The organism is Mycobacterium haemophilum DSM 44634 (genome assembly GCF_000340435.2).
In the GTDB taxonomy this organism is placed as follows: Bacteria; Actinomycetota; Actinomycetes; order Mycobacteriales; family Mycobacteriaceae; genus Mycobacterium; species Mycobacterium haemophilum.
This window is the reverse complement of the sequence record NZ_CP011883.2, coordinates 461047-517088: the sequence shown is the minus strand read 5'-3', so window position 1 is coordinate 517088 and position 56042 is coordinate 461047. Positions and strand designations below refer to the sequence as shown.

The window sequence follows — 56042 nt, the reverse complement described above, 5'->3', positions numbered from 1 at the left end:
AGCGCGGCGCTGTCACCGTCGACGCGGTCGACGTGCGGGCGGTGAGCCTGCGCGAGAACGCCCGTCGCGTGGCCGTCGTAACCCAGCAGGCGCCCTTCGACATTGGCTTCACCGCGCGCGAAGTGGTCGCCACCGCGCGGCTCCCACATCGCGACGGCCCCGCCGCCGACCGTGCGGCGTGCACCGCTGCGCTGCGAGCGGCTGGGGCGGAGGGGTTGGCGGACAGGCCATTCGGGACACTGTCCGGCGGCGAAGCCCAGCGGGTCCTCATCGCCCGGTCTTTCGCGCAGGAACCGCGCGTGCTCGTGCTTGACGAACCCACCAACCACCTCGACGTGCGACACCAACTGACCGTGCTCCGCGCGGCGCGCGACCTCGGAGTGACCGTCGTCGCGGTACTGCACGACCTGAACCTCGCAGGTCAGTTCTGCGACCGCATCCACGTCCTCGCCGCAGGCGAGGTCGTGTGCTCCGGCACACCACGCGAGGTGTTGACCGTCGAGACGCTGCGTCGCTGGTTCGGTGTGCGCGCACATGTGATCGAGCACCCCCGCCTGCAGGTGCCGCAGCTGATCTTCGACGAAGAGGAATGGACATGAGGCGACTCCTAGCCCTGTTGACGGTGGCGGTGCTCAGCGCCGGCTGCGGTGCGACGATCCAGGAAGCCGCGTCGCCGACTGACGCCCGAGGAACGACGGTGACGAACTGCGGCGCGCCGCTGACGGTCCCGTCACCGCCGAACCGCGCGATAACCAACGACACCGGGATCACCGAGTTGCTGTTCGCGCTCGGACTCAACGACCGGATGGTCGGCTACACCACCTACGACGGCAAGCACGTCGACTACCAGACTTCGCCCTGGCGCAGCGATTTCGATCACGTTCGGTCGCTTGGCACCGCGTTCACGCGCGAGGTGATCCAGGCTGCAGACCCAGATCTGGTGTTCGCCGGCTGGAACTACGGGTTCAACGAGTCCACCGGCGTCACGCCCGACTGGGTCAATAGCATTGGCGCCGTGCCGTATCAGCTGACCGAAGCGTGTCGGCAGCCGGGCGGAACACACCGCGGGATCATGCCGCCGCTGGATGCCCTCTACACCGACCTTACGAATCTGGGAGCGATCTTCGGCGTCGCGGACCGCGCCGCGAAGCTGGTAGCGCAGTATCGGTACCGTGTCGCTGAGGTCTGCGCACAAGTGCCCCCAAAACGGGCGCGAGTGTTCGTCTTCGACAGCGCGTCACCCGCCCCGTTCACCGCGGGTGGCACCGCGACGCCGCAGGCGATCATCGACGCCGCCGGCGGCGACAACGTCTTCGCGGGGCTGCACGACTCATGGGTAACCACGTCGTGGGAGGCTGCAGCGCAACATGATCCGCAGGTTATCGTCCTCGTCGACTATGGACTCGGACCGAAGAACACCCCGGCGGCAAAGATCGCGCAACTGCGTGCGCAGCCGTTGATGGCCTCGACCACCGCGGTCCGGGAGGGCAACTTTGTGCCCCTCCCCTACGCCGCACTCGTGGAGGGGCCGAGAACCCCGGACAGCATCGAGACGCTCGCTAAATACCTGAGGTCAAAGGGATACTGAGGCGCGACCGCCACCTGCGACTTACGAAACTCGGGTGGCCACGTCAGCGCGAGTGCAAACGAGCATTTGGTTGCCCCCCGCCTGGAATTCGTAGTCAACGGCGACGACTTCACCGTGCACACCGTCGGCGCGCAACCCGGCCAGCAGGTCGTCGAGGTCATAACGGATGGACCCCATCACCACCAGCGGGAAAATTCTCAACTCTGTTCGGGTGACGCGCATGAGTTCGTTGATGGCTTGGTGATGAAAAGCCGGCGAGAATCGGTCGGCATAGGTGAACAGCAAGTGTGAGCTAAGCACAAGGTCGAAAGCATGTGTGGGAAACGGCAGCTGGGGCAGTTCGGCGGCCACATAGTTATCCGGGTTAGCGCAGTAATCACGGACGAATAGTCGACCTGCCTGGCTTCGCGACTGATGGTGATGCTCAGGGCTGCCGAAGAAGGTCCACCGATACTCATCGGGATGGTCGCGGACGTACGCGTTTCCACGGTCGGTTTCGGATTGAATATACGACGCCAGGTCTGCGGCCGTAAACTGGCGACCGTAAAAGGGGTCGGCGGCTATCGAACGACCGCCGGCGGCGTTGATTTCAGCCGTCGCGCTGGATGCGCCGCCGGGGCAGTCCAAAATCGTGGCGTCCAGATCCGTGGCCGACAGCGCGAACATCGCCCGGTATTCGTCGAGGCCCCGCGAGGTGATCACGACCTCACCGATCCCGCTATCGGGAATCGTCTGAGGCGACTGGGTGCCACAGCAGTGGACACCAGGGGCGCCTGGCTTGGCCGAGTTTGCCATCAGCAGAACTCCTTTCAGCGGGGGATGACCGCCGATCACCGTTGACTTTGACGCGCCGTCAAGTTTTACCGTTGATTTCACCATGTCGTGGGTCGACCGTGCCACTCATCTAAAACCACTGCGCCTTGAGCGGGACCGCTTAGAATGGCCGCATTAAGACCACGACAATGGATCATGCATCGAAACTGTCAGTGACGTGAATGTTTTCGGCGTGTCGTGTAGGTGGCTTAAGTGTCGCGGTCATCAATCCGAGTACCCTTAGTTGATCGTTTGTGTTGTCCGCGTTCGTGTTTCGAATTCGATGTGCGATGGGAACCTTCGACTGACGTGCATTCGGTGATTTTAGCCAGCACGCCGACGTCGCAGCGTGTTTCGCCGCCGCCAACCTCACGGCCACGGGAGATCAGCACCACACCGAACTGGGGATCATCGCGGCGTAGGCAGTCGGTCACCAGCGCGGTGTAGCGGGGCTCGAAAATACGCAGCGGCAGATCTTCGCCCGGCAGCAGCGCCGACTCGAGCGGGAACATCGCCAGCTCGATGGCTTCGGGATCCGCCATCACCTCAACCTAGATGTCCAGCTCACCAACCAACGCGTCGACGACTGCACGGAGGTCACCTTCATGTTCTTCAGCGACCCGACGCTGTCGCTGGTATGAAGCACCGTCACGGCATATGTCGGACACCGCCCCCAGCTCCTCGGCGCAATGCAGCGATTTCGCGACCGGCTCTAGCCGGGTCAGAACATCAGCAAGGTCCTCGGTGACCAGCCGCTCGTTACCATCGGCGTCCAAGATGATCACCGCGTCTAGCCCATAGCGGGCAGCACGCCATTTGTTTTCCTGGACGTGCCAGGGCGGCATGGTCGACAGCGCCTCGCCGGCATCTAGCCGGCGGTCCAGGTCGACCACCAGGCAATGTGTCAACGCGACCAGCGCGCCCAGCTCACGCAGGTTGGAAACACCGTCGCAGATTCGCACCTCCAAGGTGCCAAGATGCGGCGATGGCCTTATATCCCAACGTATTTCGTCAATATGGTCGATGATGCCGGTCTTCTTCTGGTCGTAGACAAAACCTTCGAACTCCGCCCACGTCTGAAAGTGAAACGGCAGCCCGGCGGTTGGCAGCTGCTGAAACATCATCGCCCGATTGCTGGCGTATCCGGTGTCCTCGCCGCCCCACCAGGGTGAGGACGCCGACAGCGCCAGCAAGTGCGGGTAGTAGTTAAGCAGCGCCGTCATGATCGGCATGACCTTGTTGGCCGACGAGATGCCGACGTGTACGTGGACCCCCCAGATCAGCATCTGCCGGCCCCACCACTGGGTGCGCTTGATTAGCTCGGCATAGCGCGGCGCGTCGGTGAGCTTCTGGGTGGACCACTGGGCGAATGGGTGCGTGCCAGCGCAGAACAATTCCATACCGCGGTCCCGGACAATCTTGCGGGCGGGGCGCAGGGTGCTGCGCAGGTCCTCCATCGCCGCTGCGGCACATTCACAGATACCGCTGACAACTTCGACGGTGTTGCGCAGCAATTCCTTGTGCACGCGCGGGTTTTCGCCAATCTCGGCGATGACCGCAGTAGCTTCGTTGCTGAGGTCTCGGGTCTGCGCGTCGACGAGCGCGAACTCCCACTCCACACCTATGGTCGGCCGCAGTGAACGGACGAAGTCGATATGGGCGCGCGCCCTGCTGGCCGGTGAGCTAGCCGGCGCCGATGACACCGCACGCTACCCGTTTGCCGGCGTCACCGGTGCCCATCGTCGTCGCGTCGGGACCCGGTGTGCCGTTGGCCTGGCTGTAGCGCTCCGGCGGAATGTTGCCGAAGTTGTCGGCACCGGCGTGAATGATGATGGCAGTTTTCTGGCCGGCTAGTAGGTCGTTCATGGTGAACGCGTCCGTAGTGGTCACCAGCGTGCCGGTACCGTCGTTACGCACCTGAAGTGAGGTGAGGTTGCCGCTGGCAGGCTCGACGGTGTGTCCGGGCACCTGGAAGTGCCCGCCGGCGGATAAGAAGTCGCCGGGTGCGCCACCGGTTGGCGCAACCGAGTTGGGCTCACACTTACCCACCTTGTGGATGTGCACTCCGTGGAAGCCCGGCGCCAGCTGACCTACGCCGGTCGTCGCGATCGTGATGGTGGCAAAGCCGTTGTTGAACTCAAACTTCGCCGTCGCGACCTGGGTGCCGTCGGGTGCATTCAGATGAGTGGTCACGTTCGGTGGCCCCATCTGCTCAGCCTCGGCGCCCGACATTCCTGACGGCGCGGGTGATCCGGTCCACACCGCTGGGGTGGTGCCCGGCGAGGTCGCTGGGGGTTGGTTCGGGGTACACGCGCTCAGCAGCGCGACGCAAGTGGCCACAAACGACAGGGACAGCGCTGACCTGGTGACGGCAGCGGCATTGCGGTGACCGGCGAGTTTAGGCATAGCGAGAGCCTAGCCTGGCGTTCCCGAAATTTGGCAGCGGGCCGCGCGGGCTCTGCAGTGAGGCGTCAGCCCGTCACCAGGACGATGACGCCCGGCGGCTGGTTGGTGATCGCGGCGATTCGCGGCTCGACGGGTGCTCCTAATTTCTGACCCACTGCGTCCGCGGTGGCACGCTCTCCCTCGGCGTCCGAGTAGTACACCGTGGTGGCCGAGACGTCAGACACCACCAGGTTGCCGACCTCGGTGACTTTGAAACCGGCAGTGGTGAGCTGGTCGCGGGTGCGCGCGGCGATGCCCTCTTTCGACGAGATGTTGTACACGCGGATCTCGGCCTGGTTCGCCGCGGGTTTGCCGCTTGTCGAGGTGGGCGCCGTGATGGTGGCGGTACTGGTCATGCTCGACACCGGCGACGCCGAGTAATCATCGGAGTTTCCGGAGGACCCTAGGGCCTGCCACCCGAGCAGCAGAAAGATGACGCCAAGGAACAGCAACACCATCACCATGGCCCGCAGCGGAAGACCCGAAGAGTCGGGGACGCGCTTATTCATCGAGCCCACTGTATCCAGGAATGGGCCGGAACCTGCAAAACCACAGGGTTGTCAGGTCACCTCGAAGCCGAGGCGACGCGCTGCGCGCGCCTTCTGGCGGCTAGCGCGCAATCGCCGCAGCCGCTTCACCAGCATCGGGTCAGCAGCAAGCGCCTCGGGGCGATCGACCAGTGCATTGAGCACCTGGTAGTAGCGCGTCGCCGACATTGAGAACAACTCTTTGATGGCTTCTTCTTTGACACCAGCGAATTTCCACCACTGACGTTCGAACGCCAGAATGTCATGCTCGCGACGGGTGAGCCCATCGGCGATCTCAACGTCGTCCCCCGCTCGGTGTGCCCGCGCCATGGCGCCGTCCATATCGCTTCCCCTGGACCCTTCCCGCGGATTCTCAAATTGCTCGATGACTTGACCTACATAAGGGCATGTCTCGGCGCATATTCAACCATGCCGGCAAGTGTTAGCACGTAACCCAGACCCGCGAGTCGGCCGACTTGCTTGGAAGGCTCGAACCGATCGCCCGCCTTCTCCTCAGGCCGTTCCGGCCCGCATCGTCGGCGGGCTCGAACCAGATTGCCCGCCTTCTCCTCAGGCCGTTCCGGCCCGCATCGTCGGCGGGCTTAAGCTAGCCGACCATGGCAGTCGTACCCATTCGTATTGTGGGAGATCCGGTCTTACACACGCCGACAGCGCCGGTGCAGGTCGCCGCCGACGGCTCGCTACCAGCCGAGCTAGCCGGATTGATCTCCACTATGTATGACACGATGGACGCCGCCCACGGGGTCGGCCTGGCCGCGAACCAGATCGGGTACGGACTGCGGGTGTTCGTCTACGACTGCGCCGAGGACCGTGGGCAGACCGCCCGCCGCCGCGGTGTGGTCATCAACCCGGTCTTGGAAACCTCCGAGATACCCGAGACAATGCCCGACCCGGATACCGACGACGAAGGGTGCTTGTCGGTTCCCGGCGAGTCATTCCCTACCGGGCGTGCGCAGTGGGCACGTGTCACTGGCCTCGACGCCGATGGTAGCCCGGTCACTATCGAAGGCACCGGCCTGTTCGCGCGGATGCTGCAGCACGAAACCGGGCACCTGGATGGTTTTCTGTACTTGGACTGCCTCATTGGCCGGCACGCCCGCAGCGCGAAACGGGCCGTGAAGTCACACCGCTGGGGCGTTCCCGGACTGTCGTGGATGCCGGGCGAGGTGCCCGACCCGTTCGGTCACTAATGGTCTCGTGGCCGGACCTCGGAACCCGGGTCACGGTCCGGTACCGTCGTCCTGCCGGTTCGATCCCACCGCTGACCGACGTCGTAGGACACCTGCTGGCGGTCGATCCGGTGGTGCGGGTGCGAACCAAGACAGGCGCGGTCGTCGAGTGCGCACCGGCTGAGGTGGTGGCGCTGCGGGTGCTGACCGCCACACCGATACGCACCGCACAGATCCGGGGGCTTGAGCACGCAGCGGCCGCGGGCTGGCCGGGCGTCGAACAGACCTGGCTGGACGGCTGGCTGCTGCGGGCCGGACACGGAGCCACATTCGGTGCCAATTCAGCAGTGCCGCTGGATATTTCGGCTCACCCAGCTGCGATTCCAGCAATTCTTGGCTGGTACCGCCGCCGCGGCCTGACCCCGCTGCTGGCTATCCCCGATCGCTTGCTACCAGCGCCCGCCGACCTGACCAGCCAACGCACCGAGCGGGTATTGGTGCGCGACGTGTCCATCCGCGCAGCGGACCCCACCATCACCTTGTCGGCCCGCCCGGACGATGCGTGGCTGCGGCTGTACCACCAGCGAGTGCCCGTTGACGTGCTCACCGCGGTCATCGACGGCGAGCTGGTGTTCGGCACCCATCCGGGTGCCGCGGTCGCGCGTGCAGCGGTGACCGACGCGCCCGACGGCACCCGGTGGGTGGGCCTGTCCGCACTGTGCGCCGCGGACGACCCGAGCGTGGCCGGCCCCGCGGGGCGGCTGTGCGAAGAGTTGTTGGCCTGGGGCGCGCGGCGCGGCGCGACGCGCGGCTACCTGCGTGTTGACGAGGGCACGACCGCCACCGTCAGCGGCGCCCTGCCCGAGTCGTTGGGTTTCCGGCTGCACCATCGCAGTCGTTACTTCACCGCACAGTCATAATGTCTAGCCATGCCCGACGGCACGGTTGATGGCGGCGACCCGCTGCGAGTGCGATCGCCGCACCTGCGCCTGGCCACCTGGAACGTCAATTCGATTCGCACCCGTCTGGATCGCGTCGTCGATTGGCTGGTGCGCGCCGACGTCGACGTGCTGGCCATGCAGGAGACCAAGTGCTCTGATAGCCAGTTCCCCACCTTGCCGCTGTACGAACTCGGCTACGAGGTCGCCCACGTCGGCTTCAACCAGTGGAACGGCGTCGCGATAGCCTCCCGCGTCGGCCTCGAGGACGTGCAGATCGGTTTCGACGGCCAGCCCGGCTGGAGTAGTAAGCCAGCGGTGGCCGCCACCGCGGAGGCTCGCGCTCTGGGCGCCACCTGCGGCGGCGTGCGGGTGTGGAGTCTGTACGTGCCTAATGGCCGCACACTCGACGACCCCCACTACACCTACAAGCTGGATTGGCTTGCCGCGCTACGCAGTACGGCCGAAGACTGGCTACGCAACGACCCGGCCGCACAGATCGCATTGGTCGGCGACTGGAATATCGCCCCGACCGACGAAGACGTCTGGAGCACCGAATTCTTTACCGGTTGCACCCATGTCTCCGAGCCGGAACGCAAAGCGTTCAACGCGATCGTCGACGCGCGATTCACCGACGTGGTACGGCCCTTCACCCCGGGACCCGGTGTCTACACCTACTGGGACTACACCCAGCTGCGGTTCCCCAAGAAGCAGGGTATGCGCATCGACTTCATCCTCGCCTCGCCGGCGTTAGCCAGCCGGGTGACTGACGCGCAGATCGTCCGCGAGGAACGCAAAGGCAAAGCGCCCAGTGACCACGCACCGGTTCTCGTCGATCTAAAACATTGACTGACGCGCGTGCACTGCGGTTCGCCGGCCCCAACATTGCCTGCCCGCAACGCACGCGCAAGAAATTGCATCCAGCTGCTCGTTGTCTGCGCGTTTGCAACGTGGCAGGCTTTCGATTGTCAGATACGGAGAACAATTTTCGTTGTTGCTGTTAACTTTGCGTTCAGCGGGTATACAACCGTTGCCACAGGGGTTTGCAACGAGCGACTAAGACCAGGGAGTGATCATGAGCGTCGTCGGCGGGGCAGTCCGCGGCGTGGGTAGAGGTTTCGGTAAAGCGGTAAGTCGTGCGGCCACCGCAACCACAGCCGCCGCGGGCGCGGTGGGTGGCGCTGCGGTGAATGGCGTTGTCGGCGGTGTGGCGGGAGCCGCGGACGGCGTTAAACGCGGAATCAGGACAGGCAGTCACTCGACGCCTGCGGCCGCGTTGGCCTTGGGCGCGCTTGGCGTTGCCGGCCTGGTCGAGTGGCCGGTGCTGTTGGCTGTCGGCGGCGGCGCGTTGTTGTTGCGAAAAATGAGCCAAAAGCCGGACGCGACTGCGCCGGCGGCGAAAGCGAAACTCAAGCCAGTGCCCAGCGACGCGGCGCCACACAAGGCCCCGCCACGCAAGGCCACCAGCAAACCGGCTGCTAAGAAAACGACTGGCCGTCGTGCGGTCACTACTGAACTGCGGAGCACCAATTGATCGGTACCTTCAACTAGCTCCGAGTAACCATTGAGCATTGGCGCATCGATACGACGGTCTTTGCCGGTACGCGCTGTTGCAGCCGGATTCCAAGTAACCACCGCGCTTGCCAATGCCTCAATGACGACCGCGACAGCGGTCGTCGGAACGCTGCAGCAGACCGCGGGCTCGACCCGCGAGGTACTCGGCCGGCGCTGTTGGTGCGGCGACGGCCACGCCTGGATCGAAGTGCGCGGCCTTGACGACACTGGCGACGATGAACTCGGCCGTGTCGTGCTCGACGCGGTGCGGGCCCAACCCGGTGTCACCTCAGCCAGCTTGAACTATCCCCTGTCGCGCATCGTCGTCGGCATCATCGACGATCCCTCCATTTCACTGCGCGCCCTGTGCCGCGCGGTCGATAACGCCGAAAAAGCCGAAAAGCACAGCCGCCGAAGCGAAGACGCAAGAAATCCGCCGGGGCGTCCAGCGAGCCTGCCGGGCGACGGATTGGTGTTGGCTGCTCGGGCCTTGACGATGGGCGCCGCCGCGGCTGGGTTAGCTGTCGCGCTCACCGGCCGAGCGCTGCGCTGGCCGGGGTTGCCGCTGAGCGTCCTGACGGGCGTGGTCGCCGTGGACTACCAACCCCGGATACGCCGGCTGCTGGAAAACGCCGTCGGCCAGCAGGCGACCGACACGATACTGAGCCTGGCCGTTGCCGCAGCGGAAACCGTCACATTGTCATGGGCATCCTTGACGGCGGATGCGCTGATGCAGACGCTGAAGGCCGCCGAAGCCCGCGCCGAGGCACGGGCCTGGCGTCGCTTCGAACCTGAACTCGCCCGTCACCCCGACCAGCCGGCCATCCGCCCGCCGGCACGTCCGATGCCGTTACCTCGGGGCCCGCTCGAACGCACCGCCGATCGGTTCGCGGTCATCCAAGCCTTCGCCGCCGGGCTGATTGGCGTCGCTACCGGCGACGTGGAGCTGGCCGGCACCGCGGCGTTGGTGGCCACGCCCAAAGCCTGCCGGATGTCGCGTGAGGCGTTCGCCGCCACACTCGGGCAGGGCTTGGCCGACCAGCACTCGGCACTGCTCTTGCGGCCGGAGGGTCTAGGTCGGCTGGACCGGGTCGACGCGATCGTCATCGATCCCCGGGTGTTATGCAGCGACTTGTTGCGGGTGGCGCAGGTCCGCGGTGTCGACGACGACGAACTGTCCGCGATGTGGAACCGTGCCCAGATCATGCTGGCTCACCACCGCCTTCGTCCGGGCTGGCACCGGGTGCCTGGGGTATCAGCCAGCCAGCCAGATACGGTGGTGGAGGCGCTGTTTCGCCCCGCCCTCCATCCATTGGCCGCTGCGGTGATCGCCGAGGCGCGACGTGCGGAGGCGGATCTGGTCTCCGTCGACGTCGACGCGCTGGGCGAGCTCCGCTCAGCGTTCGACGACATCCGGCCCCTCAGTAACGAAGCAAACAGCTCCATCGACGCATCCATCGACGAAGCCCTGGCCAGCGCGGTAGTCACCCTGCAGCAGGCGGGCCGCACGGTGGCGGTGTTGTCGGTGGCGGGCGCCCACGCGATGGCGTCAGCCGACGTGGCGTTGGGCGTGATACCAACGCCCGGATCACACCCGCCGCCCTGGTGCGCCGACGTCATGCTGGCCGATCTCGCAGGTGCCTGGCGGGTGCTGCGCGCGCTTCCGGCGGCCCGCGCCGCAAGCCAGCGAGGAATCGAGATAGCCACCAGCGCAACAGCTTTAGGAGCAATCTTGATGCTGCCGGGTGTCCGCGGCCGGGGGCCAGGAACCGTTGCCGTCGGCGCGGTGGCCGGGGTGCTGTCGGGGTACCTGCTGGCCCGCAAGGTCGTTGGCGCAGCCACCCCACGGCCGGCACCCATCTACGAGTGGCACGCGATGTCAGTCGAGCAGGTCCGCAAGATTTTGCCTCCGCCCACCGAACCCGAAGTGCCAGATCAGCTGCCGCTTGGAGCCCGCACCCTCGCGACCGCCAAGCGTGGCGCGCAGCTGACCGAGCCGCCCAGGCATGCGGTCTGGCAGTTCTTACGAGCCGTCCGCGCAGAGTTGTCGGATCCGTTGACCCCCATGCTGGCCCTCGGCTCAGCGGCCAGCGCGGTGCTAGGTTCACCGGTCGATGCGGTGATGGTCGGGTCGGTCCTGACCGGAAACTCCATACTCGCGGCTAGCCAGCGGCTGCGCGCCGAGAGCCGGCTCAACCGCTTGCTAGCTGCCCAGATTCCGCCGGCGAGAAAGGTGCTGACCGGTCCCGACGGTCAGCCGGTGTACACCGATGTCATCGCCGAGCAACTGCGCCCGGGAGATGTCATCGAGGTCCGGACCCATGAGGTGATACCCGCCGATGCCCGGGTGATCCAGGAGGTCGACGTCGAGGTCGACGAATCCTCGCTGACCGGCGAGTCGCAGTCGGTGACCAAACAGGTCGAAGCAACTCCGGGCGCCGACCTGGCCGAACGTCGCTGCATGTTGTTTGCCGGGACCACCGTCGTGGCGGGAACCGCGGTCGCGGTGGTGACCGCTATCGGGGCCGACACTCAGCAGCGACGCGCCGCCGAACTGGTATCCAACGAGCTGTCCGACGTCGGCCTGCAACACCAACTGAGTCAGCTCACCAACCAGGCCTGGCCGGTCAGTATGACCGGCGGCGCACTGGTCACCGGGCTCGGATTGTTGCGTCGCCAGGGCTTACGCCAAGCCGTGGCCAGTGGCATCGCGGTCACGGTGGCCGCCGTCCCGGAAGGGATGCCGCTGGTGGCGACGTTGGCGCAGCAGGCGTCGGCGCGCCGGCTGACCAAATTCGGGGCCTTAGTCCGTGTCCCGCGTTCAGTGGAGGCGCTCGGCCGTGTCGACGTCGTCTGTTTCGACAAGACCGGAACGCTCAGCGAGAACCGACTGCGGGTGGCGCAGGTGCACCCAGCGCCGGGGGTCACGCGCGAGGAGGTACTGCGCTGCGCTGCCCACGCCGCGCCGGCAACCAACGGCGGCCCGCAGATCCATGCCACCGACGTGGCCATCGTCGAAGCCGCTGCGGCCGTTAAGACAGCACTCACCGCTCACCTTCCGTTCCGTTCCGGCAGGTCGTTCTCCGCGTCGGTGTCCGGCACCGAGCTGACCGTCAAGGGTGCGCCGGAAGTGGTGTTAGCCGGCTGCGCGGACGCGGCATCGAGCGCGCAACACGGCATGGAGCGCACGGTCGCCGAGCTGGCTGCCGGCGGCTTGCGGGTGATCGCGGTGGCGCAGCGTCAGCTGAGCCCGCAGCAGGCCCAGTCGGTTCTGGACGACCCCGACGTCATCGCCGGCTTCTGCCGCGACGGGTTGTCCTTCGTCGGGTTGCTCGGGCTATCCGATACCCCGCGCGCGGCAGCGGCCGAGCTACTGGCGGATCTGCGTGAACACGAGCTAGATGTGCGGCTGATCACCGGCGATCATCCGATAACCGCGGCGGCCATCGCTTCGGAACTCGGCATGGCGGTGAGCGCCGACCAGATCATCAGCGGTGCCGAGTGGGACGGCTTGTCGCGCAAGGACAAAGAGCAGGCTGTGACCGAGCGGGTCATCTTCGCCCGGATGACACCGGAGCACAAGGTGCAGATCGTGCAGACGCTGGAACGCAGCGGGCGGGTCTGCGCGATGGTCGGTGACGGCTCCAACGACGCCGCCGCTATCCGAGCATCCACCGTCGGTATCGGTGTCGTCGCGCACGGCAGCGACCCGGCCCGGGTCGCTGCCGACATGGTGTTGATCGACGGCAGGATCGAGTCGCTGCTGCCGTCAATCCAGGAGGGACGCCAACTCTGGCAGCGGGTCCAAGCGGCGGTGTCGGTGCTGCTGGGCGGCAATGCCGGCGAGGTGGCCTTCGCCATCATCGGCAGCGCGATTACCGGGATTTCGCCACTGAACACCCGGCAGTTGCTGCTGGTGAACATGCTGACCGACGCGCTGCCCGCTGCCGCCCTCGCGGTCAGCAAGCCCAGCGACCCGGCAAGCTCCGACGCCCGCGGCCCGGATCGGCGCGCGCTGTGGCGTGCTGTCGGCATCCGCGGCACGACCACCGCGGCCGCGGCCACCGCAGCGTGGGCCATCGCCAGCTTTACCGGGCTGCCGCGCCGGGCGTCCACGGTGGCGCTGGTCGCGCTGGTGGCCGCCCAGTTGGGTCAAACGCTGCTGGACTCGCATGCCTGGCTGGTTGTGCTGACCGCCCTGGGATCGCTTGTGGCGATGGGGACGTTGATCAGCATTCCGCCAGTCAGCCAGCTACTCGGCTGCACTCCGCTGGGCCCGCTGGGGTGGGCGCAGGCCCTGGGAGCCGCTGCTGCCGCAACTGTTGCCGTGGCTGTTCTAAACAGTGTGCTGATGGATCCGGACACATCATCCCCCTCGAGACCCGCACCCGATCGGTCTGCACAATCTGGACCACCCCGACGCGCCACAGCAGTGCATACAGTTGCAGCAACGGCACGTTCAGCACACGAGCCACCGACGAAACCAGCGGGTCGGCCAGGCCGTCCGTCGACGACATATGTCAGAGGGTGACCGTACGACCATGCGAGCCGGCAAACCCTTCGTTACTGAAAGGCAAATGATGGCGGAAAACAAGTCTCGCCGGGCGATGTCCCAGCGTGAAGCCGTGGAAAAAATCCGTGAAGGCGAAACCTTCGTCGTCAACCTCCCGCTGCTGGGCCAGACCGAGATACCGCGGCCCGAGCAACTGGCCTACTACGGCGGTCTGGCCGCGCTTGCCGCATTCGAACTCATCGACTGGCCGGTCGCATTGGTCATCGCTGCCGGACACCTGTTGGCGAGCAACCACCACAACCGGATTCTCGAAGAGCTCGGCGAGGCGATGGAAGAACTCTAGTCAGCCGCGTACTGGCTGGCTTGCTCAAAACAATCGGCGCCGAAATTCGACGGTAGGTCGCTGCCGCCCGACAACAGGCCGTTGTGATGCGCAGTGGTGGCGAGTTGTTCGGCGCGGGTGGTTGTTTCGGGATGCAAGTGTGGTTGAAGAATCAATAGGGCGTCACGGATTTCGATGACACGACGGTACCGGCGAGCCCGAGTCATAACCCTTGCTCTTCCCAGATCCCTGCCTTTGCCAGCCGCAATCCGCCGACACGATACCCGCCTGGGCATACCCCTGTGCACGACGGTCGCACCTCACGTTAAAGACCACATCGGTCAAAAATCCATCCTGTTGACAAAGCGGGCTCCGCAGCTAAGCTGCCCGATAGCTTGTATGAACCTGGAGCCCTCGTTCTGATTCACACGAGCTGTGCGCTCGTGAGGGGCTCACCGACCCGAATGGTTGCCGGGGCGGCAATTACCCGCGTGGGCTGAACCGGCGCACCAACCGCGTCAGCTCATAGGGGAATACACGTTATGCAAAGCAGAGCACCGATGCCGGCCGGGGTAGGTAATGCCATTGGGGTGATGGACAACGGCTACATGGTCACCAGCCTGAATAACACCCTGAACACGACTCGCAGATTGGAGTCGATGGTGCCCGGCACCACCACGATGCCCCGTGTCACAGACGATGCACCGGGCTTCGTAGTCACCGCGGAGGGTATCCGCACGCCGTTTGGCATCGATGACGACGCGTTCGACCGCTGGGTGGCCATCGAAGGCGATGAGCTGGGGTACAAGCTTTACGATCTCAGTGACGACTGTGCTGGATCGGTCTTGTCAGACTTAGTCTATGGAGCGCTCAGTGCTGGTGCGCTCGTCGGCGATCCCGACATCGAACTCAACGTCCACGCTGACGGTTCCGGATATCTCGTGCGGCTCAACAATGTCACTGGCCGCCAGCAGTTGGTAGGCCTAACCAACGGACGGCACGAATTGCGCTGGCCGCCATACGGTCTCACTCTCAGTGAAGAGACACGCTTTTACTTGCAAGAAGTCTGCGACATCGCCAACGCGCTACTCAACAACCTACTGATAGCCTGCTGAAGCCCGAGAAATTATCCGCCTCGGCCAGTCGCTGGCTGCCGCGACGCAGCGGGCAGTTTCGAGACTGCCCGGCTGGCATCAGCAGCAGCAATACCGGCTATCGCCTTATTCAGCCGGTCGACCCGGACGCCTTCAGGGCATTGCCGCGGGCGTCCGGTTATCGTGAACGCTCTTCGTCCGAAACCGCTGGCCAGAACCACGCCTTGTAGGACGAGTCTCCTGAGGACCTTCCGTATCCCCTCCTTGGAGAAGTCATCCAGGATTCGATGAATCTAGCCACTGTTGATGTGACATCGTGAGTCGCCAAGATTATGAGCACTTGGCCTAGCTTCGATATGGTCCACTCGAACGGCATCGAGTGGGGAGTGCGGGAGTGGTTGAGCTCGATCAAGTAGTGCGGGCGCGTCGATCCATCCGGCTCTTCCACCCCGATAAGTCAGTGCCACGCTCCCACGTCATCGAGGCACTGGAGTTGGCCCGGCGCGCGCCGTCACACTCCAACACGCAGCCATGGCATCTGGTGTTGGCGTCCGGCGCCGCCCGTGAGCGCCTAGTAACCGCGCTATTAAGCGAGTCCCGCATCCGAGAACCAGCGATACCCCGGCTGCCCGCCGAGTTCGAGTCGCTGAAATACGAACTGGGCGCACAACTTTACGAAAGCCTCGGTATCGCCAGAGACGATGTCGAGGGGCGTCGAAAAGCCGTCCGCCTCAATTGGCGGTTCTACAATGCCCCGCTGGCCGGCATCGTGTGCATGCCCCGCAACCTTCATCATGTCGACAGTCTCGGCGTCGGCATGTTTCTGCAGACGTTGGTCCTTGGGCTTACCGCGCGGGGACTGGGTACTTGCGTCCAGCTGCTCATCGCGGGATTTCCTGAGATCGTTCACGAAACCCTGCACATCTCGCACCGCTATGAAATTCTGTGTGGGCTCGCCATCGGGTATCCCGTCGAGGACTTCCCCGCGAACAACCTCGATGTCCCCCGCAAGCCGATCGAGCATACGGTCGTGTTCCTCGATCGCTAGGTCAATCGGCGGGCACTACATCTTGCGCCAGTAACGACTGCAGGAGGCGGCGTCCAACGAGTCTATCGCTGCCGCACGTACCCACCGCCGAGACACTGCGCTAGCGTGAGAGGGGCCCAACAAAAAGCACGCGGGAGCGCACGCCGAGTGCGCTGAGAGGACGGCTCGGGGCCGTCGACCGTACGAACCTGACCGGGTAATGCCGGCGTAGGGAGATGAAATGACCGAGACCTTGCCGAAAACCACTGCACCATCCGTGACCACCGGCCCGATCGCGGGCAGCAGCAAGACTTACCGCGAAGTAGCGAGCCCGGGTGGCGGGCCTAGCCTGCGGGTGCCGTTCCGCCGGGTGCATCTATCCACCGGAGCCCACTTCGACCTTTACGACACTTCCGGGCCCTACACCGATCCCGACGCGGTGATCGACCTGACGGCCGGGTTGCCAGCGCGGCCCGGCGTGATCCGCGACCGTGGCACGCAGCTGCAGCGGGCCCGTGCCGGCGAGATCACCGCGGAGATGGCGTTCATCGCCGCCCGCGAGGACATGCCCGCCGAGTTGGTGCGTGACGAGGTCGCCCGTGGCCGCGCGGTGATCCCAGCCAACCACAACCATCCCGAGATCGAGCCGATGATCATCGGCAAGGCATTTGCGGTCAAGGTCAACGCGAACATCGGCAACTCGGCGGTGACGAGTTCGATCGCCGAGGAGGTCGACAAGATGGTGTGGGCCACCCGCTGGGGTGCGGACACCATCATGGACCTGTCTACCGGCAAGAACATCCACGAAACGCGCGAGTGGATCCTGCGCAATTCGCCGGTGCCGGTCGGTACCGTGCCGATCTATCAGGCGCTGGAAAAGGTCAAGGGCGATCCGACCGAACTGACGTGGGAGATCTACCGCGACACCGTGATCGAGCAGTGCGAGCAGGGTGTGGATTACATGACTGTGCACGCCGGTGTGTTGCTGCGCTACGTACCGCTGACCGCCAAGCGGGTCACCGGCATCGTGTCCCGCGGCGGATCGATCATGGCGGCCTGGTGCCTGGCTCATCATCGGGAGTCGTTCCTGTACACCAACTTTGCTGAGCTCTGCGACATCTTCGCACGCTACGACGTCACCTTCTCACTGGGCGACGGGCTGCGGCCCGGATCGATCGCCGACGCCAACGACGCCGCACAGTTCGCCGAACTGCGCACCCTGGGGGAGCTGACCAAGATCGCGAAAGCCCATGGCGCACAGGTGATGATCGAGGGGCCGGGGCATATCCCAATGCACAAGATCGTCGAGAATGTGCGGCTGGAAGAGGAACTGTGTGAGGAGGCCCCGTTCTACACGCTGGGTCCGCTAGCCACCGACATCGCACCGGCCTACGACCACATCACGTCGGCGATCGGCGCGGCCATCATCGCCCAAGCCGGCACCGCGATGCTGTGCTATGTGACCCCGAAAGAGCATCTGGGGCTGCCGGACCGCAAGGACGTCAAAGACGGAGTGATCGCCTACAAGATCGCCGCGCACGCAGCGGACCTGGCCAAGGGACATCCCCGCGCGCAGGAACGTGACGATGCCCTGTCCACGGCGCGTTTCGAGTTCCGCTGGAACGACCAATTCGCACTGTCGCTGGATCCCGACACTGCCCGGGAGTTTCACGACGAGACACTGCCGGCCGAGCCGGCTAAGACCGCGCACTTCTGTTCGATGTGTGGACCGAAGTTCTGCTCGATGCGGATCACCGCCGATGTACGGGCATACGCGGCCGAGCACGGACTCGACACCGAGGAAGCCATCGAGGCAGCCCTCGAGATGGGGATGGCGGAGAAATCGGCCGAGTTCGCCGAGCACGGCAACCGGGTGTATCTGCCGATCACACAGCGGTGATCGCAAGCGCGGCGGAGCCGGGCGAAGCGGGTCGCCGCTCATCCGACCCAGTGAACTACCTGCCACTGGCGCCCCCGGGCACGACACCGCTACGGGTGCTGTCCATCGCCGGATCGGATTCCGGGGGCGGCGCGGGCATCCAAGCCGATATGCGCACCATGGCGCTGCTGGGTGTACATGCATGCACTGCAGTTACCGCGGTGACCGTGCAGAATACATTGGGAGTCAAGGACTTTCACGAAATCCCCGACGAGGTCGTGGCCAGCCAGATCGAGGCCGTGGTCACCGACATCGGCATCCAGTCCGCCAAGACCGGGATGCTGGCGTCGTCGGCCATCATCACCACGGTGGCCGCGACCTGGCGCCGGCTCGAATTGACAGCGGCGCTGGTCGTCGACCCGGTGTGCGCATCCATGCACGGAGACGCGCTGCTGGCGGGTGAGGCCGTGGATTCGCTTCGCGACCAATTGTTTCCGCTTGCCACGGTAGTGACGCCGAACCTCGACGAAGTGCGGCTGCTGGTGGGCATCGACGTGGTCGACGCCGAATCGCAACGTGCGGCCGCGAAGGCCTTACATGCCCTGGGCCCACAGTGGGTGCTGGTCAAGGGGGGGCACTTGCGGTCGTCGGACCGCAGCTGCGACCTGCTTTACGGTGGCTCTTCCGAAGGCGCCGCCTTCCACGAGTTCGACGCGCCGCGGGTGCCGACCGGCAACGACCACGGCGGCGGTGACACGCTGGCGGCCGCGGTGGCCTGCGCGCTGGCACACGGGTACACCGTGCCAGACGCGGTCGGCTTCGGGAAGCGCTGGGTCACCGCATGCCTGCGCGGCGCCTATCCGCTGGGCCGCGGCCACGGCCCGGTCTCCCCCCTGTTTCGGCTGACATGATCCTCGAGCAAATCGCCGGCATCACGCACGAACCAACCGGCACCCCTGATGGCATCGTGGTCCTCACCCACGGCGCCGGAGGAAACAGGGAATCACCACTGCTGCAACAGGTTTGCGACGAGTGGGCGCGACGCGGCTGGCTGGCGGTGCGGTATAACCTGCCGTTCCGTCGGCGCCGACCCAAGGGTCCGCCGTCCGGGTCAGGGGCAGACGACCGCGCCGGGATCGTCGAGGCGATCACGTACTGCCGTGGCCTTGTCGGCGGCCCGCTGATCGCCGGCGGACATTCCTACGGCGGTCGGCAAACCTCAATGGTGGTGGCCAGCCGCGAGGCGCCGGTGGACCTGCTGACGCTGTTCTCTTATCCCGTTCACCCGCCGGGCAAGCCGGAACGCACCCGCACCGAGCATCTGCCGGATATCGCGGTGCCCACCGTGTTCACTCATGGCACGTCGGATCCCTTCGGCACGTTGGCCGAGGTACACGATGCGGCGGCGATGATCACCGCGTCGACCGAGGTCGTCGAGATCGCCGGTGCGCGCCACGATTTGGGCTCGAAAACCCTCGACGTGCCCGCTCTCGCGGTCGAGGCGGCGCTGCGACTGCTGCCGAACCCACGTGACCTCGTCTAGCGAAGGGCGGCCAAACCTGAGATGACCGAACTCTTCGGATCCCTGTGTCCGTGCAGCAGTGGAGCCGACTATTCCGCCTGCTGCGGGCCGTTGCACCATGGGGAGCGACAGGCCCGATCAGCTGAGGAATTGATGCGGTCGAGGTATGCGGCATACACCCGTGGTGATGTCAACTACTTGTTTCGAACCTGGCACCCACGCACGCGACCGGTCGATGTGGCCGTTGATCCAGGCATCACCTGGACTGGTCTGGAGGTGACCGACACTCTCGCTGGCGGCCCCAACGATGATTGGGGGGAAGTGGAGTTCACAGCCCGATTCGAGTCGGCGGCCCACACCGGCAGCATGCATGAGCGCAGCCGTTTCGAACGGCGCGCCGGCCGATGGTTTTACCTCGATGGCTCAGCGAACGAATCATCATCCACGTAGGGCTACCCGTCTTATCCCGGATACCGGGTGTAGCACACGTCCATATTGCCGCCCACGCCGGCGCGAAAAGCCGCGATTCGCGTGAAGCCGGCCGGCACCGTGGTGCCGGCGGCGTCGCTGGCGACCAGGTGGTTGGTAAGCAGCCCGGAAACGGCTTTGTCGAGATCACCGGCGCTCAGCAACAGCTCCTTATGGTCGGGGGTGTCGATGGGCTCAGCCATCTTGCGGTGCACATAACCGGTCAAGCACGCGGTCCGCAGGGCCGTCCACGGGCTTTGCATCGACAGGCCGCGTTCGTGCTGCACCGCCAGCGTGTATCGCGACATCACGATCGACAGGGCGGTGTCGTCACCTTGCGGCAGCGTGTATTCATTTGCGTCGGAGACCTTTCCGATCGTCACCAACGCCGGCAGATCGACCGCAATGGTGTTGCTGGCCGGACAGTAGGACGCCGGTGGACTGGGCTTCGTGCCGGGACAATCGGCGGGCTGGTAGGACAACATGGGCGGTTGCTTGAGCGAGAAGATCTGTCCCATGATCTCCATGAGCGTGGACAGCGTGTCTTCGTTGATCGGGACCTCACCGGGCTCGGTGTCCCCGTTGAGATCGACCCGCAAGGTCGTCGGCAGGTCGCCGCGACGCTGCTCGATCTCCACAACGTTGATCCCCGCGCACGCCGAAGCGCCGGTGATGAAGCCCATCTGGAAGGCGCTGACGCGCTCCAAGGCCGACCCATGTTCGTCGTCGTTTTGGGCGTCGGCGTCCATAATCGGGTCACGGGTGGTGATGATCCCCGCGAGCACGTGGTCAAGCCCGTCGGCGGTGCTCAGGGTGAAGCGCGGCGACTTACCTGCGGCCACCCAATACAGATAGACGCCGGCGAAACAATCGGCTTGCTGTTCGCGGACGATGGTGGGGTCTTTTCTGGTCACCAGTTTCGCCATCTGCTGCAGCGCGTGCCCGAACTCATGTGCTAGCACCCCATTGACGGCCATGTCGCCGAAATAGCGTTGCGCGACTGGCATAAACACTCCGCGATCCCAGGCGATCAGGTTGCAGCGAGGTGTGAAAAAGGCGTTGACGAGCTGGTAGGTCTCGCTGTGGCAGACAATCGGACCGTCGCGGTCGTCGGAGTCGTAGGAGACCAGCTTACCGATCGGAGTGAACGTTCCTTTCAGCGATTGGCGGTACACCCGCTGCCAATACTCCTGGATATCGTTGACCGATAGCAACGACAACTTGTCGATCGCTCCGTTGTCGGTGTTGACCACCGTGCCTGCCGGAGCCGGTGCCTTCGGGCGAGACCCGCTCGGACCATTGGTGGCGGGCAGGTCCGCCACCCGGAACGGGTCGTTGAGCATCGACAGCGCGCGCCCGTCCACGAAAGTGGTGCATCCTGCCACCATGAGTGCCGCCCCTGCGCAAGCGATAGCCGCCCTCGCCCTGCGCGAGCAATCGCCGCGCCACTGACCTCGATTCCGCTCCCGACTATTCATGGCCAACCCCATTCCGACCGGTTGCACGGTCGCATCAAAGGGATCTCATTCTAAATCGGTTGATAGACGGGCATGGCGCAAATCACGGCACGGCGACGTGCCAACAGTCGCTACGGGCCCTGCGTGCGATGCCGCTTGCCATGGGGCGGGACGCCGTTGACTCCCTCGATCGATTCGGCGTAGTGGCCCACCGCAAACGCCACTCCAGAACCCATGATCGCCAATGCTTCCCGGTTGATGTTATCGATGGTGTCGTGAGCGCCCTGATAGTTGGGGTCGAACCAAACTCCGGGCTGGCCACCCCAAAGCCGGGCTTGCGCATTGGTTTTCATCTGCGAAGCACCGGCGGTCACACCCCCGATCGGAACACCCGCGACCATGAACGGGTAGTAGTCAGTCCCGGAGGTCAACGGCATGTCGGCGGGCCGCTTCCCGGCCAAGTTCAAATAGCCGGCCAGTGTGCGCTCAATACCGCCAGAACCTGCGGGTACATCTCCGGACGCCACACCGGGCCCCGGCGGACCCGACTGGTCACCGTCGATGGTGAAAAAGCCGGCATTGGGTGACCCCAGCATGTTGAAGTCCAGGTATAGCGCGATGTCGTTGAGTTGATCGTGGCTCAACTCAACGACGTAATCGCTAGAAGCATTGAGCCCCTTCACCTCGGCCCCCCAGAACGCAAACCGCACCGCATTGGTCACCGGCGCCAACGGACCCAGCTGCAACGCCGTTTCCAGCACCGCAGCCACCCCGGACCCGTTGTCGTTGATGCCAGGACCCGCCGGCGCGCTGTCAAGGTGCGCACCCACCATCACCACGTCGTGGGTCGAGCCGGTCTTAGTCTGCGCCAATACATTTCGTGATGTAATCTTCACGGTCGCAGTGTCTAAAGTGAGCTGTACTGTCGCGGTGGTGCGCCGCAACTCGGCGCCGACAGCGGCCCCGACAACCGCGACCGGCGCGGTCAGCTGATCGTAGTAGCGGGGCGGGAACAATGCGGCCGCTGCGCCGTCCCCGGGCTCGCTGACGATGATCAGCGCGGCAGCGCCCTTAGCCATCGCAGCGTTTTGCTTATCGATAGCCGTGCAGCCGCTGTCATCGACGACGGCGATCGCGCCCTGCGGTGCGACAGCCGGATAATCGGTGGCGGCACACCCGGTCGGTTTGGCGGGCCAAACCAGCCGACCGGTCAAGCCTGCAGGCGGTGTACGCACCAGCAACGAGGCCTGGTCGACCGAATAGGTACGGCCGCTGACCACCACCTCCTGCCTGCCACGCGACGGGGTGTACAACCGGTCGAACTGTGGCGTAGACACCTCGAAGCCCTTGCTACGGAGAGCCGTCGCGACATAGTCCACGCTGGCTTCGTAGCCGGGTGTCCCCTCTGCTCGATTTCCCTTGTTGGCGTTGGCGATATCCTGCAGTGCGTGTAGGTGCACGAACATCTGGTCCGCGGTGACGTTCCCCGCCAATCTATGACCCAGGTCCGGCGCCGCAGCCGGCGGCCCCGGTCGCATCCACGAACATCCCACCAGCAGCCCGGTCAGCAGCAGCACCGTTGCGCACAGCCGAGCGATCATGGCTTGCTGAGCACGTTTCGCGTGCGGTCCGCCATGATCGGAACCCCGTTGCGGCCGCTGAGATCCTGCGCGTACAGCCCCACCGCGTAGGCCACGCCGGCGCCATTGATACCCAATGCGGTGCGGTCGATGTGATCGAGGGTGTCTGTTTTCTGGTGGTAGTTCGGGTCGAACGGCTCGTTAGCGGTCCCGCCCCACAGCTTGGCCTGCTCGTCGGACTTCTTGACCTCCGCGCCGGAGAACAGCCCGCCCGCCGGGATGCCCGCCAAGGTGAATCCGTCGTAGTCAGAGCGGCCGTCGAACGACGTGTCCTGCGCGGTCTTGCCGGCCGACTTTAGGTAGGCGACCAACGCACGCTCGATACCGGCCGAACCTTCAGGCACCACCGGCCGGCCGCGAACGTCCAGCGGCAGCGACTGGTCTCCGTCATAGACGAAGTAACCTGGGTTGGGCGACGCGAGCATGTCGAAATTCAGGTACAACGCAATGTTTTTCAGCGCGTTGACATCCAGTGACGAAACGTAATTCCGTGACCCGATCAGGCCGAGCTCCTCCGCACCCCAGAAGCCGAACCGCACCGCATTGTGCACCTGCGGCGAGCTACCCAGCTGCACCGCGGTTTCCAGAACCGCGGCCACCCCGGAACCGTTGTCGTTGATGCCCGGTCCCTCGGGCACGCTGTCCAAGTGCGCGCCGACCATTACCACATCGGTAGTAGACCCCGTCTTGGTCTGGGCGATGATGTTGCGGGCCTTGAAATTCTGGGTGCTGGCATTGAGTTTGACGGTGACTGGTTCGAGGGTCGGTCCGAGCTGAGCGCGCAGCTGCACACCCACGGACTTGGTGACGCTCACCGACGGGATCTTGACATCGGTGGTTGCCCCCAGGGTCCCGCCCATCCGCTCCTCGTCGACGTTGTCAACGACGATCATGGCCACCGCGCCGCGCTGCGCCGCGACATCTTCCTTCTGGGCGAACGGGCAGTTGCCCCGGTCCACCAGCACGACAGCCCCCTGCGCCGGCACCCTGTCGTAGTCGGACGCCGTGCAGCCAGGGCTGTCGCCGGCCGGCGCGGCCACCAGCGGCCCCGTCACCCCGTCCGGCGGAGTGCCGAGACTGTACTCCAGCGCATGGGCCGGCGTACTCTTACCGGCCACCGTGACAGACCCCGTGTCAGCGTGAAACACCCGAGCCGAAAACTCCGGCGTCTCCACATTAAAACCGCTGTGGCGCAAAGCGTTTACCACGTAGTCGACGCTGGCTTCATAGCCAGGGGTGGCCACCGCCCGGGTGCCGTTGTTGGCGTTGGCAATGTCTTGAAATTTTGACAGGTGCGCCATCATCGCATCGGCGCTGACCCGGTTACGCAACGTGGCAGCAAACTCGGTCGCCGCAGTGGCGCTGGTCGCTTGCTGCGACTTGGCCGACCAGCAGCCAGCCAAACATGCGGTGAGCGCGGCCACCGCCAACACCACCGAGATCGTCTTTGATTTGTTCGCCATCGCGACCAGGTTAGACGGCCGCGCATTCGCCGCGCCGATGGGCCACTGCAATGACCGCACCCAGCGCCCCGGGTGCACCCGCGATGACGCCTCTCACCACAAATCAGGCCACGCAAACCGGCATCCAAGTAGCGTCTGAGTCCTATTGCGCCGATGCGACGTTCGGGTCACAGCGAGGCTAGACATACAGCCCAGTGAAGGGCGCAAAAGGGATGTTGCGCACCACAAACCAAGCCGCCACCAACGACAATGTCACCACCGCCGACCAGCGATGGTGCTGCCAGCTCCCGATCCGTCGACCGACCAAGCGGCCGTACGTCCAAGCCAGGTATGTCCACACCAACAGCAGCACCGCCGTCAGGCCCAGTGCATTAAACCTGGCGGCCGCCAACAGATTGCCGTGCATGAGCGAATACAACATTCGCAAACTACCGCACCCGGGGCAGTCGATACCCAACAGTGCCTTTGCGGGACACACCGGCAGCGGGCCGTTCGGCGTGGTCGGATCACTCACCCAGATCGTGGCGCACACCAACGTCGTAGCGGCGGCCACCATCAGCGGCGCACCCCACCTCAGCCTCACCGACCCTTGCCGGGTCACCACGACCGCGCCCCTGGCTTAGAACATCGCTGCAAGCATTGCCGCGTTCGTACTCGTATTCAGGGCGCCCACCGCCATCAAGATCCCATAGATGACGAACACGACCACGCCTATAACGGCTGACCAGATCGAGAGTTTCTTAGCGCTGTCGGCGGCGGCCTGCGCCTCAGCGTAACGGCCAGATGCCCATAAACCGTTGACCTGGCTGGATTTGACGATCGCAACGATCCCCAAGGGAAGGCAGCAGAACAACGTCACCAGAATGGACCACACCAGGTAGTTGTTCGGCGCTTGCCCGGCAGGCGGTTGCGGCGGGTAACCAGGCGGTGGTGGCTGTGCAGTCATCCGATTCTCCACTCAAGAGAAGTTAGCTGGCTTCAAGCGTTGCTTACCCTACCCGAGCGGCGTCGCAACGGCGGTACCAACGGAAAAACTCGCTGCGGGCATTGTTACCGCATCATCGGCTACGCGACGGCCACATCGCTAGGTTGCAGCCTCATCGCAGCCGAAATACCTTTGCTGCTTTCGGGTTTCGAACAGCGCAATTCAGCCGTTTTTTGGTTTCGTTGACAGCAACACAGCGACACTGCACGAGCCAAGCCGCGATTGATGCCGAGACAGATAATTTCTAGCGGAATGTGTTGCATGGCCGCGAGATATCCCTGCCATCCCTGTTTAGCAAAAGCCCGGTTTTTGGTGAGCACCGCACATACACTCCCCGGTGTCAGCGCAGCCGCACCGCTGGTCCGACAACCGTTAGGAGCCACCAGGATGTCTCATCTCACCACTACGCTGCGAGCCGCGACGGCTGCAGCCCTGATGAGCAGTTTTGCTTGCCCGGGCACTGGCACGGCGACCGCAGACCCCACCTCATCAGACGTGAACACGCTTGCCGGCTCTCTGTCCAAGGGCTACAACTCCAACAACTGCAGTTCCCAGACCCCACCGAGTGGCGTGCTGGCCGTACTCGAGTGCGGACAAAACGCCGACCCCGACGGGCCGGTCAAGGCCAGGTACCTGCTCTTCAGCAACGGCAGCGATATGGCCAGCTCGTTCACCACCAGTATCGGCTCGGACACCCTGGCCGACTGCGGCGACGTCAAGTCGCCCACCGTATGGCACCAGGGCAGCTCCACCGACTCGGCCGGCCAAGTGGCGTGCGGGACCTACCACGGCAGCGCCGAAGTCATCTGGACCGCTGACGCCAAAAACGTGTTGGGTGTTATCGACGCGGCCGACGGCAACGTTCCGAAGATCTATGCCTGGTGGCAGAAAAACGGTTGACCTTCGCGATTGGGCTGCAACTGGCCTATAACTGGGCCACCACCAATTCCGCCACCGCGCGCATCCCGGCAGCGTTAGGGTGCAACGGAGCCGGCCGACCCGGCGGCGCCACACTGGATTTGGTCGGCTTGGTCGTCCAGGGTTCGCCCGACCATGCGTGGTGGTGCCGGCTGGCCGCGGCCGCGCGGACAGCCTCGCAGCCGGTTGCGGCGGCGGCGTCGGCTGTGAGTCGTTCCAGGGTGCTCGCCACATGGCGACCCAGATCCACCTCCGCTTCCGAAAGCGGCCGAGCCGGCGCGCCCGCAGGCGGCAGCAGTGTCAAGTAGTCGACGAAGAAGACCCGAGCGCGTGGGGCGTGTTGGCGTACCGCCCGACCGACCCTGCACAACGAGTCGAACACCTCCTTCAGCGCTCGATCGCGTGCATCGCGGTCCAGCAGTTCACGGATACGTCCACCTATCACCGGGAGATGGCGCGCTATCCGCGGCAGCGAGGCAGCCATCAGCAACGGGACGTATCCAACGTCGTTGCCTCCGATCGTGATCGTGACCAAGGTCTCCGAACCGTCCAACGCAGTGATTTGGGGTGGAGCGCTGCCCTGGTGATCGGCCAATATGTGGGCAGTGGTGGCGCCAGAAAAGGAGACGTCGACAAGCTGCAGGTTGAGTCGCTCGGCGACCAAATGCGGGTAATTGCGCGCCGATCGACCTGACCCCCATGGCGCGCCAGCAACGCGGGGCCGGATACCGGGACCGGCCGCCATCGAACTACCCAGTGCGACATACCTGTTCATCGTCGGGCCGGACTGGAAGCCTGCGCCCAGAAGCGTTTTGGGATCCGCCCGGCCCGGCGTGCCAGATAGCCGGCGGTAACGGCGGCAGCCATCGCAGCGGCCATTGCCGGCGGGTCGACGGCCCGAGTCACCGCAGAAGCCAACAGCACAGCATCGCAGCCCAATTCCATCGCTAAGGCGGCGTCGCTCGCGGTACCGATGCCGGCGTCGAGCACCACCGGGACGCCGGCCTGAGCGACGATCATCTCGATATTGTGTGGATTGTTGATGCCAAGGCCAGTGCCAATCGGTGATCCTAGCGGCATCACCGCCGCGCAACCGGTGCCCTCCAGCCGCTGAGCCAGCGCCGGGTCGTCGTTGGTATACGGCAGAACCACAAACCCATCGTCGACTAATTGCTCTGCCGCCCTTACTAATTCAACGCCATCCGGCAGCAAGGTGCGTTCGTCGGCGATCACCTCGAGCTTGATCCAGTTGGTGTTCAACGCCTCGCGGGCCAGCTGTGCGGTCAGCACCGCCTCTGCAGCGCTGCGACACCCGGCGGTATTGGGCAGCGGCATGATGCCAAGCCGGTTGAGCAGGTCGAGCAGTCCGGTTCCACCCTCGGCGTCGACCCGGCGGATCGCGACGGTCGTCAGCTCGGTACCTGAGGCGATCAGCGCCTCTTCCAATACCGCCAAGTTTGCGGCTCCCCCGGTACCCATGATGAGCCGCGAAGCGAAGCTGCGGTCCCCGATCGTGAGTTTTGATTCAACCACCTTGCACCGCCGTAACCACTTCGAGTCGGACCGGCTCAGACCGCCCAGAAAGAGCGGGAAGCTCAGAAACTTTTGTCGCCCAGTCAGATCGAGGCAGCACTGAGAAGTCTACAGCCACTGCGATACCACCAGCCGGGAAGCCCAGCGACGCTAGCAGCGCGGCGACGGTGATCTGCTCGTCGACCTCGACCTGCTGTTCGTTGACGACGACAATCATCGGACGATCACGCTTGCGCTCCGACCGCGGCAAGTTCGGACATGATCTGTTCAGCTGTCCACGGTGCCAGCAGAAATCCCGATCGGCCGTGGCCGGCGGCGACCAGCGTCCGGTTATCCAGACGGTGCACGAGTGGCAGATTATCCGGCGTCATTGGGCGTAGCCCAGCGGCGCACTCAGCCAATTCGTACTCGCCCAACGCCGGCAGCACGGCACACGCATCGTCAAGCAGGTCACGCACTCCGGACACGACCGGAGCGTTGTCCCGGCCGTGTTCGTACTGGGTGGCACCGACGACCACGCCGTCCGCACGCGGAACCAGGTACACCTGCCGACCATGCACCCGTGCTCGAATTACCCTTTGCAGCAACGGCATACAACCATATCGCCAACGCAAACGCAGCACCTCTCCCTTCACCGGACGGACCGGTAGGCCGGGCCACAACGCGGGCGCGTCAATGCCGTTGGCAATCACTACCGCGTCTGCGTCAACATCGGATAGGTCGTTCACCGGCGCGGCCCACCGCACCCCTAGACGCTCGCAGTCTAAGCACAGCGCGTCGAGCAAGGCCCGGTTGTCCACTGCCAGTTCGGTCGGCGCCCGAAAACCATGTCGGACGCCTTGTGCCAGCAGGGGTTCGACGTCGCGGGCAGCTGACTCCCAGATCACCGGGTGGCCTTGCGTGGACAACCAGTCCGCAACCGTGCGCAGGTCAGCGACATCGGCTTGGTCGACGGCCACCACCAGCGACTCGCGTGCGGTAATCACCTCCGGCGCCAGCCCGTCGGTAAATCCGCCTTGGTGCCACAACCGCAGCGACTCGAGGCCCAGCTGCAACAGCCGTTCCTCGCCGGGCCAGCCTTCGCTGTGCGGGGCCAGCATGCCCCCGGCAACCCAGGACGCGCCGTGCTCGCGGGTTCGGTGTACCCGCACGGACCATCCAGCCTGCGCTGCGCGGCGTGCCACCGACAACCCGATGACGCCGCCGCCGATAACGCCCAGCGACCCCGTGGGTGGGCCTGACGGCATCTTTGGCCTCCCTTCGCCGGCATGATCCGGATCAGGTGTGACGGTAAGGGCAGGTCCGAAGTGCAAGCTGGCTTGCACAAACTTGCACAAAGGGGTAGCCCACTCTCAGCCCCGCTCCCGGGACTCCCGTGTCTCTAGTTCTTCGGGTCCCACGCTAGCGCGCTAGCGTCGCGGTGTGCACGAACCTCATGGGCAGTCCGCGATCCGTCTGGCCACCCGTCTCGCCAAGGCGAAGCTGTATCTTTGCACCGACGCGCGGCGTGAGCGCGGCGACTTAGCCCAATTTGTCGACGCCGCCTTGGCCGGCGGGGTGGACATCGTCCAGCTGCGCGACAAGGGTTCCGTCGGTGAGCAACAGTTTGGGCCGCTGGAAGCACGCGACGAGCTAGCCGCGTGCGAGATCCTCGCCGACGCGACGCGACGGCACGGCGCCCTGTTCGCGGTCAACGACCGCGCCGATATTGCCCGTGCGGTGGGCGCCGACGTGCTGCACCTGGGGCAGGGTGATCTGCCGCCTGACCTGGCGCGACAGATCGTGGGTCGGCACACGCTGCTCGGCCTGTCCACCCATAACCGAAACCAGGTTGCCGCCGCCGCGGCCGCCTTGAACGCCGGCATGCTCGACTATTTCTGCGTCGGGCCTTGCTGGCCCACCCCGACCAAACCGGGCCGGCCGGCTCCGGGTCTTGAACTGGTGCGGGCCGCCTCTCAAATCAGCTCTGAACTCGCCGGCGACAAACCGTGGTTCGCTATCGGCGGTATCGACGCGCAGCGGCTGCCCGACGTGCTCCATGCCGGTGCCCGCCGGATCGTGGTGGTGCGGGCCATCACCGCGGCCGACGACCCACGGGCCGCGGCCGAACAGCTTATTTCGGCGCTGAGAGCAACGAGCTGATCCGGCGACTCAACTGCGACGGTGCCTGATCCGCGTCACCCGGCATACACCAGACGAAGACTCCCGTCTCAATCTCGACGGTGCGAGGCAGGCCCTGCCGGCGTTGGTCGCCGCGATCTAGCGGCACGGTGGCCGGGGCGGTGCGCAGCCGTTGCCAGCTGGCGGCCAACCCGGGATGCAGCGGCAGGTCGGCCACCTCGAACTCAGCAACCCAACGCAATTCGGCGCTTTCCCGGTTGGGCACGGTGTGCAGCAACTCGCGGGCATCGGCGACAACCGTGGTGTAGGTCCAGGTAGTACCCCTGAGCGCGGAGACCTCGGCCGTCACCACCGTCGCCCGTACCGCGAGTCGCTCTGCGGTGAGACCGGCCTCTTCGCGAGCTTCGCGGACCGCGGTCTCCTCGGGGGTCTCGTGGCTATCCCGAGCGCCACCAGGCAAACCCCAGGTGCCGCCTTGATGACTCCACGACGCCCGATGCTGCAGTAGCACCGCGGGGGTGCCGTCGCGCTGCGGTGCCCGAAGCAGCAGACCGGCCGCGCCATACCGACCCCAGTAGTGGACGCCGCTGTCGGATACCACCCATCCGTCACCGTCGCCCTGCACGCGTTTCAGGATATGCAGATCAATTGGGTCCGCCTCCCCCATCCGCGGCAACATTCTCTTAGAATTCGCTTATAGAGGTTCGAGACGGCCAACACAAGATGCCGAAAGAATGGGGTCGGAGCAGACGTGACGGTTGAGCTGGCGCACCCGTCGACCGAGCCGCTAGGGTCTCGGTCGCCGGCCGAACCGGCCCATCCCCGCTGGTGGTTCGTCTCGACCACACCGGGCCGCATCTTGACTATCGGCATCGTTTTGGCAGCTCTGGGCGGCCTCAGCGCGTTCGCCACCTCGACGACCATCAACCACCGGCAGCAAGTGCTGACTACCGTGCTGAGCCACACCGAGCCGCTGTCGTTCGCCGCTGGACGGCTTTACACCACGTTGTCAGTTGCCGACGCCGCGGCGGCTACCGCGTTCATCGCCCAAGCTGAACCGCGCACCGTCCGGCTGCGTTACGAAGAGGCCATCACCGACGCCGCGGTGGCGGTGACCCGGGCGTCGGCCGGACTGACCGACGCCCGGCTGGTGGAATTGCTGGGCCGGATCAACGCCGAACTGGCCGTCTACACCGGGTTGATCGAGATCGCCCGCACCAATAACCGGGAAGGCAACCCGGTCGGGTCGTCGTACCTGTCGGAGGCATCGGGGCTGATGCAATCGACAATCCTGCCCGCAGCACAAGAGCTCTACCGGGAGACGTCGAACCGGGTAGATAGCGAAACCACCGCATCGACTCAAATTCCGCTCCCGGTGATTCTCATCGTCGCCACCACCGTGGTCTTCGGTGCGTTATCCCACCGCTGGTTGGCCCGGCGCACGAGACGCCGGATCAACCCCGGTCTCGTGGTGGGTGCGCTCTGCATCCTCGTCATGGTGATGTGGGTCGGAACCGCGTTGACGATTTCCACGACCGCCAGCCGTAGCGCCAAAGACACCGCGGCCGAGTCACTGAGAACCGTTACCAACGTCGAGATCACCGCTCAGCAAGCGCGAGCTGACGAGACGCTGTCGCTGATCCGGCACGGCGATGACGAGAGCCGGAGGAAGGCGTTCTACACCCGCATCGACACCATGCACCAAGAGATCAGCCAATACTTGTCCCGCAGCGACGCCGTCGACAAGGAAGACCTGCAAGGCGTCGACCAGCTGCTGGTCCGCTGGCGGCAGGCGAATGATCGGATGAACTCCTACATCTCGGTAGGTAACTATCGGGCCGCCACCAAGGTCGCGCTGGGTAGCGGTGAGGACGACTCCACCCCCGCGTTCGACAAACTCGACGACGAGTTGGTCAAGACGATGGACCAAAGCCGCACCCGCTTGCGCCAGGACGTCCTGAGTGCGCGCAGTGGGTTATCCGGCGCCCAGATCGGTGGCATGGTGCTCAGCCTGGGCGCCGCCATCGCGGTCGCCCTCGGCCTGTGGCCGCGGCTGAAGGAGTATCGGTGATGCCGCGCCAGCCCAGGATCCAGCGAGCCTGCAGTGTGCTCGGCACGGCGATGGTGCTGGCCGCTTGCAGCCATGCGGAGCCCCTGATAGTGGCCACCGTGCCGACCCTGCCGCCACCCACACCGGTCGGCATGGAGCAAGTGCCGCCGGAACCCCCGCCGCCGCGCGACAACACCGAGGAAGACTGCAACCCCACCGCCAGCCTGCGCCCCTTCCCCACCAAGGCCGAAGCTGACGCTGCGGTAGCCGAGATCCGCGCCCGCGGCCGACTGATCGTCGGGCTCGACATCGGTAGCAACCTGTTCAGCTTCCGCGACCCGATCACCGGCGAAATCACCGGATTCGACGTCGACATCGCCGGCGAGGTAGCGCGCGACATCTTCGGCACCCCATCACATATCGAGTACCGCATCCTGTCGACCACAGAGCGCATCACCGCGCTGCAGAAATCGGAGGTCGACATCGTCGTCAAGACGATGACGATCACCTGCGAGCGACGCAAGCTAGTGAACTTCTCCACCGTCTACCTCGACGCCAACCAGCGCATCCTCGCCCCGCGTGACTCACCAATCACCAAGCCGTCCGACCTGTCCAACAAACGAGTCTGCGTGACACGGGGCACTACCTCGCTGCACCAGGTCCGCGAGATCACACCACCGCCGATCATCGTGTCGGCGGAAAACTGGGCTGACTGCCTGGTGGCAATGCAGCAGCGGGAGATCGACGCCATCAGCACCGACGACTCGATCCTGGCCGGGCTGGTCGAGGAAGACCCCTACTTGCACATCGTCGGGCCCAATATGGCCACCCAGCCCTATGGCATAGGGATCAACTTGGACAACACCACGCTGGTCCGGTTCGTCAACGGCACACTAGAGCGCATCCGCAGGGACGGCACCTGGAACACGTTGTACCGCAAGTGGTTAACGGTCCTCGGGCCGGCGCCGGCCCCGCCCATACCGAGGTATGTGGATTGATGGCCGAGTCCATGAAGAAAGAACACATCGACCCCGACACCGAAGACGTGGGCCCGGCCACCCAGCGGGCAGACCTGCCGTCCGGCGCAACGGAAGGGCGCCCACAGGCCACCCAGGCGGTATTCCGGCCCGATTTCGACGACGACGATGACCTTCCGCATATCTCTGTCCCCAGCGTGGACACCGAGCCGCAAGACCGGATAACGCCGGCGACCAGGACGCTACCGCCGATCAGACAGCTCGGCGGCGGACTCGTGGAGATCCGCCGGGTGCGCGATATCGATCCGCTTGAGGCCTTGATGACCAATCCGGTGGTGCCGGAATCCAAGCGGTTCTGCTGGAACTGCGGACGGCCGGTCGGCCGGTCCGACTCGGAGGGCCAGGCGGCTGAGGGGACTCAAGGGGCTAAGGAGGGCTGGTGCCCCTACTGCGGCAGTCCGTATTCGTTCCTACCCCAGCTGGGGCCCGGAGACATCGTCGCCGGTCAGTACGAGGTCAAGGGCTGCATCGCGCACGGCGGGTTGGGCTGGGTCTACCTAGCGCTCGACCACAACGTCAACGACCGGCCGGTGGTGCTCAAGGGCCTGGTGCACTCCGGTGACGCCGAGGCGCAGGCGATCGCGATGGCCGAACGGCAATTCCTCGCCGAGGTGGTGCACCCGCAGATCGTTCAGATCTTCAACTTTGTCCAGCACAAAGACACACACGGGGATCCGGTCGGCTACATCGTCATGGAATACATCGGCGGGCAATCGCTGAAACGGGGCTCAAAGAAGGGCAAGGGCGAGAAACTGCCGGTCGCCGAGGCGATCGCCTACCTGCTGGAAATCCTGCCCGCGCTGAGCTATCTGCATTCCATCGGCTTGGTCTACAACGACCTGAAGCCGGAGAACATCATGCTCACCGAAGAGCAACTCAAACTGATTGACCTAGGCGCGGTGTCGCGGATCAACTCGTTCGGCTACCTCTACGGCACACCCGGCTATCAGGCGCCCGAGATCGTGCGGACCGGTCCGACGGTGGCCACCGACATCTACACCGTGGGCCGCACGCTCGCGGCGCTCACGTTGAACCTGCGCACCCGCAACGGCCGCTACGTGGACGGGCTGCCCGAAGACGATCCGGTGTTGACCACCTACGACTCTTTTGCCCGGTTGCTGTGCCGCGCCATCGACCCCGATCCACGGCGCCGCTTCAGCTCCGCGGAGGAGATGTCCGCGCAGCTGATGGGTGTGTTGCGGGAGGTGGTTGCCCAAGACACTGGGGTGCCGCGGGCCGGCCTGTCGACCATCTTCAGCCCGAGCCGCTCGACATTCGGCGTGGACCTGCTGGTCGCCCACACCGACGTGTATTTGGACGGCCGGGTGCATTCGGAGAAGCTCACCGCCAAGGAGATCGTGACGGCGCTGCAGGTTCCGCTGGTTGATCCGACCGACGTGGCCGCCCCGGTGCTGCAGGCGACGGTGCTCTCCCAGCCGGTGCAGACACTGGACTCGCTGCGTGCAGCCCGGCACGGTGCTCTGGACGCGCAGGGTATCGACTTGACCGAGTCGGTTGAGCTGCCACTGATGGAAGTCCGTGCGCTGCTGGACCTGGGCGATGTGGCCAAGGCCACCCGGAAACTCGACGACCTGGCCGATCGGGTCGGCTGGCAGTGGCGGTTGGTCTGGTATCGCGCCGTCGCCGAGCTCCTCACCGGCGACTACGACTCGGCCACCAAACATTTCACCGAGGTGCTGGACACCTTTCCCGGTGAGCTGGCACCCAAGCTCGCGCTGGCCGCCACCGCCGAGCTGGCCGGCGAGTCCGACGAGCACAAGTTCTACCGGACGGTGTGGCACACCAACGACGGCGTGATCTCAGCGGCTTTCGGACTGGCCAGATTCCAGTCGGCCGAAGGCGATCGAACCGGCGCCGTGCGCACTCTTGATGAAGTGCCGCCTACCTCGCGCCATTTCACCACCGCCCGCCTGACCAGTGCGGTGACCCTGCTGTCCGGCCGGTCCACCAGCGAAATCACCGAGCAGCAGATCCGCGACGCCGCCCGGCGAGTGGAGGCGCTGCCGCCCACCGAACCACGTGTGCTGCAGATCCGCGCTCTGGTATTGGGAGGCGCGATGGACTGGCTAGCCAATAACGAGGCCAGCACCAATCACATCCTCGGTTTTCCGTTCACGAAACACGGATTGCGACTAGGTGTCGAGGCGTCGCTGCGCAGCCTGGCCCGGATCGCGCCCACCCAACGGCACCGCTACACCCTGGTGGACATGGCCAACAAGGTGCGGCCCACCAGTACGTTCTAGTGCTCGAGGTTTCATCGACTGTGCGTCTAGGGATTCGACACGCCGATGAGCTCCACCCTTGGCGCACAGTCAAAGCCGTCAGCGCACACTCGATGCCGCCAGCGCAGCCCGGACCCGACCGACGATGTGGGCGGGGCGGTCCTCCGCGACGACCCGGACGATGATCCACCCCATCCGCTCCAGCGTTTCCAGCCGGCGAATGTCTTTGACGTATTGCCGACGGTCGGTCCGATGTTGATCGCCGTCATATTCCACCGCGACCATGCACTCCGCCCAGCCTAAATCGAGGTAGGCGAATGGCATTCCGTCCACCCCGAGCACCGGGATCTGGGTCTGCGGTCTAGGCAGACCAGCGTCGATGAGAAGCAGCCGCAAGTAGCTTTCTCGGGGCGATTGCGCGCCCGCGTCGACCAGCTCCAGCGCGGCCTCCAGCCGACGCAGTCCCGGCGAGCGGGGGTGGCACTTGGCGATGCGCAGCACGTCATCGACCTTGAAACCCGTTGCCCGGGCGAGCGCGTCCAACCGAGCAACCGCCGAGCGGACTGCCCCGCGCCTGCCGATATCGAACGCGGTCCGTCGAGACCACAGCCAGGCGGCAGAGATGCGCAGCTCAAGTGAAGCCTCAACGTCGTTCGCTAGGTAGACATTCGCCGAACACCGCGCGATAGCGGGTCCGCAGTTGATGCCGACTCAGCGTTCCCGACGCCAGCGCCTCGCTGCCGATGAACGGTTGCCCCATATCCCGCATGGCCCGAACAATCGCACAACAACCGCATGCCACGACTTCGCCTATGCACAGGGCTTCGAGTGTGCGTCCACGGCGGGAAAATCGCCGAAATTCCACCCTTAGCGCACAGTGAACGCCGTGAACGCACACTCAGCAAAAGCCCACCGCCGCTGCTGCGTCCTGGGATTCCTATGACCCGGCCAGCACATGCATGCAGTCGCGCGCAATGGCCAGTTCTTCATTGGTTGGCACCACCAGCACAGCAATCGGTGAGGCGTCCGTGGAAATGCGAGCAATCTGCCCCGTTCCGGCGCTGAGGTTACGGCGCTGGTCAAGCACGATGCCCAGTTCCCCGATGCCGGTCAACGCATCGCGACGCACTGTCGCGTCATTTTCACCGATCCCTGCGGTGAAGCTCACCACGTCGGTGTGCCCCAGCACCGCCAGGTAGGCTCCAATGTACTTACGTAACCGGTGAATAAACACGTCGTATGCCAATTGTGCTGAGTTATCACCTGATTCGATCATCGCGTGTAGTCGCCGAAAGTCACGCTCCCCTGCCAGACCTACCAGCCCCGACCGGTGATTGAGCATGGAGTCGATCTCGTCGACACCCATCTGGGCGCTGCGCCACAGGTAGCTGACAACGCTGGGGTCTATATCACCGCTGCGGGTGCCCATCACCAAACCCTCCAGCGGCGTCAGGCCCATGGACGTGTCAAGTGGCCGACCGCCGGCGATCGCCGAGGCCGAGGCACCGTTACCCAGGTGCAGCACAATCTGATTCAGACTGTGGTACGACCGCTCCAGGAAGGCAGCGGCCTGCTCACTTACGTACCGATGAGACGTGCCATGGAATCCATAGCGGCGAATTTGCCATCGCTCGGCCAGCCGACGATCGATGGCGTAGGCCGCGGCCGCTGATGGTAGGTCATGAAAGAAAGCGGTGTCGAACACCGCGATGTGCGGAATGTCGGGCAGCAACTTCCGTGCCACCTCGATTCCTTTCACCGCGGGCGGATTATGTAGCGGGGCCAGCGTCGACAGCTTCTTAAGCTCAGCGACAACCACATCATCCAGCAGTGTCGGATGATGGAACTCGTTGCCACCATGCACCACCCGATGCCCAACCGCCGCCAGGTCAGCAGTCTGTAAGTTACTGCCAGCCTCGGTCAATTGCTTGAAAGCCAACCGCAGTGCGGCTTGGTGGTCGGCGACCGGGGAGGATTCTTCGCCGATCCGCTCGATGTGGCCGGACGCCCGCGATACACCCGCATCGGGTTCGACCAGTTGATATTTGAGCGACGACGAGCCGGAGTTAATCACCAGCACAAGACGGGCCCGGGTTTCAGTAGTCATGGATACCCTGCGCCTGGATAGCGGTGATGGCCACGGTGTTGACGATGTCCTCGACCGAAGCACCCCGGGACAGGTCATTGACCGGCCTACGCAACCCTTGCAGCACCGGACCAATCGCGATCGCCCCGGCGGTCCGCTGCACCGCCTTGTACGTGTTGTTGCCGGTGTTCAGATCGGGAAAGATCAGTACCGTCGCGTGACCGGCCACCGGCGAATCACGCATCTTGGTAGCCGCAACCGAGGGCTCCACGGCGGCGTCGTACTGGATGGGCCCCTCGACCGCCAACTGCGGATCCCGAATGCGCACCAACTCCGTTGCGGCCCTGACCTTGTCGACGTCAGCCCCGCTGCCTGAATCACCGGTCGAGTAGGACAGCATTGCTACTCGCGGCTCAATGCCAAACTGTGCCGCGGTGCGCGCTGAGCAGATCGCGATATCGGCGAGCTGTTCGGGTGTCGGGTTTGGGACGATCGCACAGTCACCGTATGCCAGCACCCGATCGGGCAGGCACATCATGAAAATGCTGGACACCGTGGAGACGCCGGGAACCGTTCTGATGATCTCAAACGCTGGGCGAACAGTGTGCGCGGTGGTGTGGGCGGCGCCGGATACCATGCCGTCGACCATGCGGTTGAACACCAGCATGGTGCCGAAATACGAGAAGTCGTGCATAATCTCGCGGGCCCGCTCGACGGTGATTCCCGATGTCTTGCGCAACTGAGCGTACTGGTCGGCGAACTGGTGGCGCAATTCGCTAACGTGCGGGTTGATCACCTTCACGCCGTCCAGGTCGACTCCGAGTTCTGCTGAGCGCAAGCGGATTTGGGCCTCATCACCCAGGATGGTCAGGTCGGCGACATGGCGCTGAAGTAGGCGGCCGGCAGATTTGAGGATGCGGTCGTCGTCGCCTTCGGGAAGAACGATGTGCTTGCGATCCGAACGTGCTTGTTGCTGCAGGCGATAGGTGAACATCTGTGGTGTGGTAACAGTCGGGATCGGGATGGCAAGCTGGGCCAACAGGTCCGCGACATCAACGTGGCGGTCCATCAGTGCCAGTGCCGTATCGATCTTGCGCTGCGCGGTTGCCGTGAGCCGGCCGCGAGCCGAAGCGGCCGCGCTAGCCGTCTCGTAGGTACCCAGTGCGGTGGCGATGATCGGCAACCTCAACCGCAGCCCCGAGACCAGCGCCGCGATCGACGGATGCAGTTCGAACCCACCGTTGAGAATGATGCACGAAAGCGCCGGAAACCCTTCGGCGGCATGGGCACTGGTGACGGCGAGCACCACATCGGAGCGGTCGCCGGGGGTAATGACCGCTATCCCGTCATGCAGCCGTTCCAGCACATGGTCGACGGTCATCCCGGCAACCAGCACGTCGGTGACTTCACGGTCCCACAGCGGCGCGTCACCGCTGATGGGCGTCCCGGTCACGGCCGTCTTCAGTTCGGTCACCGTCGGCGCCGACAGCAGCGGCTCGTCGGGCAGCACATAGCTGCGCGGGACGAAGGTGCGCAGTGCCTCGCGCACGTCCTCGAGTTGTGCCGGGTTGCACCGATTCGCCACCACCGCCGCGGCGTGGGCGCGCTGGGCGGCCAGCTCTCCCAAGCACACACCGACAACATCGACGACGTCGTCGGGGCTGCGGCCTTTGGCGCTCACCGCAAGCAGCATCGGTGCGCCGAGATTGACCGCGATGCGGGCGTTGACCGAAAGCTCGGTGGGAGTGGCCCCCACTCCCAGGTCGGTGTAGTCGCTGCCGACGATCACGACGGCGTCGCATGCCTCGGCCATGGCGTGATACGCGTCAACAATGTCGACGATCGCGGCGTCGGTGTCGGCGTGCAGCTGTTGGTAGGTCACGCCGACGCATTGTTGGTAGGGCAAGCCCGCGGTGGTATGAGCCAGCAGCAGCTCCAGGATGTAGTCGCGTGCATCATCGGCCCGGGTGATCGGCCGGAACACACCGACTTTGGCGACCGTGGCGGAAAGTCGGTGCAGGATCCCCAGCGCGATCGTCGCCTTGCCCGACGCCGGTTCGGGCGCGGCGATGTAGATCGCAGATTCGGCGGCCACCCGCCCGCCTTCAGTCCAGCCGCCGCAGCCTGGGCGCCAGATCCGTCTCAAACAGCTCGAGGAACCGGCGCTGGTCATGACCGGGCGCATGGAACACCAGATGGTTGAGGCCCCACGTCACGTATTGACCAACCTTTTCTACGGCTTCGTCGGGGTCCGACGCCACGATCCAGCGCTTGGCAACCTGTTCGATCGGCAGTGCGTCGGCGGCCTTCTCCATCTCGATCGGGTCGTCAATGCTGTGCTTCTGCTCGGCGGTCAGCGACAGCGGCGCCCAGAACCGGGTGTTCGACAGCGCCAGCTCGGGGTCGGGGTCGTAGGACATCTTGATTTCGATCATCTTGTCGATGTCGTCGGCGTTTCGGTCCGCCGCTGCTGCACCTTGTAGGACGGCGGGCATCAGCTTTTCGGTGTACAGCTCCTCACCCTTGCCGGAGGTGCAGATGAAGCCGTCGCCGGCGCGGCCCGCATATTTGGCCACCGCCGGGCCGCCCGCGGCAATGTAGATCGGCACGCCGCCTTCGGGTACGTCGTAAATCGAGGCGCCTTTGAGCTGGTAGTAGTCGCCATCGAAGTCGACGCGGTCACCGCGCCACAGCTCTCGCATCAGCCGCACGGACTCACGCAGCCGAGCGAACCGCTCCTTGAACTCCGGCCAAACACCCTGATACCCGGTGGCGATCTCGTTCAGCGCCTCACCGGTGCCAACTCCGAGGAAGACCCGGTCCGGGTAGAGGCAGCCCATGGTGGCAAAGGCCTGCGCGATGACGGCAGGGTTGTAGCGAAACGTCGGGGTGAGCACCGAGGTGCCCAGCAGAATCCGGTTGGTGCGCTCACCGACTGCAGTCATCCACGACAGCGAGAATGGCGCATGCCCGCCCTGGTGGCGCCACGGCTGGAAATGGTCACTGACGGTGGCGCTGTCCATCCCGTGAGCTTCGGCGGCAACCGCGAGTTCGACCAGCTCACGCGGTGCGAATTGTTCAGCTGACGCCTTATATCCAAGTCTCAGTTCAGCCACTCGTTCTTTCTACTCCTCGCGGCGATCGCAAGCGCGGCCGAGCCGGGCGCTGGGGGTCGCCACGCATCGGACCCGTGGCGATCGCAAGCGCGGCCGAGCCGGGCCGGGCGCAGCGGGTCGCCACGCATCGGATTTAGACTCTCGGGCATGGCAGCGGCGACACTCTTCCAGGTCACCGACTCGGTGCATTTTGCGCGCGGCGACGCGGTGAATTGGGCGCTGGTTACCGACGACACCGGCGTCATGTTGATCGACGCCGGCTATCCCGGCGACCGCGAAGACGTGCTGACCTCACTGCGCCAGCTTGGCTATGAGGCCGGCGATGTGCGCGCTATTCTGTTGACCCACGCGCACATCGACCATATGGGTTCGGCGATCTGGTTCGCCAGCGAACACCGCACTCCGGTGTACTGCCATGCCGACGAGGTGGGCCACACCAAACGGGAGTACTTAGAACAGATCTCGCTGCTCGATATCGCGATGCGCATGTGGCGACCGCGGTGGGCGATCTGGTCCGTTCACGTGCTTCGCAACGGCGGCCTGGTCCGCGACGGTATCCCGACCGCCCAGCCACTGACCGCGGAGACGGCCGCCGGGCTGCCGGGTCACCCGATGGCTATTTTCACTCCAGGACACACCGGCGGGCATTGTTCGTATGTCGTCGACGGCGTGCTGATCAGCGGTGACGCACTAATCACCGGCCATCCGCTGCTGCGTCACCGTGGACCGCAGCTACTGCCGGCGGTGTTCAGCCATAGCCAGCAGCAGTGTCTGCGCAGCCTGGACGCGCTGGGCCTGCTGGAAACCCACATCCTGGCGCCTGGCCACGGCGAGCTATGGCGCGGCCCTATCCGCGAGGCCACCGAAGCGGCGTTGAAACGAGCCGGAGTGCCGACACACTGAGTGATGCTGGGAATTGATATCGCATGCGATATCAATTCCCAGCATCAGGCGTCAGTGCGACGCCTCAGAACCAGCCCAACGGCGGCCCGCCAACCAAGCAACAATGCCGCGGTAACCGACGCGGCTACCACCACGAAACTCGCTGCCACACCCGCGGAACTGGCTTTGCGCAACGCCATGCCGACCACCACGGTGCACAGCCAGACAACGACGCCGGTGGGGACGACAGCCGTAGGCCGCCGCCAGCCGCGAGACGCCAGCCACCCGATAACCGTTCCGGTGAGAAACGGCCACGAGGTCGCCGCGACGCCGGTGACAGTAAGCCCTTCGGCGTGACTGCGGCGCCCGACAGCGCAAAACACCAGCACGGCGACGATATCGGTGGCTAGCCATGCCAGCACGCGCCGCGGTCGCATGCAGCGAGACTACGCGACTCCTTGACCCCGCCGCGGCGGTGAACCTAGATTCGTCGGCAATGAGCACCGATTCGCACGCACGGCTAGCGGTGGTGACCGGCGCCGGATCGGGTATCGGCAAGGCAATAGCGCTGGCGTTCGCCGCACAGGGCGGCCGGTCGGGACCGCACCGATTCAATTCATCAACGCCACACCCGAGTTCGCAGCCACGGTGGTGGCTATCAACCCGTTCCGCCGGCTGGCCCGGCCCGAGGAGGTCACCGCCCCGATGCTGTATTCGCATCCGACACCGCATCGTTTATTACCGGCCAGGTGATCAGCGTCAGCGGTGGCTTAACAATGGCAGGCTGACCCTATGAGCACACAAGTACCGCCCGCTTTCGACCGATATGACCCGCTGGGCCTCGACGCATCTCTGTCCAGCGACGAGATCGCGGTGCGCGACACGGTCAGAAAGTTTTGCGCAGAGCATGTCACCCCATACGTCGCCGACTGGTTCGAGGCCGGCGAGCTTCCGGTCGCGCGCGAACTCGCAAAGCAGTTCGGCGAACTCGGGCTGCTCGGCATGCACTTGCACGGCTACGGATGTGGCGGTGCCTCGGCCGTGCACTATGGCCTGGCCTGTGTCGAACTGGAGGCCGCCGACTCCGGCATTAGGTCGATGATCTCGGTGCAGGGCTCGCTGGCGATGTTCGCGATCTGGAACAACGGGTCCGAGGAGCAAAAGCGGCGGTGGCTGCCTGCGATGGCGGCCGGTGCCCTGCTCGGCTGCTTCGGGTTGACCGAGCCCGACGTCGGATCCGATCCCGCCGCGATGAAAACCCGGGCGCGGCGCGACGGCTCGGATTGGGTAATCAACGGTCGCAAGATGTGGATCACCAACGGCTCGGTCGCCGATGTCGCGATCGTGTGGGCCGCCACCGACGAGGGGATTCGAGGCTTCATTGTGCCCACCGACACGCCAGGATTCACCGCCAACACCATCCACCACAAGCTCTCGCTGCGGGCGTCGATCACCAGCGAGCTGGTGCTCGACGACGTTCGCCTGCCCGCCGATGCGATGTTGCCCGAGGCACGGGGTCTCAGAGGGCCGTTGTCCTGCCTGTCGGAGGCGCGCTACGGGATTATCTGGGGGGCAATGGGCGCGGCGCGGTCGGCCTGGCAAGCCGCGCTCGACTATGCGACGCAGCGCACCCAGTTCGGTCGTCCGATCGCCGGATTTCAGCTGACCCAGGCAAAACTCGTTGACATGGCGATTGAACTGCACAAGGGTCAGCTGTTGTCGCTGCACCTCGGCCGCCTCAAGGACAGCGTCGGGCTGCGTCCCGAGCAGGTCAGCTTCGGCAAACTCAACAACACGCGTGAGGCCATCAAAATCTGCCGAACAGCTCGAACAATATTGGGCGGCAACGGGATATCGCTCGAGTACCCGGTCATCCGGCACATGGTCAATCTGGAATCGGTGCTGACCTACGAGGGCACACCCGAGATGCATCAGCTGGTGCTGGGGCAGGCTTTCACGGGTAGCGACGCCTTCCGCTAACGCTGCCGGTGGGCGCGGTGACCGTTGCGATCGCCGTCGCGGTCACCTACACCCCCGAGGCCTTCGACCAGCGGGGCAACCACAGCAACGAAGCTGACATACTGTTCTGCAAGATCGGTGCCCGGTGGTACCGAACGATGCATCACCGATGATGCCACCAGGGAGATAGCCATGGGAGTTATCACACATCGGATCGCTATCCTCATCGCCGCGTGCGGTCTGTCTTTGGTGGCTGCGGTCGAGATGCCCACGGCCGCTGCCGATCCCACCGCCACCCTGCCCCCGATGACATCCACCGGCAGTGGACCAATCATCGGTGGCGGAGGCGCCGCAGCGGAGCAGCAGATGTCACAGCAACTGAAAAGCCTCGGCGATGCCAATGTCCAAGAGGTTGACGGCTCGGACGCAGCTCAATTCATCACGGCTGCAGCCGCTGTCGCCAACCGTGACCTCGCCTCCCCCTTCATGTCATTGCAGCGAGCGTTGGGATGCCAACAGAACAACGCGGGGTTCGGGGCACGTGCCTACCGACGGACCGACGGGCAGTGGGGAGGCGCGATGCTGGTCATCACCAAGAGCTCGTTCCCCAACGTCGACGCCCTGACCGCCTGCGCCAAGTCCAGTTGGCGTCGAGCCACGGCGGGCGGGCTCAATTCGATGTGCAACAGCGGCTGGGCCTACCCCCCTCCGGCGCTAAGTAACCGCGGCGCTGAGACCTACTACGTCTTGCTCGCCGGCACCGCCTCAGACTTCTGCAGTGCGCTCAACGGCAACTACCGGAACAATGCCTCCGGGTGGCCGTAGGCAAGGATAGCGGGTCAGTGGAGTCGTACGGTGTAACCCAGAGACTCGAAGGACCGGAAAAGGAGAAGCATGTCGCGCCCATCCAGCGAGCCCTCGGCTGTCACTAGTCACCACCGCGTCGTCATCATCGGAAGCGGATTTGGCGGCCTGAATGCGGCCAAGGCGCTCAACCGGACCGACGTTGACATCACCCTCATCTCGAAGACAACCACTCATCTGTTCCAGCCGCTGCTGTATCAAGTGGCCACCGGGATCTTGTCCGAAGGAGATATCGCCCCGACCACCCGGCTGATCCTGCGTAAACAAAAGAATGTCCGGGTGCTGCTGGGTGAGGTCAACGCCATCGACCTGAACGCGAAGACGGTCACATCGAAATTGATCGACATGGAGACGGTAACACCCTACGACAGCCTCATCGTGGCCGCCGGCGCGCAGCAGTCGTACTTCGGCAACGACGAGTTCGCCACCTTCGCGCCCGGCATGAAGACCATCGACGATGCCCTGGAGCTGCGCGGTCGCATCCTCGGCGCGTTCGAGGCCGCCGAGGTCGCCACCGATCCGGCCGAGCGGGAACGCCGGCTGACGTTCGTGGTCGTCGGCGCCGGACCGACCGGCGTCGAGGTGGCCGGACAGATCGTCGAACTCGCCGAACGAACTCTGGCTGGGGCATTTCGGACCATTACGCCCAGTCAGTGCCGGGTGGTCTTGCTCGACGCCGCGCCCTTGGTGCTGCCGCCGATGGGAGAAAAGCTGGGTAACAAGGCGCAGCGCCGGCTGGAAAAGATGGATGTCGAAGTCCAGCTCAACGCGACGGTGACCGCCGTCGACTACAAAGGCATCACCATCAAAGATAAGGGCGGCGGTGAACGCCGCATCGAATGCGCGTGCAAGGTGTGGGCCGCGGGCGTGGCCGCCAGCCCGCTGGGCAAGATGATCGCCGAGCAGTCCGATGGCACCGAAATCGACCGCGCCGGACGGGTGATCGTGGAGCCCGACCTCACCGTCAAGGGACACCCGCACGTCTTTGTGATCGGCGATCAGATGTCGGTGCCCGGTGTACCGGGAATGGCGCAGGGGGCGATTCAGGGGGCGCACTACGCCACCACAGTGATCAAGCACGCGGTGAAAGGCCACGACGATCCGGCCAATCGTAAGCCGTTCAAGTATTTCAACAAGGGCAGCATGGCGACGATCTCCCGATACAGCGCGGTCGCGCAGGTCGGCAAGTTGGAGTTCGCCGGCTTCATCGCTTGGTTGGCGTGGCTGGTGCTGCACCTGTACTACCTGATCGGCCATCGGAACCGGATCGCCGCCCTGTTCGCCTGGGGGATCTCCTTCTTGGGTCGCACTCGCGGCCAGATGGCCATTACCAGTCAGATGATCTACGCCAGACTGGTCATGAACTGGATGGAGCAACACACGCAGGCGCAAGGCGTTCTTGCCGCCGCCGAAGAAGCCGAACACGCCGAACAATCGGCCGCCGGCTAACGGTCGCCGGGTTCCAGCGTGACGAATAGTTTTGTCCTACAGGGTATCCCAGTCATATCCGCCGCGCCGTAGGCGCTTTTCCCCCGAGTTAACGCGAAGGATCAGGGGCGACGGTGAAGGCGTAGGCGCAGATCCTTGGGTTTGAGTGACACTGTCTCTGACACCTGAAGTTGGTAACCCGGGTATGGCTCCAAGGTGAATTGGTGCAGAATCATCGCTAGCGTCAGCAGGATTTCATGGAGGGCGAACTGCCTGCCGATGCATGCCCGCGAACCGGTGCCGAACGGCTTGTAAATGCGGGGTGGTAGTTTGCGGATGTTCTCGGGGAGAAATCGGTCTGGGTTGAACTGGTCGGCATCGTCTCCCCAGGGGCGGTCACGGTGGGCTGCTACTAGGAAGACAAATACCCGATCCCCCGCTGTGAATCGGTAACGTCCTTCCCCGAGCGTGGTGTCGGTCTTGGCCTATCGGAAATACCCTGGTGCAATTGGCCATATGCGCAGCGTCTCGTCAACGATCCGGCGTAGATAGCGCAGTTTGGCAACGTCATCGAACGATACCTCGGGGATGTCCCGGCCTGGCCAGCGCTGGTCCACCTCGGCACGTGCTGCGGCAGCCATGCCCGGATTGGTCGAGAGGTAGTGCAGTGCAAAGGCGATAGTGTTGGCGGACGTTTCACTACCGGCGATGAGCAAGGTCATAACCTGGTTGACGATGTTGGCCTCATCTAGGCGTTCGCCTGTGTCGGGATCTGTTTCGTGCAGCATGATATCGAGCATGTCTTTGGCGGCATCGTCGCGACTATCGCTGTTGCGGCGAGCCTCGATGATGGCAGCGACCTGCTCGCGCAGGTATTGCGTGTCGCGTTGGTGCTGGTTGCGGCCGCGCCGGCCCAGCAGCTGCTCATAGAGAGGAAGGGCGTCGGTACGAACTTTGCCTATTGCGTACTTCAGCCCACGCAAGAAGGCTGTGTTGAACGGGCTTTCGCTGGTGTCGCTCAGCTTGGTGAAGGAATACCCTAAGCCGGCGCGCGCCACCATCTCGGTGGTCAGACGATTGGCCTCGCCTGGGATGTCCACCCAAGTCCCGTCGGCGGCATGCTGCGACCAGGTACTGACTAATTCGCCGGCAGTGTCCAGCATGCTGGCGTGGTAGGACGCCATGGCGGCTTTCGTGAATGCGGGCATCAGGATGTTATGCGCTTTACTCCAATTGGGTTCATCATTGAAGGCGGTAAACAGCCCGTCACCGGCGAGCGATCGCATGTTCAGCAGCACATGCCCGACGTGTTTTTCCCATCGTCAACGATGCCGCCATAGGCGTCCATTTCTCTGGCTGTTCCCATAACGGGTTCTCTGAAATTCAAAGTGAGAAGGTCGCCCATGACGGGTAGCCGGAACCGTGGACGCGGCAGGACAGAGGCGTGGGGGCTGGTTTTGGTCATCATGAACCACCTACTCTTTCAGGATGTTCCGGGATGGGTTGATGAATCGCGGCCTGGGCACTCGGCCACCATTGACAAAGTTGTATCAGCTCCGCTGTCTCTTGGCCAAGGTCGGTCGCGCATGACATGCGGACCATCGCTGCGTCTATCGGCTCTGGTCTAGCCCCAGTTCCTTTCGCGTGGACCGCTTTAGCGATCTGCAACGCCTGGATAGCTGCGTCACGCTGACCGGTGGGCACCACGTATCGGTCGACAAACCGAGCTTCCTCCTCCAGGGAGATCTCACGAAAGTAGGGCCTTAGAAACAGATAAGGCATCGCGTATTTCAATGATGGTCTGGTGCAGTTCCAAGACCGTCTTTTGGCGACTGGTCGAGGCGGGCTTCCATTCAAATACACTTTCAGGAACGACAGCCGTCAGGGTCTCCGAAGTCCCTGACGGGTATGCCAGGCGCGGCTGGTCCCGTCGAGGCCAGCGCGGGCACGCAGTTGACCCGACAGCAGGGACCGCGGCCAGCGCGTAGAACGAGTGACTGCCAGAAGCAATGGCGGCTGTTTACTGCAATCAGGAAGCTGACAATGTGACTGTTATGCACCCCACTGAGCTGCTCAAAGAACGTGACGCCCCGGTCTCCTGACGCCCAACCGCGCGCTGAACCCGTATAGCACGCGACTAGCTCAGAGCCTGATCGATATCAGCGATCAAATCGTCGGTGTCTTCCAGGCCGACGGAGATGCGGACGACACCGTCCCCGAGCCCAATCGCAGCGCGGCCCTCCGGGCCCATCGCCCGGTGCGTGGTGGTCGCGGGGTGGGTGATAAGCGATTTAGCGTCGCCGAGGTTGTTGGAAATATCGATCAACCGCAGCTTGTCGAGTACCTCGAAAGCCCGTTGCTTAGCGGCGTTCTCCGGCGAGTTAAGCGCAAAGGTCACCACCGTCCCACCGCCCGACATCTGGCGTTTCGCCAGGTCGTACTGCGGGTGCGACACCAGAAAGGGATAGCGCACCCAACTCACCGCCGGATGCCGCTGCAAAAACTCCGCAATCCGGTGCGCCGAAGAATTACAGTGCTCAACCCGAATAGCAAGCGTCTCAAGACCTTTCAGCAATATCCAGGCATTGAAAGCGCTCATCGCTGGGCCGGTGTGGCGCATCAACTTTTGTACCGGACCGTCGATATACTCCCGGTCGCCCAGAATGGCGCCACCCAGCACCCGCCCCTGACCGTCGATGTGCTTAGTACCGGAGTAGACCACCACATCAGCCCCGAGCGGAAAGCCTTGCTGCAGCAGTGGTGTAGCAAAAACGTTGTCCAGTACAACTTTTGCTCCAGTGGCGTGGGCCAGCTCAGTCACTGCGGCGATATCTACCAGCGACTGCATCGGATTCGATGGCGTCTCAAAGAACACCGCTTGAGTTGGCACCGAGAGCGCTTGCTCCCATTGCGCGAGGTCGTCGCCGTCGACGAAGACGGTCTCGACACCCCATCGCGGCAGAATCTCATTGCACACCACGAAACATGACCCAAACAGGCTGCGCGCGGCGACCAACCGGTCACCGGCGGCCAGCAGCGCACCTAGCGAAGTGAACACCGCGGCCATACCGCTCGCGGTGGCGAACGCCGCCGGGGCTCCCTCGATCAGGCGCAACCGTTCCTCGAACATCGTCACGGTGGGGTTGCCGTAACGCGAGTACACAAAGTGGTCCAGCTCGCCGGTGAACGACTTTTCCGCAACGGCCGCTGACTCGTAGACGTAGCCAGACGTCAAATACATCGCCTCGGCGGTTTCTTCGAACTGAGACCGTAACAGGCCCCCGCGCACGCCCATGGTTGCCTGGCTGATGCCGTCCGGCAGCGCCTTGGGCGTGCGAACAGAGCCGTCGTCGGTCATGTGCGCCGCTCCTCATCGCGGATCATAGCTGCTTCCACGGCAATCCAACTGCCCGCCAACCGGTTTCACCGCGGTAACCGTCCGCATTGAGATGGCCCTCGAAGCCATCCAGCACGTTGTACGACGGCGCGATCCCCGCCTCGGTCGCGACCTGCGCGGCGCCAATAGAACGGTTACCCGAACGACACAGGAACACCACCGGACGCTCCCCCTGCTCGACGTCCGCAGGCGGGATCCGCTCCTGCAACTCAGCGAGGAAATTCTCGTTTGGCTGCCCGTCAGATGTGTTCCATTCGATGTACACCACCTCACGGCCCAGACTCGACATGTCGGGCACCCCGACGAACCGCCATTCGGCGTCGGTGCGCACATCGACCAACACCGCGTGCGGATTGTCGCTGAGCATCTTCCATGCCTGCAGTGGTGTGATGTCTCCTGCGTAGGGACGGTTCATCTCTCTGCTCATAGGTGCTTTACCTGGTACTTTCCACCCTCTAAGGGTTCCTGATAGCAACGCCTGAGAACCACCCCCCAGTGATCCCGAGAAGGCAAACCCGTCACTGAGCATATCCACGGCGCGTCGCGTCGTCCTGCCTGGCGGCGGGTCAATCCCGATCCGCCGTTGACATTACGATGCAGGTCGTGGTGATGCAGTCAGGGCCGGTCGGCGACGTCGAGTTGCGCGGCGGCAGTGTGATGTTGCGGCGTTCGACCACTAGCGATGCACCGACCTTTCACCAAGCTTTGAGCACTGCCGAGGTGGCCCGGTGGTGGGACGGTGGCTGGCCGGATCCCGAAGGTGATCTGGCCAAACCCGATCACCAGATCATGACAATCGTCGCTGATGGCGAAGTAGTGGGCATGATTCAGTGGCATGAGGTATGCGCCCCGATTGTTCGGTTCGCGGGCATCGACATGTTCATTCACCCCGACTATCACCGTCGGGGTTACGGCAGCGATGCGCTGCGCACCTTGCTGCGCTGGCTGTTCACTGATATCGGCCATCACCGGGTGACGATCGACCCGGCGCTGGATAACGTCGCCGCGATTCGTTGTTATGAGCAGGTGGGATTCCGGCGAGTGGGTGTGCTGCAGCAGTACGAGCGCACCCCTCAGGGTGGGTATCGCGATGGCCTGTTGATGGAACTGCTTGCGTGTGACTTCGGCACGGAATAGGTGAGTGCCACGTATTCCAGACGCCCGGAGCGGACCATGATGGTGTCCACCGGAACGCCCAAAATGGCCCGGGCCTGCAGCTCGAACGCCAACAACCGCTGAGCACGCAGTGCCACCCAGGCGCTCTTGGCCGCGTCGGCAGCGGCAGTACTCAGCTGCTGGTCAAGCCGTCAGTCACCAGCTCACCCTCTCGCTCGGCCGATTAAGTCCCGCAGCCGGGGCAAACGTGCATGTTGGTCACGGATAGGGGCGCTTGGCGCGGGACTGGTGGCGTTCCCAACCGACGCTAACGAAGCGGCCCGCATAAGAGAAAGCCGCGTCTCGGCTCATTTTTTGTATTTTTGTGCAACTCTGCTGAAGTCTCCCTCTTTCTGTGCCGGCGAGGAGGTAAAGGCCAGTGAGTGACTAGTGATGACTCAGCCAAGCGATCCGCAACGTGGTTTGCGTTTCGATATCCGATCCCGTCCTGGCTCGGTGTTCGAGCCGGCTAAAACCCCAGCACCGAAAACCCGCTAACCGAAGGGAGGCCCGTCGCGGATCTGAAAGTTCGTTAAGGAGAAGTTCATGTCCTTCGTGACGACACAACCGGAAATGTTGAGTACGGCCGCAAGCGATTTGGCGAGCATCGGCTCGGCGATGAACGCGCTCAAGGCGGCCGCGGCCGGTCTGACAACCGAGGTGGCACCCGCCGCCGCCGACGAGGTGTCGGCACTGACAGCGGCGCGGTTCACTAGCCACGGCCAGCTGTATCAGATGGTTAGCGCTCAAGCTGCCGCGATTCACGACCAGTTTGTGGCCATGCTGGCATGTAACGCGGGCTCATATGCGGACACCGAGGCTGCCAACGCGGTCGCCGTCGGCCTGGGAGGGGGCTAGCCATGCTGGATTTCGGGGCGCTGCCCCCGGAAATCAATTCCGGCAGAATTTATTCCGGCCCCGGCTCGGGGCCGCTGGTGGCCGCGGCGACAGCCTGGCAGAAGCTGGCAACGGAACTGAACTCGACTGCAGCTTCTTACGACTCGGTGATTTCTGGGCTCATCAGCCAGCAATGGCGGGGTCCCTCGTCGCTGTCGATGGCGGCCGCGGCGGCCCCCTACGTGGCGTGGATGAGAACTACCGCCGCTCAGGCTGAGCAAGCCGCTGCCCAGGCGCTGGCTGCGGCGAGCGCCTACGAGGCGGCCTACTCGACAACAGTGCCCCCGGCGGCAATCGCGGCCAACCGCAGCATGGTGACCTCGCTGATCCAGACCAATATCCTGGGCCAAAACACGCCGGCAATCGCGACCGTCGAAGCCCAATACGGCGAAATGTGGGCGCAGGATATCGCCGCAATGGACAGCTACGCGGGCTCCTCGGCAGCTGCCTCGGAGTTGACGCCGTTCACCTCGCCACCGCAGACCAGCGACCCGGCGGCGCTGGCGAGCCAAGCGGTGACACCGGCGGCCGCGGCAGCGGCCGCCGCGGCACCGACGCTAGACGTGACGGACTTGCCTCTTCTGGCGGATCTTGACCTTCTGGTGCTCGCAGCTGTGGCTGTTTCGCTTGGCAGCATGGGCATAGCGGCAGCGCAGTTCACCGAGTCCACTCGCCACGACGAAGTCGATGAGCAGCAAAAAGCTCAGGCTCTTGAGCAGAACCCGCCGGCTGCCGGCGGGGAATCGCCGGTGGCGAAGGCTCCTTCCCTGCCGTTGAATAGCCCATCGGTAGCCGCGGTTACCGGTCGAGCCGCCACGGTCGGCGGGCTTTCGGTGCCCCAGACCTGGGCCGTTCCACCGGCGGTACGCCGAATCGCGGCGATGTTGCCCAGCACCACCCCCCCGATAATCGTGCAAGACGACTCGGACAACCCCTATACCGGCATCGCGTTGGCGAGTTTGGTCGGCAGCGGCATGGCCGGTCTTGCGGTCCGGGGCGGCGCCCCGTCGACCCCCGCGGCGACGACCCCGGCTGGGGGCCACTCGGCCGGCGCAGCCGCAGCGGCAGCGCGGCCAGCGGCACCGAACACACCCGCGGCCCCCGCAGCGGCCGCCGGGTTGGCCATACCCGGCTTACCGGAGGGTTTGCCGCCCGGCGTCGTGGCGAACCTGGCCGCCACCCTGGCGGCCATACCGGGGGCGACCATCATCGTGGTGCCGCCGTCACAGAACCAATAATTGGCCGGCTAAACGTCCACCTTAGGGCTGCCCGGCGAGTAACCGCACCATCAGGCCGTTGCCTTCGGCCAGCAGTATCCCATCGGCGTCGACCAGTTCTGCGGACACAAACGCCTTGCGCCCCTCGGTGCTGGTGACTCGTCCCCGCATCACCAACAGCGCATCGACCGGGGTGACCTGGCGGTAGTCCACGTGCAAGAAAGCCGTCCGGCTGATCGGCCGTCCAGCGGCATGCGAGATCATGCCGAACATATGGTCAAACACCAGCGGCAGCACACCGCCATGCACCGCGTGGTTGCCCCCGACGTGAAATCGGGTGAAATATCCGGTCATTTCGACACCGTCGGGGCCGTATCGGGTCAACGTCCAGGGCGGCAGCAGCAGACTGCCCATGCCAGGCATGTCCGGCGTCCGCCCTGCCGGCGCGTTGCCTTCATCGGCGGCAAACGGGCCCAGCAACTCAACCAGCGCCGCGGCGCGGTCGGCGGCGTCGTCCCATACCTCGTCGCTGGGGTCAGCGGACACGGCCAGGTCCTGCAAGCGGCGCATGGTTGCCACGAATCGGCGAAAACCCGCACCCGGGTTAGCCGGCCCGTATTCGGGAAAGCCGCCGTGGTGTTGGTATTCGGGGTCTTCAGGAGGTAGGTCTTCGGGGCGCAGGAACGAGTAGTGAGTCACGGGCGGCCCTGCAGAACGTCGCGACGCACAATAGTCTGATCTCGTCCCGGACCGACCCCGATGCACGAAACCTGTGCCCCGGCAAGCTCTTCCAGCCTCAATACGTAGTCGCGCGCTTTGGCGGGCAGGTCCTCGAATTCCCGTGCTGCCGAGATGTCTTCCCACCAGCCCGGCAGCTCCTCATAGATCGGCTCGGCACGGGCGAGATCGCTTTGGGTCATCGGCATGTCGTGGGTGCGCACGCCGTCGATCTGATAGCCAACGCAGACCGGCACCGTTTCCAAGCTGGACAGCACGTCAAGCTTGGTCAGGAAGTAGTCGGTGATCCCGTTGACCCGAGTGGCGTAGCGGGCGATCACGGCATCGAACCACCCGCAGCGCCGCCGTCGTCCCGTTGTCACGCCGATCTCGCCGCCGGTCTTGGCCAAGTATTCGCCGTTCTCGTCGAACAGCTCGGTGGGGAACGGACCGGAGCCCACCCGAGTGGTGTAGGCCTTGAGGATGCCCAGCACGGTGCCGATCCGGGTCGGGCCGATACCGGAGCCCACCGCCGCGCCGCCCGCCGTCGGATTCGACGACGTCACATACGGGTAGGTGCCGTGATCAACGTCGAGCAAGGTACCTTGCGAGCCTTCCAGCAACACCGTCTCGCCGGCCTCGAGGGCCGCGTTGAGCAGCAGCCGGGTGTCGGCGATGCGATGCCGAAACTGCTGCGCCTGCTGTAGCAGCGTCTCGACAACCTGAGCCGGGTCCAACGCCTTGCGGTTGTAGATCTTGACCAACACCTGGTTTTTGAACTCGAGCGCGGCCTCGATCTTGTGGGTCAGCTCCTCGGGGTCTAAGACATCGGCGACCCGTATCCCCATGCGGGCGATCTTGTCCTGGTAGCAGGGCCCGATGCCGCGGCCGGTAGTGCCGATCTTCTTGCTGCCCATGTAACGCTCGGTGACCTTGTCGATGGCCACGTGGTAGGGCATCAGCAGGTGCGCATCGGCGGAAATCAGCAGCTGGGAGGTGTCGACATCGCGGTCTGCCAGGCCTTGCAGTTCGCTGAGCAGCACACCGGGATCCACCACCACACCATTGCCGATGACGTTGGTGACCCCCGGCGTCAGCACCCCCGACGGAATCAGATGCAGTGCGAAGTTCTCGCCGGTAGGCAAGACGACGGTGTGCCCGGCGTTATTGCCACCCTGATAGCGCACCACCCACTGCACCCGGCCACCGAGCAGGTCTGTGGCCTTACCTTTGCCCTCGTCACCCCACTGGGCGCCGATGAGGACGATTGCCGGCATGACTTGCTCCCACCTAATCCCGCGTGTTTACGCCTGTTTACGCCTGCTTATTGTGGTCCAGCCGGTGATCAACCCTAGCCCAGCGGTTTACGAGGAGCGTCTTGAACACGGCCGATAGCGCCCCCAGCGTGGCGGTGTTGCTGTTCGGCGACGACCGAACCCGACAACGATGGAACGCCCTGACCGCGCTGTCCACCCACCGAGCCGATGGTCCCGACGACATTGTCGCCATCGACGCGGCGATCGGCCGGTACCGCCGACTGGTTGTCGTTGGCGGCGACGGCGACCTGGCTGCGGTGCTGGGCCGGCTGTTGCGCGCCGACCGGCTCGACATTGAGGTGGCTTACGTGCCGCGCCACCGCACCGCGGCGACCCGGGTCTATCACCTTCCGGCCGGGCGCCGAGCGGCGCGACGCGCTCGCCGCGGTCCCGCCACGCGGGTGCCGCTGATCCGCGACGAGACCGGGTCGGTGATCGTGGGCAAGGCCGATTGGTTGCCGGTCGACGACCGGCAACCGCTGCACGGTGAGGCAGTCGTTGATGACATCCCGCTGTTCGACGGCGATGTCGCCGGCGTGCGCATTGCGCCGACGCTGGCCATGCCGGGCTTGCGAGCCAGGTTGCATGGCCCGCGAACTGGCCTCGGTATCTGGCGCCGGTGGCTCACTGGCCGCGCGGTGCAGCTGGGCAGCACCGGTGTCGCCGTGGTCCGTGACGGTGTCCCAGCGGGCCGTCCGGCGCGCCGATCGACGCTCTACCGCAACGTCGAAGGCTGGCTGCTGGTCCGGTAGTTTCGACCGGTGAGTTCTCCCGCTCGGCACGAATCGGTGCGACCTAGCCCGATCTTTATGGCCCTGATCGGACTGACCGCCGTCGGGGGTGTGCTGGCGTGGCTCGCCGGGGCGAGCGTGCGGCCACTGGCATATGCCGGGGTGTTCATCTTCGTGATCGCCGGCTGGTTGGTGTCGCTGTGTTTGCACGAATTCGGGCACGCGCTGACGGCCTGGCGATTCGGTGACCACGATGTCGCAGTGCGCGGCTACCTGACGCTGGATCCGCGGCGCTACAGCCATCCGGCGCTCTCACTGCTGGTACCAATGTTGTTCATCGTGCTGGGCGGGATCGGCCTGCCGGGTGCCGCCGTGTACTTGCGGACCTGGTTCATGACGCCTACCCGCCGCACCCTGGTCAGCTTGGCGGGCCCGGCGGCCAACCTTGTGTTGGCGGTGCTGCTGCTAGTGCTGATCCGGGTGTACTACGACCCTGCGCACACAGTCTTGTGGGCAGGGGTGGCGTTCCTGGGCCTTCTTCAGATCATGGCGGTCGTGCTGAACCTGCTGCCGATCCCGGGCCTGGACGGTTACGACGCCTTAGAGCCCCACCTGAGTCCTGAGACCCAGCGTGCGGTGGCACCGGCAAAGCAGTACGCCGTGTTCATTCTGCTGTTCCTCGTGCTGGCACCGGGCCTGAACCAGTTCCTCTTCGTGATCGTGGACTGGCTCTTCGACTTGTCTGGTGTGCCCCACTGGCTGGCGGCTGTGGGCAATGCGTTGACCCGCTTCTGGAGCCGCTGGTTCTAACGCTTGCAATACATGCGTTGGCACGCATATATTGCAACGTCATGGGCGCTGGGCACAGTCACACTCCCGCCGAGGCCGATGCGTCTCGGATGATCCCCCGCATGATCGTTGCCGCAGCGATCCTGGCGGTGTTCTTTGTT

55 protein-coding genes, 6 pseudogenes and 1 riboswitch (2 of these 62 only partly in view) are annotated in these 56042 nt (G+C 64.5%); of the genes and pseudogenes, 32 read left to right on the top strand and 29 right to left on the bottom strand.

What is annotated here, in order from left to right:
• Nucleotides 1-599, top strand: partial view of an ABC transporter ATP-binding protein gene (locus B586_RS02405; protein WP_054878818.1) — the 3' portion only. 163 nt of this gene lie to the left of the window's left edge; the window shows 599 of its 762 coding nt (coding positions 164-762); its start codon lies beyond the left edge, outside the window; the stop codon is at nt 597-599.
• Complete coding sequence (locus tag B586_RS02400) at nt 596-1588, top strand: ABC transporter substrate-binding protein (RefSeq protein ID WP_054878819.1); 993 nt, start codon at nt 596-598, stop codon at nt 1586-1588. The genes B586_RS02405 and B586_RS02400 overlap by 4 nt, the downstream gene beginning before the upstream one ends.
• A 21-nt stretch (nt 1589-1609) precedes the next feature.
• Here B586_RS02400 and B586_RS02395 read toward each other — a convergent pair whose 3' ends face one another.
• The 6 genes and pseudogenes from B586_RS02395 to B586_RS02370 all read right to left on the bottom strand — a co-directional run bounded on the left by B586_RS02395 (nt 1610) and on the right by B586_RS02370 (nt 5715).
• The gene (locus tag B586_RS02395; RefSeq protein WP_418001114.1) at nt 1610-2383 is read right to left on the bottom strand and encodes a methyltransferase domain-containing protein; all 774 of its coding nucleotides are present in this window, start codon (nt 2381-2383) and stop codon (nt 1610-1612) included.
• Between the two features lie 305 nt (nt 2384-2688).
• Nucleotides 2689-2943 (bottom strand): annotated as a pseudogene (locus tag B586_RS02390) (LON peptidase substrate-binding domain-containing protein); the annotation flags it as partial.
• A 9-nt stretch (nt 2944-2952) separates the two neighbouring features.
• The gene (locus B586_RS02385; RefSeq protein ID WP_082129391.1) at nt 2953-4104 is read right to left on the bottom strand and encodes a glutamate--cysteine ligase; all 1152 of its coding nucleotides are present in this window, start codon (nt 4102-4104) and stop codon (nt 2953-2955) included.
• Entirely contained in the window at nt 4085-4807 is a 723-nt protein-coding gene (gene sodC / locus B586_RS02380) for a superoxide dismutase[Cu-Zn] (RefSeq protein WP_047313705.1), read from the bottom strand. The genes B586_RS02385 and sodC overlap by 20 nt, the downstream gene beginning before the upstream one ends.
• Nucleotides 4808-4872: 65 nt before the next feature.
• A complete protein-coding gene (locus B586_RS02375) occupies nt 4873-5355 on the bottom strand; it encodes a LytR C-terminal domain-containing protein (protein WP_047313706.1) in 483 nt (160 codons plus the stop codon).
• A 51-nt stretch (nt 5356-5406) separates the two neighbouring features.
• The gene (locus B586_RS02370) at nt 5407-5715 is read right to left on the bottom strand and encodes a DUF3263 domain-containing protein (RefSeq protein WP_047313707.1); all 309 of its coding nucleotides are present in this window, start codon (nt 5713-5715) and stop codon (nt 5407-5409) included.
• A 275-nt stretch (nt 5716-5990) separates the two neighbouring features.
• Here B586_RS02370 and B586_RS02365 point away from each other — a divergent pair, with 275 nt between their 5' ends.
• From B586_RS02365 to B586_RS02340, 6 genes are all read left to right on the top strand, one after another.
• On the top strand, nt 5991-6584 hold the full coding sequence (locus B586_RS02365; protein WP_047313708.1) for a peptide deformylase: 594 nt from the start codon (nt 5991-5993) through the stop codon (nt 6582-6584).
• Nucleotides 6584-7483, top strand: a complete 900-nt coding sequence (locus tag B586_RS02360) for an N-acetylglutamate synthase, CG3035 family (RefSeq protein WP_054878820.1) — start codon at nt 6584-6586, stop codon at nt 7481-7483. The genes B586_RS02365 and B586_RS02360 overlap by 1 nt, the downstream gene beginning before the upstream one ends.
• Nucleotides 7484-7546: 63 nt before the next feature.
• Nucleotides 7547-8350 carry an exodeoxyribonuclease III gene (locus B586_RS02355; RefSeq protein ID WP_197079867.1) on the top strand — a complete coding sequence of 268 codons (804 nt, stop codon included), beginning with the start codon at nt 7547-7549 and terminating at the stop codon, nt 8348-8350.
• Nucleotides 8351-8576: 226 nt separating this feature from the next.
• Complete coding sequence (locus B586_RS02350; protein ID WP_054880761.1) at nt 8577-9035, top strand: hypothetical protein; 459 nt, start codon at nt 8577-8579, stop codon at nt 9033-9035.
• Nucleotides 9036-9095: 60 nt separating this feature from the next.
• The gene (locus B586_RS22555) at nt 9096-13586 is read left to right on the top strand and encodes a cation-translocating P-type ATPase (RefSeq protein ID WP_054878821.1); all 4491 of its coding nucleotides are present in this window, start codon (nt 9096-9098) and stop codon (nt 13584-13586) included.
• A 49-nt stretch (nt 13587-13635) separates the two neighbouring features.
• Nucleotides 13636-13911: a hypothetical protein gene (locus B586_RS02340; RefSeq protein ID WP_156166312.1), complete on the top strand. Its 276-nt coding sequence runs from the start codon at nt 13636-13638 to the stop codon at nt 13909-13911.
• On the opposite strand, the gene B586_RS02335 is transcribed toward B586_RS02340, so the two are convergent.
• The gene (locus B586_RS02335; protein WP_054878822.1) at nt 13908-14117 is read right to left on the bottom strand and encodes a DUF6545 domain-containing protein; all 210 of its coding nucleotides are present in this window, start codon (nt 14115-14117) and stop codon (nt 13908-13910) included. The genes B586_RS02340 and B586_RS02335 overlap by 4 nt on opposite strands.
• A 333-nt stretch (nt 14118-14450) precedes the next feature.
• Here B586_RS02335 and B586_RS20670 point away from each other — a divergent pair, with 333 nt between their 5' ends.
• The 6 genes from B586_RS20670 (at nt 14451) to B586_RS21255 (ending at nt 19862) form a co-directional block, all read left to right on the top strand.
• A complete protein-coding gene (locus tag B586_RS20670; protein ID WP_156166292.1) occupies nt 14451-15005 on the top strand; it encodes a hypothetical protein in 555 nt (184 codons plus the stop codon).
• Between the two features lie 373 nt (nt 15006-15378).
• Nucleotides 15379-16032 (top strand): nitroreductase, encoded by a 654-nt coding sequence (locus B586_RS02325; protein ID WP_054878823.1) that lies wholly within the window; start codon nt 15379-15381, stop codon nt 16030-16032.
• Between the two features lie 120 nt (nt 16033-16152).
• Nucleotides 16153-16264: riboswitch (TPP riboswitch) on the top strand.
• A complete protein-coding gene (gene thiC, locus B586_RS02320) occupies nt 16253-17911 on the top strand; it encodes a phosphomethylpyrimidine synthase ThiC (RefSeq protein ID WP_054878824.1) in 1659 nt (552 codons plus the stop codon). Its footprint overlaps the riboswitch before it by 12 nt.
• A 50-nt stretch (nt 17912-17961) precedes the next feature.
• Nucleotides 17962-18801: a bifunctional hydroxymethylpyrimidine kinase/phosphomethylpyrimidine kinase gene (gene thiD / locus B586_RS02315; protein WP_047313813.1), complete on the top strand. Its 840-nt coding sequence runs from the start codon at nt 17962-17964 to the stop codon at nt 18799-18801.
• On the top strand, nt 18798-19433 hold the full coding sequence (locus B586_RS02310; RefSeq protein ID WP_054878825.1) for an alpha/beta hydrolase family protein: 636 nt from the start codon (nt 18798-18800) through the stop codon (nt 19431-19433). The genes thiD and B586_RS02310 overlap by 4 nt, the downstream gene beginning before the upstream one ends.
• Before the next feature lie 21 nt (nt 19434-19454).
• Nucleotides 19455-19862 (top strand): YchJ family protein, encoded by a 408-nt coding sequence (locus tag B586_RS21255; RefSeq protein ID WP_047313717.1) that lies wholly within the window; start codon nt 19455-19457, stop codon nt 19860-19862.
• 11 nt (nt 19863-19873) lie between these two features.
• On the opposite strand, the gene B586_RS02300 is transcribed toward B586_RS21255, so the two are convergent.
• The 4 genes from B586_RS02300 to B586_RS02285 form a co-directional block, all read right to left on the bottom strand.
• Nucleotides 19874-21358, bottom strand: coding sequence for a neutral zinc metallopeptidase (locus B586_RS02300; protein ID WP_054880762.1), 1485 nt, complete (start codon nt 21356-21358; stop codon nt 19874-19876).
• A 110-nt stretch (nt 21359-21468) separates the two neighbouring features.
• On the bottom strand, nt 21469-22938 hold the full coding sequence (locus B586_RS02295; protein ID WP_047313718.1) for a M28 family peptidase: 1470 nt from the start codon (nt 22936-22938) through the stop codon (nt 21469-21471).
• A complete protein-coding gene (locus B586_RS02290; protein WP_047313815.1) occupies nt 22935-24440 on the bottom strand; it encodes a M28 family metallopeptidase in 1506 nt (501 codons plus the stop codon). Before B586_RS02290 ends, B586_RS02295 begins: the two co-directional genes overlap by 4 nt.
• Before the next feature lie 178 nt (nt 24441-24618).
• Entirely contained in the window at nt 24619-24918 is a 300-nt protein-coding gene (locus tag B586_RS02285) for a DUF2752 domain-containing protein (RefSeq protein WP_236971343.1), read from the bottom strand.
• Between B586_RS02285 and B586_RS21765 the strand changes: the two genes are divergently transcribed.
• The gene (locus tag B586_RS21765) at nt 24845-25063 is read left to right on the top strand and encodes a hypothetical protein (RefSeq protein ID WP_236971342.1); all 219 of its coding nucleotides are present in this window, start codon (nt 24845-24847) and stop codon (nt 25061-25063) included. The two genes, B586_RS02285 and B586_RS21765, sit on opposite strands and share 74 nt — an antisense overlap.
• On the opposite strand, the gene B586_RS02280 is transcribed toward B586_RS21765, so the two are convergent.
• Nucleotides 25060-25386, bottom strand: a complete 327-nt coding sequence (locus B586_RS02280) for a CD225/dispanin family protein (RefSeq protein WP_047313816.1) — start codon at nt 25384-25386, stop codon at nt 25060-25062. The genes B586_RS21765 and B586_RS02280 overlap by 4 nt on opposite strands.
• Nucleotides 25387-25812: 426 nt before the next feature.
• Here B586_RS02280 and B586_RS02275 point away from each other — a divergent pair, with 426 nt between their 5' ends.
• A complete protein-coding gene (locus B586_RS02275) occupies nt 25813-26325 on the top strand; it encodes a hypothetical protein (protein ID WP_047313720.1) in 513 nt (170 codons plus the stop codon).
• 25 nt (nt 26326-26350) lie between these two features.
• Here the strand turns inward: B586_RS02275 and B586_RS02270 are convergent, their stop codons facing one another.
• From B586_RS02270 to thiO, 4 genes are read right to left on the bottom strand one after another with little or no spacing between them, the layout of a single operon-like run.
• Complete coding sequence (locus tag B586_RS02270) at nt 26351-27118, bottom strand: SGNH/GDSL hydrolase family protein (protein ID WP_047313721.1); 768 nt, start codon at nt 27116-27118, stop codon at nt 26351-26353.
• Nucleotides 27115-27876 (bottom strand): thiazole synthase, encoded by a 762-nt coding sequence (gene thiG / locus B586_RS02265; RefSeq protein WP_054878827.1) that lies wholly within the window; start codon nt 27874-27876, stop codon nt 27115-27117. Before thiG ends, B586_RS02270 begins: the two co-directional genes overlap by 4 nt.
• Nucleotides 27869-28093, bottom strand: coding sequence for a sulfur carrier protein ThiS (thiS, locus tag B586_RS02260; protein WP_047313723.1), 225 nt, complete (start codon nt 28091-28093; stop codon nt 27869-27871). Before thiS ends, thiG begins: the two co-directional genes overlap by 8 nt.
• A 7-nt stretch (nt 28094-28100) precedes the next feature.
• On the bottom strand, nt 28101-29123 hold the full coding sequence (gene thiO / locus B586_RS02255) for a glycine oxidase ThiO (RefSeq protein WP_047313724.1): 1023 nt from the start codon (nt 29121-29123) through the stop codon (nt 28101-28103).
• A gap of 175 nt (nt 29124-29298) precedes the next feature.
• On the opposite strand from thiO, the gene thiE reads away from it, so the two are divergent.
• Entirely contained in the window at nt 29299-30018 is a 720-nt protein-coding gene (gene thiE, locus B586_RS02250) for a thiamine phosphate synthase (protein WP_054878828.1), read from the top strand.
• On the opposite strand, the gene B586_RS02245 is transcribed toward thiE, so the two are convergent.
• The gene (locus B586_RS02245) at nt 29990-30622 is read right to left on the bottom strand and encodes an NUDIX hydrolase (protein ID WP_047313817.1); all 633 of its coding nucleotides are present in this window, start codon (nt 30620-30622) and stop codon (nt 29990-29992) included. The two genes, thiE and B586_RS02245, sit on opposite strands and share 29 nt — an antisense overlap.
• A 126-nt stretch (nt 30623-30748) precedes the next feature.
• On the opposite strand from B586_RS02245, the gene glnX reads away from it, so the two are divergent.
• Genes glnX through B586_RS02230 form a run of 3 tightly spaced genes read left to right on the top strand, consistent with a single transcriptional unit; the run spans nt 30749 to nt 35348 of the window.
• Nucleotides 30749-32068 (top strand): protein kinase G-activating protein GlnX, encoded by a 1320-nt coding sequence (glnX, locus tag B586_RS02240; protein WP_047313726.1) that lies wholly within the window; start codon nt 30749-30751, stop codon nt 32066-32068.
• On the top strand, nt 32068-33045 hold the full coding sequence (locus tag B586_RS02235) for a glutamate ABC transporter substrate-binding protein (protein WP_047313727.1): 978 nt from the start codon (nt 32068-32070) through the stop codon (nt 33043-33045). Before glnX ends, B586_RS02235 begins: the two co-directional genes overlap by 1 nt.
• Nucleotides 33045-35348, top strand: a complete 2304-nt coding sequence (locus B586_RS02230) for a serine/threonine-protein kinase PknG (protein ID WP_054878829.1) — start codon at nt 33045-33047, stop codon at nt 35346-35348. The genes B586_RS02235 and B586_RS02230 overlap by 1 nt, the downstream gene beginning before the upstream one ends.
• Nucleotides 35349-35426: 78 nt before the next feature.
• On the opposite strand, the pseudogene B586_RS02225 reads toward B586_RS02230, so the two are convergent.
• The 4 genes and pseudogenes from B586_RS02225 to fgd form a co-directional block, all read right to left on the bottom strand.
• Nucleotides 35427-36087: pseudogene (locus tag B586_RS02225) on the bottom strand (hypothetical protein).
• Nucleotides 36088-36264: 177 nt separating this feature from the next.
• Nucleotides 36265-37434 (bottom strand): acetate kinase, encoded by a 1170-nt coding sequence (locus B586_RS02220; RefSeq protein ID WP_054878830.1) that lies wholly within the window; start codon nt 37432-37434, stop codon nt 36265-36267.
• A complete protein-coding gene (gene pta, locus B586_RS02215) occupies nt 37424-39508 on the bottom strand; it encodes a phosphate acetyltransferase (RefSeq protein WP_054878831.1) in 2085 nt (694 codons plus the stop codon). Before pta ends, B586_RS02220 begins: the two co-directional genes overlap by 11 nt.
• 10 nt (nt 39509-39518) lie before the next feature.
• Nucleotides 39519-40529, bottom strand: coding sequence for a glucose-6-phosphate dehydrogenase (coenzyme-F420) (fgd, locus tag B586_RS02210; RefSeq protein WP_054878832.1), 1011 nt, complete (start codon nt 40527-40529; stop codon nt 39519-39521).
• A gap of 147 nt (nt 40530-40676) precedes the next feature.
• Between fgd and B586_RS02205 the strand changes: the two genes are divergently transcribed.
• Entirely contained in the window at nt 40677-41432 is a 756-nt protein-coding gene (locus B586_RS02205) for an MBL fold metallo-hydrolase (RefSeq protein WP_047313732.1), read from the top strand.
• Nucleotides 41433-41476: 44 nt separating this feature from the next.
• Here B586_RS02205 and B586_RS02200 read toward each other — a convergent pair whose 3' ends face one another.
• Nucleotides 41477-41848 (bottom strand): DUF3054 domain-containing protein, encoded by a 372-nt coding sequence (locus B586_RS02200; RefSeq protein ID WP_047313733.1) that lies wholly within the window; start codon nt 41846-41848, stop codon nt 41477-41479.
• 220 nt (nt 41849-42068) lie between these two features.
• Here B586_RS02200 and B586_RS21760 point away from each other — a divergent pair.
• The 5 genes and pseudogenes from B586_RS21760 to B586_RS02185 all read left to right on the top strand — a co-directional run.
• Nucleotides 42069-42199: pseudogene (locus tag B586_RS21760) on the top strand (SDR family oxidoreductase); the annotation flags it as partial.
• A gap of 4 nt (nt 42200-42203) precedes the next feature.
• Nucleotides 42204-43391, top strand: a complete 1188-nt coding sequence (locus tag B586_RS02195) for an acyl-CoA dehydrogenase (RefSeq protein WP_054878833.1) — start codon at nt 42204-42206, stop codon at nt 43389-43391.
• 23 nt (nt 43392-43414) lie between these two features.
• Nucleotides 43415-43560, top strand: a pseudogene (locus B586_RS20665) (D-alanyl-D-alanine carboxypeptidase); the annotation flags it as partial.
• Nucleotides 43561-43562: 2 nt separating this feature from the next.
• Complete coding sequence (locus B586_RS02190) at nt 43563-44195, top strand: hypothetical protein (protein ID WP_047313734.1); 633 nt, start codon at nt 43563-43565, stop codon at nt 44193-44195.
• A 69-nt stretch (nt 44196-44264) separates the two neighbouring features.
• Complete coding sequence (locus tag B586_RS02185) at nt 44265-45683, top strand: NAD(P)/FAD-dependent oxidoreductase (RefSeq protein ID WP_054878834.1); 1419 nt, start codon at nt 44265-44267, stop codon at nt 45681-45683.
• Between the two features lie 101 nt (nt 45684-45784).
• On the opposite strand, the pseudogene B586_RS02180 reads toward B586_RS02185, so the two are convergent.
• The 4 genes and pseudogenes from B586_RS02180 to B586_RS02170 form a co-directional block, all read right to left on the bottom strand.
• Nucleotides 45785-46948, bottom strand: a pseudogene (locus tag B586_RS02180) (cytochrome P450).
• A 178-nt stretch (nt 46949-47126) separates the two neighbouring features.
• Nucleotides 47127-47444, bottom strand: a complete 318-nt coding sequence (locus B586_RS22665; RefSeq protein ID WP_368859899.1) for a DUF6545 domain-containing protein — start codon at nt 47442-47444, stop codon at nt 47127-47129.
• Between the two features lie 355 nt (nt 47445-47799).
• Nucleotides 47800-49020 (bottom strand): O-succinylhomoserine sulfhydrylase, encoded by a 1221-nt coding sequence (locus B586_RS02175; protein WP_047313738.1) that lies wholly within the window; start codon nt 49018-49020, stop codon nt 47800-47802.
• 22 nt (nt 49021-49042) lie between these two features.
• A complete protein-coding gene (locus B586_RS02170) occupies nt 49043-49486 on the bottom strand; it encodes a rhodanese-like domain-containing protein (protein ID WP_047313739.1) in 444 nt (147 codons plus the stop codon).
• A gap of 182 nt (nt 49487-49668) precedes the next feature.
• Between B586_RS02170 and B586_RS02165 the strand changes: the two genes are divergently transcribed.
• Nucleotides 49669-50196, top strand: coding sequence for a GNAT family N-acetyltransferase (locus B586_RS02165; RefSeq protein WP_082607711.1), 528 nt, complete (start codon nt 49669-49671; stop codon nt 50194-50196).
• 23 nt (nt 50197-50219) lie between these two features.
• On the opposite strand, the pseudogene B586_RS21755 reads toward B586_RS02165, so the two are convergent.
• Nucleotides 50220-50327, bottom strand: a pseudogene (locus tag B586_RS21755) (hypothetical protein); the annotation flags it as partial.
• A gap of 433 nt (nt 50328-50760) precedes the next feature.
• Between B586_RS21755 and B586_RS02160 the strand changes: the two are divergent.
• Both B586_RS02160 and B586_RS02155 read left to right on the top strand, forming a co-directional pair.
• On the top strand, nt 50761-51072 hold the full coding sequence (locus tag B586_RS02160) for a PE family protein (RefSeq protein WP_047313740.1): 312 nt from the start codon (nt 50761-50763) through the stop codon (nt 51070-51072).
• A gap of 2 nt (nt 51073-51074) precedes the next feature.
• A complete protein-coding gene (locus B586_RS02155; protein WP_054878837.1) occupies nt 51075-52349 on the top strand; it encodes a PPE family protein in 1275 nt (424 codons plus the stop codon).
• 21 nt (nt 52350-52370) lie between these two features.
• Here the strand turns inward: B586_RS02155 and B586_RS02150 are convergent, their stop codons facing one another.
• Both B586_RS02150 and B586_RS02145 read right to left on the bottom strand, forming a co-directional pair.
• The gene (locus B586_RS02150; protein ID WP_276012038.1) at nt 52371-53009 is read right to left on the bottom strand and encodes a PaaI family thioesterase; all 639 of its coding nucleotides are present in this window, start codon (nt 53007-53009) and stop codon (nt 52371-52373) included.
• A gap of 14 nt (nt 53010-53023) precedes the next feature.
• Nucleotides 53024-54322: an adenylosuccinate synthase gene (locus B586_RS02145; protein ID WP_047313743.1), complete on the bottom strand. Its 1299-nt coding sequence runs from the start codon at nt 54320-54322 to the stop codon at nt 53024-53026.
• Nucleotides 54323-54423: 101 nt separating this feature from the next.
• On the opposite strand from B586_RS02145, the gene B586_RS02140 reads away from it, so the two are divergent.
• The 3 genes in view from B586_RS02140 to B586_RS02130 are tightly spaced (at most 57 nt apart) and all read left to right on the top strand, a layout consistent with a single transcriptional unit that may run on beyond the window.
• A complete protein-coding gene (locus B586_RS02140) occupies nt 54424-55113 on the top strand; it encodes a diacylglycerol kinase catalytic domain-containing protein (RefSeq protein ID WP_054878838.1) in 690 nt (229 codons plus the stop codon).
• A gap of 57 nt (nt 55114-55170) precedes the next feature.
• The gene (locus tag B586_RS02135) at nt 55171-55902 is read left to right on the top strand and encodes a site-2 protease family protein (RefSeq protein ID WP_156166314.1); all 732 of its coding nucleotides are present in this window, start codon (nt 55171-55173) and stop codon (nt 55900-55902) included.
• 41 nt (nt 55903-55943) lie between these two features.
• Nucleotides 55944-56042 carry the beginning of a cation diffusion facilitator family transporter gene (locus B586_RS02130; protein WP_054878839.1) on the top strand. 801 nt of this gene lie beyond the right edge of the window, so 99 of the gene's 900 nt are visible here — the first part of the coding sequence; the start codon lies at nt 55944-55946; the stop codon falls past the right edge of the window.

What these genes read in the sequence shown, in the direction of transcription:
- B586_RS02400 (WP_054878819.1), top strand. Translation starts at nt 596, where the DNA reads ATGAGGCGACTCCTAGCCCTGTTGACGGTGGCGGTGCTCAGCGCCGGC.
- B586_RS02395 (WP_418001114.1), bottom strand. Translation starts at nt 2,383, where the DNA reads ATGGCAAACTCGGCCAAGCCAGGCGCCCCTGGTGTCCACTGCTGTGGC.
- sodC (WP_047313705.1), bottom strand. Translation starts at nt 4,807, where the DNA reads ATGCCTAAACTCGCCGGTCACCGCAATGCCGCTGCCGTCACCAGGTCA.
- B586_RS02375 (WP_047313706.1), bottom strand. Translation starts at nt 5,355, where the DNA reads ATGAATAAGCGCGTCCCCGACTCTTCGGGTCTTCCGCTGCGGGCCATG.
- B586_RS02370 (WP_047313707.1), bottom strand. Translation starts at nt 5,715, where the DNA reads ATGGACGGCGCCATGGCGCGGGCACACCGAGCGGGGGACGACGTTGAG.
- B586_RS02365 (WP_047313708.1), top strand. Translation starts at nt 5,991, where the DNA reads ATGGCAGTCGTACCCATTCGTATTGTGGGAGATCCGGTCTTACACACG.
- B586_RS02360 (WP_054878820.1), top strand. Translation starts at nt 6,584, where the DNA reads ATGGTCTCGTGGCCGGACCTCGGAACCCGGGTCACGGTCCGGTACCGT.
- B586_RS02350 (WP_054880761.1), top strand. Translation starts at nt 8,577, where the DNA reads ATGAGCGTCGTCGGCGGGGCAGTCCGCGGCGTGGGTAGAGGTTTCGGT.
- B586_RS02340 (WP_156166312.1), top strand. Translation starts at nt 13,636, where the DNA reads ATGGCGGAAAACAAGTCTCGCCGGGCGATGTCCCAGCGTGAAGCCGTG.
- B586_RS02335 (WP_054878822.1), bottom strand. Translation starts at nt 14,117, where the DNA reads ATGACTCGGGCTCGCCGGTACCGTCGTGTCATCGAAATCCGTGACGCC.
- B586_RS20670 (WP_156166292.1), top strand. Translation starts at nt 14,451, where the DNA reads ATGCCGGCCGGGGTAGGTAATGCCATTGGGGTGATGGACAACGGCTAC.
- thiC (WP_054878824.1), top strand. Translation starts at nt 16,253, where the DNA reads ATGACCGAGACCTTGCCGAAAACCACTGCACCATCCGTGACCACCGGC.
- B586_RS02310 (WP_054878825.1), top strand. Translation starts at nt 18,798, where the DNA reads ATGATCCTCGAGCAAATCGCCGGCATCACGCACGAACCAACCGGCACC.
- B586_RS21255 (WP_047313717.1), top strand. Translation starts at nt 19,455, where the DNA reads ATGACCGAACTCTTCGGATCCCTGTGTCCGTGCAGCAGTGGAGCCGAC.
- B586_RS02300 (WP_054880762.1), bottom strand. Translation starts at nt 21,358, where the DNA reads ATGAATAGTCGGGAGCGGAATCGAGGTCAGTGGCGCGGCGATTGCTCG.
- B586_RS02295 (WP_047313718.1), bottom strand. Translation starts at nt 22,938, where the DNA reads ATGATCGCTCGGCTGTGCGCAACGGTGCTGCTGCTGACCGGGCTGCTG.
- B586_RS02290 (WP_047313815.1), bottom strand. Translation starts at nt 24,440, where the DNA reads ATGGCGAACAAATCAAAGACGATCTCGGTGGTGTTGGCGGTGGCCGCG.
- B586_RS21765 (WP_236971342.1), top strand. Translation starts at nt 24,845, where the DNA reads ATGAGCGAATACAACATTCGCAAACTACCGCACCCGGGGCAGTCGATA.
- B586_RS02280 (WP_047313816.1), bottom strand. Translation starts at nt 25,386, where the DNA reads ATGACTGCACAGCCACCACCGCCTGGTTACCCGCCGCAACCGCCTGCC.
- B586_RS02275 (WP_047313720.1), top strand. Translation starts at nt 25,813, where the DNA reads ATGTCTCATCTCACCACTACGCTGCGAGCCGCGACGGCTGCAGCCCTG.
- B586_RS02270 (WP_047313721.1), bottom strand. Translation starts at nt 27,118, where the DNA reads ATGAACAGGTATGTCGCACTGGGTAGTTCGATGGCGGCCGGTCCCGGT.
- thiS (WP_047313723.1), bottom strand. Translation starts at nt 28,093, where the DNA reads ATGATTGTCGTCGTCAACGAACAGCAGGTCGAGGTCGACGAGCAGATC.
- thiO (WP_047313724.1), bottom strand. Translation starts at nt 29,123, where the DNA reads ATGCCGTCAGGCCCACCCACGGGGTCGCTGGGCGTTATCGGCGGCGGC.
- B586_RS02235 (WP_047313727.1), top strand. Translation starts at nt 32,068, where the DNA reads ATGCCGCGCCAGCCCAGGATCCAGCGAGCCTGCAGTGTGCTCGGCACG.
- B586_RS02230 (WP_054878829.1), top strand. Translation starts at nt 33,045, where the DNA reads ATGGCCGAGTCCATGAAGAAAGAACACATCGACCCCGACACCGAAGAC.
- B586_RS02220 (WP_054878830.1), bottom strand. Translation starts at nt 37,434, where the DNA reads ATGACTACTGAAACCCGGGCCCGTCTTGTGCTGGTGATTAACTCCGGC.
- B586_RS02205 (WP_047313732.1), top strand. Translation starts at nt 40,677, where the DNA reads ATGGCAGCGGCGACACTCTTCCAGGTCACCGACTCGGTGCATTTTGCG.
- B586_RS02200 (WP_047313733.1), bottom strand. Translation starts at nt 41,848, where the DNA reads ATGCGACCGCGGCGCGTGCTGGCATGGCTAGCCACCGATATCGTCGCC.
- B586_RS02195 (WP_054878833.1), top strand. Translation starts at nt 42,204, where the DNA reads ATGAGCACACAAGTACCGCCCGCTTTCGACCGATATGACCCGCTGGGC.
- B586_RS02190 (WP_047313734.1), top strand. Translation starts at nt 43,563, where the DNA reads ATGGGAGTTATCACACATCGGATCGCTATCCTCATCGCCGCGTGCGGT.
- B586_RS02185 (WP_054878834.1), top strand. Translation starts at nt 44,265, where the DNA reads ATGTCGCGCCCATCCAGCGAGCCCTCGGCTGTCACTAGTCACCACCGC.
- B586_RS22665 (WP_368859899.1), bottom strand. Translation starts at nt 47,444, where the DNA reads ATGCCTTATCTGTTTCTAAGGCCCTACTTTCGTGAGATCTCCCTGGAG.
- B586_RS02175 (WP_047313738.1), bottom strand. Translation starts at nt 49,020, where the DNA reads ATGACCGACGACGGCTCTGTTCGCACGCCCAAGGCGCTGCCGGACGGC.
- B586_RS02170 (WP_047313739.1), bottom strand. Translation starts at nt 49,486, where the DNA reads ATGAGCAGAGAGATGAACCGTCCCTACGCAGGAGACATCACACCACTG.
- B586_RS02165 (WP_082607711.1), top strand. Translation starts at nt 49,669, where the DNA reads ATGCAGTCAGGGCCGGTCGGCGACGTCGAGTTGCGCGGCGGCAGTGTG.
- B586_RS02160 (WP_047313740.1), top strand. Translation starts at nt 50,761, where the DNA reads ATGTCCTTCGTGACGACACAACCGGAAATGTTGAGTACGGCCGCAAGC.
- B586_RS02155 (WP_054878837.1), top strand. Translation starts at nt 51,075, where the DNA reads ATGCTGGATTTCGGGGCGCTGCCCCCGGAAATCAATTCCGGCAGAATT.
- B586_RS02145 (WP_047313743.1), bottom strand. Translation starts at nt 54,322, where the DNA reads ATGCCGGCAATCGTCCTCATCGGCGCCCAGTGGGGTGACGAGGGCAAA.
- B586_RS02135 (WP_156166314.1), top strand. Translation starts at nt 55,171, where the DNA reads ATGGCCCTGATCGGACTGACCGCCGTCGGGGGTGTGCTGGCGTGGCTC.